General features: G+C 53.3%; 50 protein-coding genes, 2 tRNA genes and 1 pseudogene (2 of these 53 running past the window's edge). 29 read left to right on the forward strand and 24 right to left on the reverse strand.

The genetic code is table 11. From position 1 onward, the window contains the following. Positions 1-267, forward strand: the end of a protein-coding gene (locus tag JGF26_RS02645; RefSeq protein WP_134707407.1) for a metallophosphoesterase. 390 nt of this gene lie to the left of the window's left edge; 267 of the gene's 657 nt are visible here — the last part of the coding sequence; its start codon lies off the left edge, out of view; it ends in the stop codon at positions 265-267. Between the two features lie 87 nt (positions 268-354). After that, positions 355-1,206, forward strand: coding sequence for a DUF4942 domain-containing protein (locus JGF26_RS02650; protein ID WP_134707406.1), 852 nt, complete (start codon positions 355-357; stop codon positions 1,204-1,206). A 142-nt stretch (positions 1,207-1,348) separates the two neighbouring features. On the opposite strand, the gene JGF26_RS02655 is transcribed toward JGF26_RS02650, so the two are convergent. Beyond that, positions 1,349-1,436 (reverse strand) — tRNA-Ser (locus JGF26_RS02655). 279 nt (positions 1,437-1,715) lie between these two features. Here JGF26_RS02655 and JGF26_RS02660 point away from each other — a divergent pair. The 5 genes from JGF26_RS02660 to JGF26_RS02680 all read left to right on the forward strand — a co-directional run bounded on the left by JGF26_RS02660 (position 1,716) and on the right by JGF26_RS02680 (position 6,851). Further along, positions 1,716-2,852, forward strand: coding sequence for a D-alanyl-lipoteichoic acid biosynthesis protein DltD (locus JGF26_RS02660; protein WP_134707636.1), 1,137 nt, complete (start codon positions 1,716-1,718; stop codon positions 2,850-2,852). Positions 2,853-2,980: 128 nt separating this feature from the next. Further along, positions 2,981-4,099, forward strand: coding sequence for an MBOAT family O-acyltransferase (locus JGF26_RS02665; RefSeq protein WP_049008462.1), 1,119 nt, complete (start codon positions 2,981-2,983; stop codon positions 4,097-4,099). Next, a complete protein-coding gene (locus JGF26_RS02670) occupies positions 4,096-5,529 on the forward strand; it encodes an AMP-binding protein (protein ID WP_028019197.1) in 1,434 nt (477 codons plus the stop codon). The genes JGF26_RS02665 and JGF26_RS02670 overlap by 4 nt, the downstream gene beginning before the upstream one ends. Before the next feature lie 17 nt (positions 5,530-5,546). Beyond that, positions 5,547-5,765 carry an acyl carrier protein gene (locus JGF26_RS02675; RefSeq protein WP_008499867.1) on the forward strand — a complete coding sequence of 73 codons (219 nt, stop codon included), beginning with the start codon at positions 5,547-5,549 and terminating at the stop codon, positions 5,763-5,765. 249 nt (positions 5,766-6,014) lie between these two features. Then, complete coding sequence (locus JGF26_RS02680; RefSeq protein WP_028019198.1) at positions 6,015-6,851, forward strand: alpha/beta hydrolase; 837 nt, start codon at positions 6,015-6,017, stop codon at positions 6,849-6,851. Positions 6,852-6,895: 44 nt separating this feature from the next. Here the strand turns inward: JGF26_RS02680 and JGF26_RS02685 are convergent, their stop codons facing one another. From JGF26_RS02685 to JGF26_RS02695, 3 genes are all read right to left on the reverse strand, one after another. Continuing rightward, positions 6,896-7,153: a YjhX family toxin gene (locus JGF26_RS02685; protein WP_028019199.1), complete on the reverse strand. Its 258-nt coding sequence runs from the start codon at positions 7,151-7,153 to the stop codon at positions 6,896-6,898. 290 nt (positions 7,154-7,443) lie between these two features. Beyond that, a tRNA-Ser gene (locus tag JGF26_RS02690) sits at positions 7,444-7,531 on the reverse strand. 130 nt (positions 7,532-7,661) lie between these two features. Continuing rightward, positions 7,662-9,290, reverse strand: a complete 1,629-nt coding sequence (locus JGF26_RS02695) for an ABC transporter substrate-binding protein (protein WP_134707405.1) — start codon at positions 9,288-9,290, stop codon at positions 7,662-7,664. A 268-nt stretch (positions 9,291-9,558) separates the two neighbouring features. On the opposite strand from JGF26_RS02695, the gene yccA reads away from it, so the two are divergent. Next, on the forward strand, positions 9,559-10,218 hold the full coding sequence (gene yccA, locus JGF26_RS02700) for an FtsH protease modulator YccA (RefSeq protein ID WP_023335168.1): 660 nt from the start codon (positions 9,559-9,561) through the stop codon (positions 10,216-10,218). An 87-nt stretch (positions 10,219-10,305) separates the two neighbouring features. Then, positions 10,306-10,635 (forward strand): sulfurtransferase TusE, encoded by a 330-nt coding sequence (tusE, locus tag JGF26_RS02705; RefSeq protein ID WP_028019201.1) that lies wholly within the window; start codon positions 10,306-10,308, stop codon positions 10,633-10,635. Here the strand turns inward: tusE and yccX are convergent. Genes yccX through JGF26_RS02720 form a run of 3 tightly spaced genes read right to left on the reverse strand, consistent with a single transcriptional unit; the run spans position 10,632 to position 12,281 of the window. Continuing rightward, entirely contained in the window at positions 10,632-10,913 is a 282-nt protein-coding gene (gene yccX, locus JGF26_RS02710) for an acylphosphatase (RefSeq protein ID WP_049006717.1), read from the reverse strand. The two genes, tusE and yccX, sit on opposite strands and share 4 nt — an antisense overlap. An 11-nt stretch (positions 10,914-10,924) precedes the next feature. Beyond that, positions 10,925-11,713, reverse strand: a complete 789-nt coding sequence (locus JGF26_RS02715; RefSeq protein WP_049006715.1) for an AraC family transcriptional regulator — start codon at positions 11,711-11,713, stop codon at positions 10,925-10,927. Positions 11,714-11,723: 10 nt separating this feature from the next. Continuing rightward, positions 11,724-12,281 carry a kinase inhibitor gene (locus JGF26_RS02720; RefSeq protein ID WP_049006713.1) on the reverse strand — a complete coding sequence of 186 codons (558 nt, stop codon included), beginning with the start codon at positions 12,279-12,281 and terminating at the stop codon, positions 11,724-11,726. Between the two features lie 173 nt (positions 12,282-12,454). On the opposite strand from JGF26_RS02720, the gene rlmI reads away from it, so the two are divergent. Both rlmI and hspQ read left to right on the forward strand, forming a co-directional pair. Then, positions 12,455-13,645, forward strand: coding sequence for a 23S rRNA (cytosine(1962)-C(5))-methyltransferase RlmI (gene rlmI / locus JGF26_RS02725; protein ID WP_028019205.1), 1,191 nt, complete (start codon positions 12,455-12,457; stop codon positions 13,643-13,645). Between the two features lie 60 nt (positions 13,646-13,705). Next, positions 13,706-14,023 (forward strand): heat shock protein HspQ, encoded by a 318-nt coding sequence (gene hspQ, locus JGF26_RS02730; protein ID WP_008499919.1) that lies wholly within the window; start codon positions 13,706-13,708, stop codon positions 14,021-14,023. 36 nt (positions 14,024-14,059) lie between these two features. Here hspQ and JGF26_RS02735 read toward each other — a convergent pair whose 3' ends face one another. Next, complete coding sequence (locus JGF26_RS02735) at positions 14,060-14,473, reverse strand: CoA-binding protein (protein ID WP_032666992.1); 414 nt, start codon at positions 14,471-14,473, stop codon at positions 14,060-14,062. Between the two features lie 173 nt (positions 14,474-14,646). Between JGF26_RS02735 and JGF26_RS02740 the strand changes: the two genes are divergently transcribed. Further along, positions 14,647-15,309 (forward strand): DUF2057 family protein, encoded by a 663-nt coding sequence (locus tag JGF26_RS02740; protein WP_028019207.1) that lies wholly within the window; start codon positions 14,647-14,649, stop codon positions 15,307-15,309. A gap of 80 nt (positions 15,310-15,389) precedes the next feature. After that, positions 15,390-15,848, forward strand: a complete 459-nt coding sequence (gene mgsA / locus JGF26_RS02745) for a methylglyoxal synthase (protein WP_049006707.1) — start codon at positions 15,390-15,392, stop codon at positions 15,846-15,848. 58 nt (positions 15,849-15,906) lie between these two features. On the opposite strand, the gene helD is transcribed toward mgsA, so the two are convergent. After that, positions 15,907-17,961 carry a DNA helicase IV gene (gene helD / locus JGF26_RS02750; RefSeq protein WP_134707404.1) on the reverse strand — a complete coding sequence of 685 codons (2,055 nt, stop codon included), beginning with the start codon at positions 17,959-17,961 and terminating at the stop codon, positions 15,907-15,909. A gap of 123 nt (positions 17,962-18,084) precedes the next feature. On the opposite strand from helD, the gene JGF26_RS02755 reads away from it, so the two are divergent. Both JGF26_RS02755 and yccS read left to right on the forward strand, forming a co-directional pair. After that, positions 18,085-18,531: a YccF domain-containing protein gene (locus tag JGF26_RS02755; RefSeq protein WP_023335159.1), complete on the forward strand. Its 447-nt coding sequence runs from the start codon at positions 18,085-18,087 to the stop codon at positions 18,529-18,531. Positions 18,532-18,550: 19 nt separating this feature from the next. Beyond that, entirely contained in the window at positions 18,551-20,713 is a 2,163-nt protein-coding gene (gene yccS, locus JGF26_RS02760) for a YccS family putative transporter (RefSeq protein WP_028019210.1), read from the forward strand. Here yccS and JGF26_RS02765 read toward each other — a convergent pair. Next, positions 20,670-21,296 (reverse strand): TfoX/Sxy family DNA transformation protein, encoded by a 627-nt coding sequence (locus tag JGF26_RS02765; protein ID WP_134707403.1) that lies wholly within the window; start codon positions 21,294-21,296, stop codon positions 20,670-20,672. The two genes, yccS and JGF26_RS02765, sit on opposite strands and share 44 nt — an antisense overlap. Positions 21,297-21,512: 216 nt before the next feature. On the opposite strand from JGF26_RS02765, the gene sulA reads away from it, so the two are divergent. Then, positions 21,513-22,022 carry an SOS-induced cell division inhibitor SulA gene (gene sulA / locus JGF26_RS02770; RefSeq protein WP_128348152.1) on the forward strand — a complete coding sequence of 170 codons (510 nt, stop codon included), beginning with the start codon at positions 21,513-21,515 and terminating at the stop codon, positions 22,020-22,022. A 354-nt stretch (positions 22,023-22,376) separates the two neighbouring features. After that, positions 22,377-23,432: a porin OmpA gene (gene ompA / locus JGF26_RS02775; protein WP_108090330.1), complete on the forward strand. Its 1,056-nt coding sequence runs from the start codon at positions 22,377-22,379 to the stop codon at positions 23,430-23,432. Between the two features lie 63 nt (positions 23,433-23,495). On the opposite strand, the gene matP is transcribed toward ompA, so the two are convergent. Next, complete coding sequence (gene matP, locus JGF26_RS02780) at positions 23,496-23,948, reverse strand: macrodomain Ter protein MatP (protein ID WP_008499929.1); 453 nt, start codon at positions 23,946-23,948, stop codon at positions 23,496-23,498. A gap of 185 nt (positions 23,949-24,133) precedes the next feature. On the opposite strand from matP, the gene JGF26_RS02785 reads away from it, so the two are divergent. Together JGF26_RS02785 and fabA are read left to right on the forward strand one after the other, a co-directional pair. Beyond that, positions 24,134-25,894, forward strand: a complete 1,761-nt coding sequence (locus tag JGF26_RS02785; protein WP_134707402.1) for a Lon protease family protein — start codon at positions 24,134-24,136, stop codon at positions 25,892-25,894. A gap of 68 nt (positions 25,895-25,962) precedes the next feature. Continuing rightward, positions 25,963-26,481, forward strand: a complete 519-nt coding sequence (gene fabA / locus JGF26_RS02790; protein ID WP_008499931.1) for a 3-hydroxyacyl-[acyl-carrier-protein] dehydratase FabA — start codon at positions 25,963-25,965, stop codon at positions 26,479-26,481. A 71-nt stretch (positions 26,482-26,552) separates the two neighbouring features. Here the strand turns inward: fabA and rmf are convergent, their stop codons facing one another. From rmf to rlmKL, 6 genes are all read right to left on the reverse strand, one after another. Then, complete coding sequence (gene rmf, locus JGF26_RS02795; RefSeq protein ID WP_013097261.1) at positions 26,553-26,720, reverse strand: ribosome modulation factor; 168 nt, start codon at positions 26,718-26,720, stop codon at positions 26,553-26,555. 255 nt (positions 26,721-26,975) lie between these two features. Then, complete coding sequence (pqiC, locus tag JGF26_RS02800) at positions 26,976-27,542, reverse strand: membrane integrity-associated transporter subunit PqiC (RefSeq protein ID WP_028019216.1); 567 nt, start codon at positions 27,540-27,542, stop codon at positions 26,976-26,978. After that, positions 27,539-29,179, reverse strand: a complete 1,641-nt coding sequence (pqiB, locus tag JGF26_RS02805) for an intermembrane transport protein PqiB (RefSeq protein WP_028019217.1) — start codon at positions 29,177-29,179, stop codon at positions 27,539-27,541. Before pqiB ends, pqiC begins: the two co-directional genes overlap by 4 nt. 4 nt (positions 29,180-29,183) lie before the next feature. Next, positions 29,184-30,437, reverse strand: coding sequence for a membrane integrity-associated transporter subunit PqiA (pqiA, locus tag JGF26_RS02810; RefSeq protein WP_028019218.1), 1,254 nt, complete (start codon positions 30,435-30,437; stop codon positions 29,184-29,186). 13 nt (positions 30,438-30,450) lie between these two features. Further along, the gene (locus JGF26_RS02815; protein ID WP_028019219.1) at positions 30,451-32,358 is read right to left on the reverse strand and encodes an ABC transporter ATP-binding protein; all 1,908 of its coding nucleotides are present in this window, start codon (positions 32,356-32,358) and stop codon (positions 30,451-30,453) included. Between the two features lie 12 nt (positions 32,359-32,370). Further along, on the reverse strand, positions 32,371-34,479 hold the full coding sequence (rlmKL, locus tag JGF26_RS02820) for a bifunctional 23S rRNA (guanine(2069)-N(7))-methyltransferase RlmK/23S rRNA (guanine(2445)-N(2))-methyltransferase RlmL (protein WP_134707401.1): 2,109 nt from the start codon (positions 34,477-34,479) through the stop codon (positions 32,371-32,373). Between the two features lie 98 nt (positions 34,480-34,577). On the opposite strand from rlmKL, the gene JGF26_RS02825 reads away from it, so the two are divergent. Beyond that, a complete protein-coding gene (locus JGF26_RS02825; protein WP_134707400.1) occupies positions 34,578-35,687 on the forward strand; it encodes a YcbX family protein in 1,110 nt (369 codons plus the stop codon). Here the strand turns inward: JGF26_RS02825 and zapC are convergent. Next, positions 35,684-36,226, reverse strand: coding sequence for a cell division protein ZapC (zapC, locus tag JGF26_RS02830; protein WP_028019222.1), 543 nt, complete (start codon positions 36,224-36,226; stop codon positions 35,684-35,686). The genes JGF26_RS02825 and zapC overlap by 4 nt on opposite strands. Positions 36,227-36,391: 165 nt before the next feature. Beyond that, complete coding sequence (pyrD, locus tag JGF26_RS02835; RefSeq protein WP_028019223.1) at positions 36,392-37,402, reverse strand: quinone-dependent dihydroorotate dehydrogenase; 1,011 nt, start codon at positions 37,400-37,402, stop codon at positions 36,392-36,394. Positions 37,403-37,650: 248 nt separating this feature from the next. On the opposite strand from pyrD, the gene ssuE reads away from it, so the two are divergent. The 5 genes and pseudogenes from ssuE to ssuB all read left to right on the forward strand — a co-directional run bounded on the left by ssuE (position 37,651) and on the right by ssuB (position 41,891). Further along, positions 37,651-38,226: an NADPH-dependent FMN reductase gene (gene ssuE, locus JGF26_RS02840; protein ID WP_028019224.1), complete on the forward strand. Its 576-nt coding sequence runs from the start codon at positions 37,651-37,653 to the stop codon at positions 38,224-38,226. After that, positions 38,219-39,218: pseudogene (locus JGF26_RS02845) on the forward strand (sulfonate ABC transporter substrate-binding protein). Before ssuE ends, JGF26_RS02845 begins: the two are co-directional and overlap by 8 nt. Then, the gene (gene ssuD, locus JGF26_RS02850; RefSeq protein WP_134707399.1) at positions 39,178-40,323 is read left to right on the forward strand and encodes an FMNH2-dependent alkanesulfonate monooxygenase; all 1,146 of its coding nucleotides are present in this window, start codon (positions 39,178-39,180) and stop codon (positions 40,321-40,323) included. The pseudogene JGF26_RS02845 and the gene ssuD overlap by 41 nt, the downstream one beginning before the upstream one ends. 9 nt (positions 40,324-40,332) lie before the next feature. Then, positions 40,333-41,124 carry an aliphatic sulfonate ABC transporter permease SsuC gene (ssuC, locus tag JGF26_RS02855; protein ID WP_134707398.1) on the forward strand — a complete coding sequence of 264 codons (792 nt, stop codon included), beginning with the start codon at positions 40,333-40,335 and terminating at the stop codon, positions 41,122-41,124. Continuing rightward, on the forward strand, positions 41,121-41,891 hold the full coding sequence (ssuB, locus tag JGF26_RS02860; RefSeq protein WP_128348094.1) for an aliphatic sulfonates ABC transporter ATP-binding protein: 771 nt from the start codon (positions 41,121-41,123) through the stop codon (positions 41,889-41,891). The genes ssuC and ssuB overlap by 4 nt, the downstream gene beginning before the upstream one ends. A gap of 49 nt (positions 41,892-41,940) precedes the next feature. On the opposite strand, the gene pepN is transcribed toward ssuB, so the two are convergent. Continuing rightward, positions 41,941-44,553 (reverse strand): aminopeptidase N, encoded by a 2,613-nt coding sequence (gene pepN, locus JGF26_RS02865; RefSeq protein WP_128348093.1) that lies wholly within the window; start codon positions 44,551-44,553, stop codon positions 41,941-41,943. A 254-nt stretch (positions 44,554-44,807) separates the two neighbouring features. Between pepN and pncB the strand changes: the two genes are divergently transcribed. The 4 genes from pncB to aspC all read left to right on the forward strand — a co-directional run bounded on the left by pncB (position 44,808) and on the right by aspC (position 50,732). Beyond that, on the forward strand, positions 44,808-46,010 hold the full coding sequence (pncB, locus tag JGF26_RS02870; RefSeq protein ID WP_134707397.1) for a nicotinate phosphoribosyltransferase: 1,203 nt from the start codon (positions 44,808-44,810) through the stop codon (positions 46,008-46,010). A gap of 166 nt (positions 46,011-46,176) precedes the next feature. Beyond that, positions 46,177-47,577: an asparagine--tRNA ligase gene (gene asnS / locus JGF26_RS02875; RefSeq protein WP_028019231.1), complete on the forward strand. Its 1,401-nt coding sequence runs from the start codon at positions 46,177-46,179 to the stop codon at positions 47,575-47,577. A gap of 607 nt (positions 47,578-48,184) precedes the next feature. Then, entirely contained in the window at positions 48,185-49,357 is a 1,173-nt protein-coding gene (locus JGF26_RS02880; protein ID WP_128348091.1) for a porin, read from the forward strand. Between the two features lie 184 nt (positions 49,358-49,541). After that, positions 49,542-50,732: an aspartate transaminase gene (gene aspC / locus JGF26_RS02885; protein ID WP_008499949.1), complete on the forward strand. Its 1,191-nt coding sequence runs from the start codon at positions 49,542-49,544 to the stop codon at positions 50,730-50,732. A 48-nt stretch (positions 50,733-50,780) separates the two neighbouring features. Here the strand turns inward: aspC and JGF26_RS02890 are convergent, their stop codons facing one another. From JGF26_RS02890 to mukB, 4 genes are all read right to left on the reverse strand, one after another. Next, positions 50,781-51,428, reverse strand: a complete 648-nt coding sequence (locus tag JGF26_RS02890; RefSeq protein WP_128348090.1) for an MBL fold metallo-hydrolase — start codon at positions 51,426-51,428, stop codon at positions 50,781-50,783. 20 nt (positions 51,429-51,448) lie between these two features. Further along, on the reverse strand, positions 51,449-52,000 hold the full coding sequence (locus JGF26_RS02895; RefSeq protein ID WP_028019233.1) for a YcbK family protein: 552 nt from the start codon (positions 51,998-52,000) through the stop codon (positions 51,449-51,451). Between the two features lie 175 nt (positions 52,001-52,175). Then, positions 52,176-53,999, reverse strand: coding sequence for a L,D-transpeptidase (gene ldtD, locus JGF26_RS02900; protein WP_134707395.1), 1,824 nt, complete (start codon positions 53,997-53,999; stop codon positions 52,176-52,178). Between the two features lie 178 nt (positions 54,000-54,177). Next, positions 54,178-57,671, reverse strand: the 3' portion of a protein-coding gene (gene mukB / locus JGF26_RS02905) for a chromosome partition protein MukB (protein ID WP_134707394.1). The gene runs 958 nt beyond the window's last position; the window shows 3,494 of its 4,452 coding nt (coding positions 959-4,452); its start codon lies beyond the right edge, outside the window — the gene reads right to left on this strand; it ends in the stop codon at positions 54,178-54,180.

The following is a 57,671-nucleotide window of genomic DNA, read 5'->3' on the forward strand; positions in this document are numbered from 1 at the left end:
ACGGCTAATCAGACGATTGTTATCTGTCACGCCGATTATCCCGCCAGTCATTACGCCTTCGATCAGAGAGTGGAAGCGGACGGCGTGATCTGGAGCCGGGAACGTATTGAGATGGCGCAGAAAGGGTTCAGCCTGGAGATAGCCGGTGCTGACAGGTTTATCTTCGGCCATACGCCCATTCCGGCACCGCAGATATTCGCTAACCAGCACTACATTGATACCGGCGCCGTGGTCACCGGCAATCTGACGCTATTACAAATCCAGTAAACCCGCCCGACAAGTAACCACGCATATCTGAGCGCCAGCCCTTCACCAGGCTGGCTTTTTTATTTCTGTGTATAAAAGGAGGCCACCATGCCTGCACTCAGCACAAACGCTGAACCTGAAGTCCTCACCGGGCAACACGACGTGATTTGCTCCACCAGCATCGAACGGATCGTTACCGGCCGCAATGCTGCACTGAAACAAATCGAAGCGCTGATAAACACACTGGATAGTATCTCGCAGCTCACCAGTGAAATTGGTGGAGGCAGAGCCTGTGACTGGGCTATCCGACAGGGAAACCGTTATGACTGCTGGCTGGTTGAGCCTGTCGATAAAGCCCTGCCCATTATCATCAGTAATATCGATCGTAGCCTGTGGCGCGACCTGATGCTGAAATCCGGTATGTTGACGTTGATGGACGCGCAGGCTAAAGACCAGTGGGCTAAAGATTTAGAAAGCGGCGATCTACCCGAAATCAGCGAAGCCAATATTCTCTCTACCTTTAAGCAGTTGCACAACAGCAAAGGTGAAGTCTTCGAACGTGGCGTGATTAACGTCTTCAGACACCTGAGCTGGAATTATAAAAGCAATTCGCCTTGCTCGTTCGGGCGAAAGATCATTATCAACAATATGATGAAGTACGATAAATGGGGTTACGGACTGACGTGGGGATGGCGGCGGGATCAGTTAGTGGACCTGGAGCGTATGCTGCACCTGCTGGATGGCAAGCCAGTACCGGATAACCGTGCTGATATTGCCTGTCGGTTGTCCAGCCATATTCAGCAAAATCCGCACTGCCAGAACTTTGACGACGAATATGTCTCAATCCGCTACTTTCAGAAGGGCTCAGCACACGTAACTTTCAAGCGACCCGACCTGATGGAAAAGATGAACGACATCATCGCAAAATACTATCCGGAGATGCTGGCTGCACATTTGTGAGATTGAAGGTTTAATTCAATAACGTCTGATGGAAACCAGCTTCATAGAAGGAAAGCCAAACATAAATGGCATACTGGATGGCATACTGAAAACCAGCACAAAAGAAAAAACCCAAGTCGCATAACGACTTGGGTTTTGTATTTGGCGGAAGCGTAGAGATTCGAACTCTAGAACCCTTTCGGGTCGCCGGTTTTCAAGACCGGTGCCTTCAACCGCTCGGCCACGCTTCCAAAGTGAGGCGCACTATAAACATCTATTAGCGCCTTGTAAAGCAGGAATTTTTCTATTTTTCCCCACAGGCGTTTAACTGCGCAAAAAGTCACCCAGCTGCTTACCTCACATCAGTCTCTGCGCCCTTGTACATACCGTAACACAGCAACGCTCATCCGTTTAAATCGCTCTGGTATAGAATGACACATAAACAGACGGCCTTTTGTTGTGTAATTGTTATAAATCGAAATGACAACAGACTTCAAAAAATTACTGTCATGTAATCTTACTGGTTGATGATGAAAATCAAAAATACGCTTTGCTTACACATCCTGATGGCGACACTGGCCATTTTGTTCCTGTGTGTTCACTCGTTGGTGACAAGCTTCGATCCGCCCCTCGCCTTTCAGCCACTGATTAAATCAATGGCGGGCACACCTAAAGAACAAGCGGAAAAAATAGCCACCATTTCCCATGCCTTAGAAGGGAATGCTATTTTCTTCATCGGTGCATCAGAGGTCGCCACCTCTGAAGATGAACATTACGCTGTATATAATTACTTTAATAAGCAATTGCACAAGCCCGTCGTGGCGTATGGCGATGCATTTGTCGATGACGAAACGCAATTCTTACTGTTCTCACGTTTTAAAAATAGCCTTAACGCAAACAGTAAAGTTGTGTTGCTTCTGGCACCTGACAGTTTTTACTCAAAAGGTCTGCCTCCTGCTATCTATGCCGATAATTTCCCCGGTTCTATTTTTAATCCGCTGATGAAAGATCCGCAGGCGCGACCGCTGCTGGTTAATTATTTAAAGCATATTGATAGTAAAGACATAAGCCATTTAACCTTTGGCCAAATGCGTGTCTTTGGCTGGCACCCCGATCTGATGTGGGACGAGCTGAGCTTCCAGTTTGCGAACGTCTGCACCCTGATAAAAAACGACTGGCTGGCGCTGCTCAACATCACGCCCCAGACGGTACAGCCCTGGCCGCAGCAGCCAACCACCCACATCGCCCCAGACTGGGATAAAGAGCTGGCGAACGCGCGCGAGTTAAATAAAAAACGCCAGCAGAGCGCGGCCACGCTGTGGATGGACAAAACGATTTACGAAGAGGACGGTAAACCGCAACAGTGGGATGACACGCCGGTCGTGCCTGCGCAAATCGCCGCGTTCAGTAAAACCGTTCAGCTGCTGAAAGAACGTCACGTGCAGGTGATTGCTATCGTCGACCCGGTTAATCCCTGGGCACTTTACAATACCGATACCTTCCGCCCGGTTGATAAGCAAATTAAAACCATTCTGGAAAAGAACCAGATCCCTTATTTAGATATGTACGCCATGCCTTATCAGAATGGCTGGAACTGGGATCGTTTGCACCCTTCCGAACTGGCCTGGGTTCCTATGATTCGCTTTATTGCACAGAGTTTTAAATGATGAAAATCGCGATCCGTCTTTTTTTCCTTTATCTCCTGTTGGCAATCACCGTTGTCGCATGGACCTCTGTTGATGACAGCATGAGCATGCAGCTGCATTTTGAATATCAAAAGTTCTGAGGCCGAATGATGTATAGCTCAGGAATGTTTTTTGTCTATTTGTTTTCATCCGCCCTGGTGTTTGCGGCGGTTAACCGCGTATTACGCCATCGTCTGACCTGGTTATCAGCATTCTCCATACTGACAGCATTAGGTTGGGGCTATATTTTTCAGGGTGATTACCTTGTTCCCGTAGCCGTTTTTTTCAGTTTTTATGTTTTCGCCACGTTAAAAGCCAAAGGATGGTTAAAAACGTGGCAGGCGGTCGTTTTAACATTATTGCCGTTGTTCCTGGTGAAATTACACTTAAATAACCACTGGGGCATGATTGGCCTCTCTTTTATGACGTTCCGCGCAATTGATGTATTGCTCTATCGCAGTAAAAAAGAAGGGCAGAATTTCCTGCATTATTTCTGCTATCTCTTTATGCCTTTTATTATCCTGGCTGGCCCTATGTACCGCTGGCGGACATGGATGAATGATGTCAGCAAGCCCGTGTTTGCACTTAACCGTGAACAGTTTTTAGTCGCGTTAGAGCAAATCATTACCGGCATTATCCAGAAGTTCCTGTTTGCCATGCTGATCGATTCGCTTGTCGTGCAGCCCTGGAGCCATAAGCCGTTTACGCTGACCGTGGGCGTGGTGATGTCGATTGCCTATAGCGCCTACCTCTACTTTGATTTTGCAGGTTACAGCAATATGGCCATCGGCGCAGGCCGCCTGTTCGGGCTGAATATTCCGGCAAACTTCAATATGCCGCTTCTTGCGAAAAACCCGCAGGATTTCTGGCGTCGCTTCCACATCAGCCTGTCTGAATGGCTGCGTGATGTGGTCTTTATGCCCGTCTATATGAACCTGATGAAGGTCAATTTTTTCCGCCAGAACAAAACGCTGGCGCAAAATATCGGTATTTTTTGCACCCTGTTCTGTATGGGGGCATGGAATGGCCTGGAACGCCATTACGTCATTAGCGGCGCGCTGTTTGGCGCAATTTCTGTTGCTCATAACATGCTGCTGTGGTCAGCCAAACGCAGCCCGGCATTGAACCGCGGCTTGCAGTATCCGGCTGTTGCGTTTTTGGGGCGAATTCTGACGCTGGGAAGCGCCGCGGGCTCCCTTTACATCTTTAGTGGAATGTCACCTCTATGAAAAATCACTCTGATCTTCAGGAACTGCAGGATTTCTTACGTGCAGCATTGTTCGATCCTGCCTCTCCGCAGCAGCTGGCCATCACCGGCAGCGACGAAGCCTTAAGCTGGTTGCAACTTTCCTCCGCCGTGGCGGACTGGGCGCAGCGTTATCGACGCTGCCAGCCTGGCGACGGCACACCGGTGGTATTGTACGGTCATCAGCAGGCTGAGTTCGCGGTGGCTATTTATAGCTGCCTGCTGCACAACATTCCGTACATCCCGGTGGACTGTATTTATCCGCAGGAACGACTGCGTGAGATCTGCCATCTGGCCAGTGCCCCTTACTACTATGACGTGGCAACAAAGCAGTTCATTGCCACCGGCGAGGCGGGCAAGGTTCTGGAGGAGCAGGATCTGGCCTATATCATGTTTACCTCAGGCAGCACCGGCAAGCCTAAAGGGGTGCAGATTGGGCGTGAAAGCGTGTGGCACTTCATGAAGTGGGTCAGCCAGGACTTTTCACTGCCGGAAAAACCGGTCCTGATGAACCACGCGGTGTTCAGCTTTGATCTCTCCCTGATCCCTTTGCTGGCGAATCTGGCAATGGGCGGACATATCGTGCTGAACGCCAAAGACGATATTCAGAAAGAGAACTGGCTGGAGCGACTGAAAATCAACGCCGTTTCAGCCTGGGTTTCCACCCCCTCTTTTGCATACCAGCAGCTGCTTTCACCGCAGTTCAACAGTGAGTATTTGCCTGCACTGAACGTCTTTATCTTTATTGGTGAAGTGTTAAATAAAGCGCTGGTTAAACAGTTACGCCGCCGTTTCCCGCAGGCCAAAATCATTAACTCCTATGGCCCAACGGAAGCAACCATCGCGACAACCGTGGTCGAGATAACGGATGAGATCCTCAACAGCGACAGCGCCGTGCTGCCGGTTGGGGTCATGATGCCCGACAGCAGAATGGAAATTTCCGCCGAGGGCGAGCTGATTATCTGGGGTAAAAACGTCATGCGCGGCTACCTCGGTCTCCCTCAGGAGAACGCAGCAAAATTATTGCGTCGGGAGAGTGAAATGTTCCGCGGTTACCGGACAGGCGATCTGGGCTATGAAGATGGGCTCATCTATTGCCAGGGCCGCAACGATAGCCAGGTCAAGCTGAATGGCTACCGTATTGAAATCAACGAGATTGAAAACCGCCTGCTGGCTATGTCCGGCATCAACGAAGCCGTGGTGCTGCCGCTGATGAAATCCTGCGGCAGCGTGCTGCGCATTGCCGCATTCTGCGTGACGGATATGGCGCCGGAGGCGATCAAAACCTCGCTGTCGAAGGTAGTTCCACCCTATATGGTGCCTTCACAAATTATCGTAAAAGACGCTTTGCCGCTGAATCCTAACGGCAAAATTGACCGCAAGTTGCTGGACGCTTACGCCCGCACAAATTAATAACTCCAGGAAAAATTATGGAACAAGAAATTCTCGCCCTGTTCGAAAAAGTGTTATCCCGCAAGGTGGGCTTTCACGATGAACTGATTGAATCCGACATTCTCGACTCCATTCTGGCGGTCGACATGGTACTGGAAGTGCAGGACGTTTACGGCTGTATGATCCCTCCAACAGACGTCGCAACGGTGCTGAAAACCCCGGCGGATCTGGCCCGCTATATTGAAGAAAACCGCTAAACGCCCCTGACATTAGCGTTGTTCTGAAGGCTCTGGAGGGTTGCTCCAGGGCCATCATTCGCTCCCTCCTCTGGCCTCCAGGCAAAATGAATGCCTTTCACAGAAATGAAACCTACTGCTTTTATTTTCTCCTACACTTTAGGAGTACTGTCGGTACGGAAAACATAAAAAGCCAACTTAATTAAGACATTATGATTCGCTTTGCACTCGGCATGCGATCGTGTTGTCTATCACAGAGGAGTCTGCTGTATGGCATTCGTAACCACGAAAGACGGCGTCAACATTTACTACAAAGACTGGGGCCCAAAAGAGGCTCAACCCATTGTTTTCCACCACGGCTGGCCGTTGAGTGCCGATGACTGGGATAACCAGATGCTCTTCTTCCTTGCAGAAGGCTATCGCGTTATCGCTATCGATCGTCGTGGTCATGGGCGTTCGGACCAGGTGAGTGAAGGTCACGATATGGATCATTATGCGGCAGATGCGTCAGCCGTGGTTGAAAGCCTGGATCTGCACAATGCCGTGCACGTCGGTCACTCCACCGGCGGCGGCCAGGTCGCCCGCTATGTCGCCCGGTACGGTCAACCGCAGGGCCGCGTCGCCAAAGCGGTACTCGTCAGCGCCGTGCCACCTCTGATGGTAAAAACGGAGACGAACCCCGGCGGAACGCCCATCGAGGTTTTCGACGGCTTCCGCAAAGCGCTGGCGGCTAACCGCGCTCAGTTTTACCTCGACGTCGCCAGCGGTCCTTTCTACGGTTTTAATCGGGACGGGGCAGACGTTTCGCAGGGTACGATCCAGAACTGGTGGCGTCAGGGAATGATCGGAAGCGCCAGGGCCCACTATGAGGGAATTAAGGCGTTTTCTGAGACCGACCAGACGGAAGATTTAAAAACCATCACGGTCCCCGTTCTGGTGATGCAGGGCGACGACGATCAGGTCGTGCCCTATAAAAATGCAGCCCTTCTGCAGGACAAGCTGCTGGCGAACAGCGTGCTGAAAATTTATCCTGGCTTCCCGCACGGGATGCATACCACCCATGCGGACACCATCAACGCTGATATTCTGGCCTTTATTCGCTCTTAAACGTCACGTTCAACGCCCCCCAAAGGTGGCGTTGTTTATTTCGCTTAGCGATTATCCAACTCGGCCCGGACGTTGTTCAGCCCGGTGGTATTGATGCGGTAAGGCTGCCCGTTCACGGAACGGATCAGCTTTTTAGTGCGAAGTTTTTTAAAGACGTTAAGCGTGCAGTCGCTCAGCACCAGTCCTTCACGGGTATAGCACTCAACGGAAGTAACGCGGCCTGAACTGTCGCGGACGTGCACAATACGTCCACCTTTGGCGAGAACGTGTAAGGTACGTTGTTCCTGACGGGATAAATTCATACTGGAAAACCTGTGTAATCATCATGCGTAAAAACGAGCCCACACCCACAGGTGCGTGCGTAAGGTTTAAGCGCAGCGATAATCAGTCCGTCCTGAGAAGGGCGGGAAACTGATTATCTGATGAACACATTCTCCAGCATCAAAGCCTCGGTAAGAGATGAAAAAATATTTACGAGATGAATGATAACGTCTGGTTTTTACCGGGAAATAACGAGGTTTTAAAAGTGTGAGCAGGATCGTTCAATCAAAAAGAAAAACCCCAGGTCAATGAGTAACCTGGGGTTTATATCTGGCGGAAGCGCAGAGATTCGAACTCTGGAACCCTTTCGGGTCGCCGGTTTTCAAGACCGGTGCCTTCAACCGCTCGGCCACACTTCCTAAGTGAGGCGAACTATAAACACCTCACCGTGTGCTGTAAAGAGGACAGCCATTCGTTCGCTGTAAAAATAGTCAAAATGTGTTTAATCGGTTGAACTGACGACACATCGACGATTTTATCAACACTGGCTTAATGTTTTTTGATGTACATGTCTTTAGTGAAATAGTACCCCAGCTTATCCGGCGTAAATCCCCCTACCCAGGGTTTTACCAGATGCGTACGGACGTAGTGATAAACCGGAATAGCCGGCACATCGCGTCCCAGTAAATCTTCCGCCTGCTGGTAGAATTTGCCGCGCTCAGCCGTGGTTTTGGCTTTTGCAGCGTTAACCAGGGCCTGATCGTATTCCGGGTTGCTGTACTGACTGGTGTTTTCGCTGTCACCCGTGCGGAAGTTGTTCAGGAACGTCGCCGCATCGTCGTAATCGGCAATCCACGCGTAGCGCACCGCATCAAAGTTGTGGGTGTGCATGGTATCCAGCATGGTTTTCCACTCCTGATTTTGCAGCTTCGCGTCCACGCCGAGATTTTTCTTCCACATGGAGCTGGCCGCAATGGCGATGCGCTGGTGCGATTCAGAGGTGTTGTAGAGCAGGTTGAAGCTCAGCGGATGGCTGGCGTTATACCCGGCCTCGTTCAGCAGCTTTTTCGCCTCAGCGATGCGCTTGTCCAGCGGCCAACTGGCGTAATCCGGATTCTGTAGCTTAACACCGCCAATATCGGGCTGGCTGATGAGCCACGCCGGGCGCTGCCCCTGCCCTAATACTTTCCCGGCAATAATGTCTTTATCCAGCGCCATGTTCAGCGCCTTACGCACGCGTGCGTCGTTGAACGGCGGCCGGGTGGTATTGAATTCATAGTAATAGGTCGCCAACTGCGGAGAGACATCCAGTTGAGTGCCCAGGGTTTTCTTGAGCTGAGCGAACTGGTTGATCGGCACCGTATATACAATATCAATTTCGCCCGCTTTATAGCGGTTTACATCCGAGGCCTCAGACGTGATGGGCAGATAGGTTACTTTGTTGATGACAGTGTGTGCGTTATCCCAGTAGCGCGGGTTGCGCTCCGCCACGATGCGTTCATTGACCACCCACTGCGACAGCTTATACGCCCCGCTGCTGACGAAATGCTCCGGTTTGGTCCACTTGTCGCCGAACTGACCAATCAGCACTTTATCCACCGGCACCAGCGACGGGTGCGCCAGCATCGCGAGGAAAGCCGCGTTTGGCTGCGTGAGCGTCACCTCCAGCGTCGTGTCATCGATTGCTTTTACGCCCAGCGTATCCGGCGCTTTTTTTCCCTGGGCGATATCGGCCGCGTTAGCGATATGCATGTTCCCCGGGTAACTGGCATACGGTGAAGCGGTTTTCGGGTCGATCAGGCGCTGCCAGCTCCAGACCACATCTTCTGCGGTAATGGCCGTGCCGTCGCTCCAGGTGATGCCCGGGCGCAAATGGAACGTCCAGACGGTATTGTCCTTGTTCTCCCATTTTTCCGCCAGTCGGGGCTGGACTTCGCCTGTCGGGGAGACGCTTACCAGTCCTTCGAATAAATCACTGATAATATTGAATTCGACGTCGCTTTCGACTTTATGCGGGTCGAGCGAAGCCGGTTCACTGCCGTTGTTTCTGACCAGTTCCTGTTTCTCTGCCAGTTGGGTTCCTGCTGGCACGTTAGCCGCCCAGGATGCCGTGCTGGCGCACAGAATCCCGGCGGTTAGCAAAGAGAGCGTAAAGTGAGTGCGTGTTTGTGGTTTCATGTCCTTCGCCTTATTGTCTGTTTATGACGATCCGGAGATAACTCTTAGCGTTCTAATGGTAATAACGCAATATTTTTCAGTAACCTATAAGAGGTTGATCTGATAAATACTTGCAAACCGCTGTTCATACTGGTGAAACGGACTTCTGCAGATGAAATAACCACCTCAAGCGCTAACGTACTGAGTAAAGATGGGTAAAACCACTTTGAGACTGGCGCGCCGTTTCCTATTCTTTCCGTTAATTACATCTGTCATAAGAGAGTGACTCATGGATCGTATAATTACTTCCTCACGCGACCGCACATCGCTACTCAGTACCCACAAGGTGCTGCGCAATACCTATTTCATGCTTAGCCTGACGCTGGCGTTTTCAGCGATCACCGCAACCGCCAGCACCGTGCTGATGCTGCCGTCTCCGGGGCTGATCCTGACGCTGGTGGGCATGTATGGTCTGATGTTCCTGACCTACAAAACCGCTGACAAACCCGTCGGTATTCTGTCCGCGTTTGCCTTCACCGGCTTCCTGGGCTACATCCTGGGGCCGATGCTGAACGCGTATCTGTCTGCCGGAATGGGTGACCTTATCGGCATGGCGCTGGGCGGTACCGCGCTGGTGTTCTTCTGCTGCTCGGCCTACGTGCTGACCACCCGTAAGGACATGTCCTTCCTCGGCGGCATGCTGATGGCGGGTGTCGTGGTGGTGCTGGTGGGTATGGTGGCAAACATCTTCCTGCAGCTGCCGGCCCTGCATCTGGCGATTAGCGCCGTGTTTATTCTGATTTCTTCAGGCGCGATCCTGTTTGAAACCAGCAACATCATTCGCGGCGGTGAGACGAACTACATCCGCGCTACCGTGAGCCTGTATGTGTCGCTGTACAACATCTTCGTCAGCCTGCTGAGCATCCTGGGCTTCGCCAGCCGCGATTAAGCCACAGCGCTGTGAACCTGGCCCCGCTTATGCGGGGCTTTGTTTTTTGGTACACTGTTGCGGTTTTTGGCTGACGTGTGAATGATTATGCTGAGTTTTGAAGGCAAAGAGATTGAGACCGATAACGACGGTTATCTGAAAGAGAGCAGCCAGTGGAGCGAAGCGCTGGCGGAAGTGATTGCAGAGAAAGAAGCCATCACCCTCTCCCCCGAACACTGGGAAGTGGTGCGTTTTGTCCGCGAGTTCTATCTTGAATTCAACACCTCTCCGGCTATCCGCATGCTGGTCAAAGCCATGGCCAATAAGTTCGGCGAAGAGAAAGGCAACAGCCGCTATCTCTATCGTCTGTTCCCGAAAGGCCCGGCAAAACAGGCCACCAAAATTGCCGGCCTGCCAAAACCGGTGAAGTGTATTTAGTAGCGAATACCGAAGTTAACGTATTCCCGACCGGGTTGATGCGGTTCTGTTAACACCTTATCAACCCGCGCGCTGCGCGGACCGCCCGCTTTCAGCCACGCCACCAGCTTATCGACCTGCTCCGCTTCGCCGCAGGCCACCACCTCAACGCTGCCGTCATCCATGTTTCGCGCGTATCCCGTTAGCCCAAGCTCAATCGCTTCGCGCTGGGTGCTGTAGCGGAAGCCGACGCCCTGAACGACACCGTGAACCCAGGCGATGGTGCAGACTTTTGCCATTTTGCTTCTCCTTAACGTAGCGTTTTCGGTAAACAGCCATAGTGTTGCCGGAAACGGGCGGTGAAACGAGAACTGGAAAGATACCCACATTGTAATGCGATTTCGCCAATCGGTAATCGGGTTGACTGTAACTGTGACAGCGCAACGGCCATCCTCACCTCCTCCACAATCTGGCGAAAGCTCTGCGACTCTTCACGTAACCGTCTGCGAAGCGTCGGCACGCTCAAGGCCAGACGGCTGGCGATGTCCTGCGCGGTCCAGGCTCTGGCGGGCGACAGCATAATGAACTGCCGCACCTGTTCGGTCAGGTTAATATTTCGCTCAATAAGCAGCGGACCTGCCACGCCATCATGCAGCAAGGCAAGTAAAAGACCAAAGGCCTGATGCTTTTGTAGCGCCTCTGGTAAATCCTGACGCACGGCATGCAGCAGGTTATCCCACATAAACGCCAGCCCCTCGCTCAGTGGGGCACAGAGCGAATGTAGCGTCGTGCGCGGCCAGGATTTCAGATAATGCGCTTTAAACTCGGCAACGATCTCCGGAGACAACATCAGCAAGTCCGATCGAAACATGCCGTTCGCGGGCTGATTGATAATCTCCATCACCGTATTAGCAGGGATAATGATGAGCTCGTCCCGTGTCGCCACCAGCCGGTTGTCATCCTGAACAATTACCTTACTGCCGTGCGTGATATGACAAATAGCCGGAAAAAAGAGTTTGACCTGATGCAGGCGATGCATTTTGCTGGCACTCACTTCACCCGCCGTGAGATGTTTATGTCGAAAATGGAACTCCTGCACTCCGCCATCCTTATCTACTGTAGGTCGCTGTTAACTCAGCCTTTGCCAGCACGTGACTATTGATCATAAAGCCGACCAGCGCGCCGCTGGCATTTTTGTCGACGGGCAGTTTATCCACGTCCAGGGCCCAGACGGTAATCTGATAGCGATGAGGCTTATCCCCTGCGGGTGGACATGCACCGCCGAAACCAGAATAGCCGAAATCATTACGTCCCTGCACAACGCCGGCAGGTAATTTCTCGCCGTTCGGGTTACCGGCATCAGCGGGCAGCGTCATTGTCTTCGCCGGGATATTGGCTACGGTCCAGTGCCACCAGCCGCTACCGGTGGGCGCATCCGGATCATATACCGTGACGGCAAAGCTTTTCGTCGCGGCGGGCGGATTTTTCCATGCCAGCTGTGGAGAGCTATTTCCACCGTGGCAGCCAAATCCCTCAAACACCTGCTGTTGCGCCAACCGGCGTTCGCCAGAGATATCCTGGCTGGTAATACGGAAAGGCGTTGCTGCTAAAACCTGAAAACTCATTGCCGCCAGAGCGGTTATTGCGATTGCACTGCGCTTTTTCATGGGGGTTTCCTTTGCTGAACCGGAAGCCCTAAGGTAAAGCATGCGACAATGCCGTAATGTGCTTAAGCGATTTGATTTTGTGCCGAAACGCTCAACGGTATCCGCAGATGATTGCGACTTGCTGAATGTGCTACTCTACACGCCATTTCCTGAAATCGACAGAACAGCAAATTATGAGTGTACGTTTAGTGTTAGCCAAAGGGCGCGAGAAGTCATTACTGCGCCGTCATCCCTGGGTCTTTTCCGGCGCGGTTGCCCGTATGGAAGGTAAAGCCAGCCTCGGTGAAACCATTGATATCGTTGACCATCAGGGGAAATGGTTAGCGCGAGGTGCTTACTCGCCTGCGTCCCAGATCCGTGCCCGCGTCTGGACCTTCGATAAAGATGAAACCATCGACATCGACTTCTTCGTTCGCCGTCTGCAGCAGGCGCAGCAGTGGCGCGACTGGCTGGCAAAACGCGACGGACTGGACAGCTACCGCCTGATTGCCGGTGAGTCCGACGGCCTGCCGGGCGTCACCATTGACCGCTTTGGTCACTTCCTGGTGCTACAACTTCTGAGTGCTGGTGCTGAATATCAACGTGCGGCGTTGATTAGCGCGCTGCAAACGCTGTTCCCGGAATGCGCCATTTACGACCGCAGCGATGTGGCGGTGCGCAAAAAAGAGGGCATGGAGCTGACCCAGGGTCCAGTGACAGGCGAGCTGCCGCCTGCCCTGCTGCCGATTGAAGAGCACGGCATGAAGCTGCTGGTGGATATTCAGGGCGGCCACAAAACGGGTTACTACCTCGACCAGCGCGACAGCCGTCTGGCGACGCGTCAGTACGTTGCCAATAAACGCGTGCTGAACTGCTTCTCCTATACCGGTGGTTTTGCCGTTTCAGCGTTAATGGGCGGCTGTGCTCAGGTGGTGAGCGTGGACACTTCGCAGGAAGCGCTGGACGTGGCAAAGCAGAACGTTGAGCTGAACAAGCTGGATGTGAGCAAAGCTGAATTTATTCGCGATGATGTCTTCAAACTGCTGCGTAAGTATCGCGATCAGGGCGAGAAATTCGACGTTATCGTCATGGACCCCCCTAAGTTTGTGGAAAACAAAAGCCAGCTGATGGGCGCATGCCGCGGGTATAAAGATATCAACATGCTGGCCATTCAGCTGCTGAACCCGGGCGGCGTGCTGCTTACGTTCTCCTGCTCTGGCTTGATGACCACAGATTTATTTCAGAAAATCATCGCCGATGCCGCAATAGATGCTGGCCGTGATGTACAATTTATAGAGCAGTTCCGTCAGGCAGCCGATCACCCGGTGATTGCTACCTACCCGGAAGGGCTCTATCTGAAAGGGTTTGCCTGTCGCGTCATGTAACTTGAAAAGAGAAATATTGCCCGCACATAACGTGTAAGTCGTATTTCCCGGGAGGTGACTATGATTGCCAGCAAATTCGGTATCGGCCAGCAGGTCCGCCACACTTTGCTAGGGTATTTGGGTGTGGTCGTGGATATCGACCCGGAGTATTCTCTTGATGAACCGTCTGCAGACGAGCTGGCGGTAAACGCCGAGCTTCGCGCTGCGCCCTGGTATCATGTGGTGATGGAAGGTGACGATGGACAACCCGTTCACACCTATCTTGCTGAAGCGCAGCTGAGTAGCGAACTACAGGAAGAACATCCGGAGCAACCCACGATGGATGAACTTGCTCAGACTATCCGCAAACAGTTACAGGCTCCACGCCTGCGGAACTAAGCGTGTAAGAAAGCCCGATTATCGGGCTTTTTTTTATTACTTCGCCAGCCCCAGACGGGGGATTTCAATCGCCGGGCAGCGGTCCATCACCACGTTCAAACCAGCCTCGCGAGCCAGCACAGCAGCTTGCTCGTTAATAACCCCTAACTGCATCCACAGCGTTTTCGCGCCGATAGCGATGGCCTCTTGCGCCACTTCCCACGCCGCCTCAGAATTGCGGAAAACATCAACCATATCCACTTTCTCAGGTACGTCGTTTAGGGTGGCGTATCCTTGCTGGCCCAGTAAGCTTTTACCGGCCACCTTCGGTGACACCGGGATAACGTGATAACCCTGATCGAGAAGGTATTTCATGACCCGATAGCTTGGACGATCCGGTTTATCGCTCGCGCCCACCAGCGCAATGGTGCGCGTGGAGGTCAAAATCTCGGCAATATCGTTCTCTCTCATGGTTTGTCTCCTGGTTTTTTTCAAAGTGTACGCCAAAGCGCACATCTCAACCATCCATCCCATACAGATGTATGAGGGCAAAACCGTGAAATATGTCTATATGTTAGTAAAGATGATTTTCGAAAGATTTAGATACATTAATGCAACATCAGTATTTCTGACAGGAGCCTTCTATGAAAACCGGAATTGCCACTGCTGTGATTGCATTAGTGATGCCGGTTTGCGTCTTTGCGACCACGCTCCGGCTCTCTACCGACATTGATCTGCTGGTTCTGGACGGAAAAAAAGTCTCCAGCTCATTATTACGCGGCGCAGACAGCATCGAGCTAGATAACGGGCCTCATCAGCTGGTCTTCCGGGTAGAAAAGTCGATCGGCCTTGCTAATCATGAACAACGGATGTACATCTCCCCGCCGCTGATCGTCAGTTTTAATACCCGTCAAATCAGTCAGGTGAACATCACCCTGCCCCGCCTTGAAACGGAGAAAGAGTCTGCGGCCTTTGACACCTCGCCACGCGTTGAGCTGCTGGATGGCGATGCGATGCCCATTCCGGTGAAGCTTGATATTCTGGCGTTGACCACATCCCCTAAAGGGCCGGATTATGAGGCCGCAACCCAGACCTATAACAAAGCAGGTAAACGCGCATCGCTTCCCCAGTTTGCCACTATGATGGCAGACGACAGTACGCTGTTATCCGGTGTATCTGAACTGGATGTCATTCCTCCTCAGTCCCAAACCCTGACGGAACAACGCCTTAAATTCTGGTTCCAGCAGGCCGATCCGGATACGCGAGCCCGCTTTTTACAATGGGCGAAGCAACAACCTTCATCATAAGCCACATTTTTTTCGCCTTTCTCTTGCAGCGTCAGACAGTTCCCGTCATCGTGTAGCCAGTTAACCTGATGGATACGATTATGGAACTGACAACACGCACGCTACCTGAACGCAAACACATTGCGCTGGTTGCGCACGACCACTGTAAACAAATGCTGCTTAACTGGGTTCGCCGCCATCAGTCTTTGCTGGAAAAGCACACCCTCTCGGCGACCGGTACAACCGGTAACCTGATCCAGCGCGAAACGGGTCTTGAGGTCAATGCCATGCTGAGCGGCCCGATGGGTGGCGATCAGCAGGTAGGTGCGCAGATTTCTGAGGGGAAAATTGATGTGCTGATTTTCTTCTGGGATCCGCTGAATGCGGTTCCGCATGACCCGGACGTGAAGGCACTGCTGCGTCTTGCCACCGTCTGGAATATTCCAGTGGCGACTAACCTTTCAACGGCGGATTTTATCATCGAATCGCCGCAGTTTAACTCGCCGGTTGATATCCTTATTCCGGACTATCAGCGTTATCTGTCTGAAAGATTAAAGTAAATTTTAAGCCGGGTGGCGGCTCCGCCTTACCCGGCTCACAAAAACAAGCCTGACGTCGTTATGGCTTGCGCGCTACCGGCACATCAATATTCTTCAGAATATCAACAAACACCGACGGCTCTTCTTTATTGAACAGCAGCCACACGCGGTGACGCGCGCGGGTGATGGCCACATACAGCAAACGCCGCTCTTCGGCATCCGGAAAATCTTCCGGCATCGGCAGTAAAGCCTGCTCCATGACTGACTCACGAGCCGGAGCCGGAAAACCGTCGCTACCGTCTTTCAGCCCTATCACAATCACATAGTCGGCCTGCTGGCCTTTACTGGCGTGGATCGTCATAAATTCAAGCTGCAGTTTCGGCCAGCGCGTGGCCGCTTTCTCCAGCGCTGCGGGTTTCAGATGATGGTAGCGGGCCAGCACCAGAATACGTTCATCGGGCTTCGCATAGCCGCTGAGCTTGTCCAGCAGCGGTTCAAGTTGGTCATCCGCCAGCAGAGTGACCGCTTTTTTATCTCCTGGCCGCAGGCTATTAAGCGGCTTGGCCAGCTGATGCGGGTTCTGCTGGATAAAGCGATTGGCGATTTCACCAATACGGGAATTGAAGCGGTAGGTGGTATCCAGATCGCTACGATCGCCTTCGCCAAAATAGTGATGAAACGCGGTGGTTAGCGAAAGCTGCGCGCCGCTAAAGCGGTAGATGGCCTGCCAGTCATCCCCTACGGCAAACAGAGAGGTATGTTTATTTTGCGCCCGTAACGCCGAAAGCAATGCTGCGCGTTGCGGTGAGATATCCTGGAATTCATCCACCAGAATATGTTTCCACGGGCTGACAAAGCGCCCCTTCTCAAGAATGATAATGGCCTGATGGATAAGGCCAGAGAAATCGACAGCATTTTCCGCCTTCAGAGCAGTTTTCCAGGCTTTTAGCATCGGAGCCATCAGTTTAACCCGCTTTGAAAACAGATCGCGGATCTCCTCCGGCGCACTTTCAATCATTTCAGCCTGCGATCCGCCGTGCATTCGCATCAGGCTTACCCAGCGGTCAAGTCTCGAGCCCAGTCGACGCGCCAGTTTTTCATCCTGCCAGAAACTGCCCTCAGGCACCTCCCAGTTGAGTTCTTCCTCCAGCCACTGACGCCATCCTTTCGCCTGCGCCTTTTTCTCACTGCACTGCTGGCGCCATGTTTTGATAAACAAAGCCTGACGCGCCTGCGTGTCGTTTTCGAGTTTACTCACTGCAGGCACTTTTTTGCTGCCCTGCTGAATGATGTACAACGCCAGAGCATGGAAGGTTCTGGCCGTAATATCCCGGGTGTGCAAGCGTTCCTGGATACGCTCGTCCATCTCCTCGGCAGCTTTGCGGCCAAAAGCCAGAAGCAGAATTTGTTCAGCGACGGCTTCCCCGGTTGTCAGCAGCCAGCCCGCGCGCGCCACCAGCACCGATGTTTTACCGCTCCCGGCCCCTGCGAGCACCAGCAAGGACTGCTCACCGTTAACCACCGCACGTGCCTGGGCGGGATTGAGTGGTGAAGATTCAACCGTACTGAAAAAATCGGCGTATCGGGTGAGCATTGTGTCAGTCCAGGCCTGGTTATGGGCGAACCGGCTCTTATCCATATCGCTTAGCCAGGCCTGACACTGACGCCAGGCATCGCGGCAATTGTCGAACTCATCGAGACGCGTCACGGATACCGGCAGCGCGGAGAGCGCCTGCCTGATTTTTTGCTGTAACCCGGCGGTCTGCTGGCGGGTAAGCCATGTTTGCTGCGCGTTGCTTTGCGCAATATCATCCAGCACCTGCTGCAGTACCTGGGCGGCAATCACGCTCATGTCCTGGCTCCACTGCTGCCAGAGCGCATTCAGATGATGATGGAAACGCTGGGTCTCCACCCACTCGGTGCCGTGAAGACGCACGACTTTATCATCAGGCAGAACGAACTCCAGTTCCCCCCACACCAGCCCACGTTTGCAGTGGATAGCCAGAAGTTGATTAAACGGAATAAGGTATTCATGGCGTTCTCCGGAGACTTTCACCCCGGCATTGAGGAGAACAACCCTGTCATAGGGGTGTTGCGCCAGGCGTTTGCCTAATGAAGTTGCTTTAAGTTCCATGTCCCGCCAAATCCACGAAGAGATAATTTACCTGACAGTTTAACTGCCAGTTTTAAGGTGCTCCAGCCTAAAAAAACGTTACAATCATCAGGCGTTAATTTTATCGAAAGGAAGTGAGGATTTATGCGTACCGTTCTGAATGTGTTGAATTTTGTACTGGGGGGTTTTGCCACCACCCTTTCCTGGCTTTTTGCCACGCTGGTGAGCATCGTCCTGATTTTCACACTCCCTCTGACCCGCTCATGCTGGGAAATCACCAAACTCTCCTTCATCCCGTATGGAAATGAAGCCATCCACGTTGACGAGCTGAATCCCGAGAGCAAAAACGCGTTGATGAACACGGGCGGCACCCTGCTCAACATTCTGTGGCTGATATTCTTCGGCTGGTGGCTGTGCATCATGCATATTTTTGCGGGTATTGCCCAGTGCATCACGATTATTGGTATTCCGGTCGGGATCGCGAACTTTAAAATCGCCGCGATCGCCCTTTGGCCCGTCGGGCGCAGGGTTGTTCCGGTTGAAGTGGCTCAGGCAGCACGTGAAGCAAATGCTCGTCGTCGTTTTCAGTAAATAAGGACTGGCCGCGCTTATGCTAAGCCCACTGCTTCGCCGTTATACCTGGAACAGCACCTGGCTTTATAACGTCAGGATTTTTATCGCGCTTTGCGGCACGGTAGCTCTGCCGTGGTGGTTGAATGATGTCAAGCTCACCATTCCGCTCACGCTGGGGGTGGTTGCGGGGGCGCTGGCGGATCTGGACGATCGTCTGGCCGGACGTTTGCGTAACCTGGTGATTACGCTGGTCTGTTTTTTTATTGCGTCCGCTTCCGTTGAGTTGCTCTTTCCGTGGCCCTGGCTGTTTGCCCTGGGTCTTACGCTCTCAACCAGTGGCTTTATTTTGCTGGGCGGCCTTGGGCAGCGCTATGCCACCATCGCGTTTGGTGCATTGCTGATCGCCATTTACACCATGCTGGGCGTTTCCCTGTACGACCAGTGGTACCAGCAGCCGGTTCTGCTGTTGCTGGGCGCCATCTGGTATAACCTGCTGACGCTAACCGGTCATCTGATCTTCCCGGTACGCCCTCTGCAGGATAACCTTGCCCGCAGCTATGAACAGTTAGCTCACTATCTGGAGCTAAAATCCCGGCTTTTCGACCCGGATATCGAGGAAGAAAGCCAGGCCCCGCTCTACGATCTGGCTCTGGCAAACGGCCAACTGGTTGCCACCCTTAACCAGACCAAAGCGTCACTGCTTACCCGTCTGCGCGGCGATCGCGGCCAGCGTGGGACGCGAAGAACCTTACACTACTACTTTGCCGCCCAGGATATACATGAGCGTGCCAGCTCCTCGCATGTTCAGTATGCCGCCCTGCGAGAAAAGTTTCGCTACAGCGACGTGATGTTCCGCTTCCAGCGTCTGCTGTCCATGCAGTCCCAGGCATGCCAGCAGCTCGCGCGCTCTATTCTGCTGCGCACGCCTTATCAACATGACCCCCGTTTTGAACGTGTGTTTAGCCATCTTGATGCAGCCATTGACCGCGTTCAGGCCAGCGGAACATCACCGGAACATATTAAAGCTCTGGGATATCTGCTGAATAACCTGCGGGCGATAGATGCTCAGCTGGCGACCATTGAGTCAGAACAGGCGATGGCGCTACCCGGTAGTGATGCGGAAAATCAGCTTGCGGATGACAGCGTCCACAGTTTTAGCGATATGTGGCTGCGGCTGAGCCGCAACTTTACGCCGGAGTCGGCTCTCTTTCGCCACGCGGTGAGAATGTCGCTGGTATTGTGCGTCGGTTATGCCTTTATCCAGATAACCGGGTTGCAACATGGCTACTGGATCCTGTTGACCAGCCTGTTCGTTTGCCAGCCGAACTACAATGCCACCCGACACCGCCTTGCGCTGCGTATTCTCGGCACGCTGGTCGGTGTCGCCATTGGACTGCCGGTCCTCTATTTCGTGCCGTCCGTTGAAGGCCAACTGATCCTGATCGTGATCACCGGTGTGTTGTTCTTCGCCTTTCGCAATGTGCAGTACGCCCATGCCACCATGTTCATCACGCTGCTGGTTCTGCTCTGCTTTAACCTGCTGGGTGAAGGGTTTGAAGTCGCCCTGCCCCGCGTGATTGACACCCTGATTGGCTGTGCGATCGCCTGGGCGGCTGTCAGCTTTATCTGGCCAGACTGGCGTTTCCGTAATTTGCCGCGCGTGTTAGACCGGGCTATGAATGCCAACTGCCGGTATCTTGATGCCATCCTTGAACAGTACCATCAGGGCCGCGATAACCGTCTGGCTTACCGGATCGCACGCCGGGATGCGCACAACAGCGATGCAGAACTGGCCTCGGTTGTCTCTAACATGTCAACGGAGCCTCGTGCCACCGCAGAAATTCGTGAGACGGCATTCCGCCTGCTCTGTCTGAATCATACCTTTACCAGCTATATTTCTACGCTGGGTGCCCACCGTGAGAAACTCACCAACCCGGGTATCCTCGCCTTGCTGGATGACGCAGTCTGTTATGTCGATGACGCACTTCATCACCGGCCAGCCGATGAACCGCGTGTTCAACAGGCTCTGGATGAACTGGCTCAACGCATTGCCCATCTTGATCCAGGAAACGACAGCAAAGCGCCACTGGTTCTTCAGCAAATTGGTCTGCTTATCGCTCTGCTGCCAGAAATTTGCCGACTGCAACAGCAAATCGCTACCTGGAGGAGTGATTCTCCTGTGGCTCAGGCAGCGCATTAAACCACTCCGTCAGCTCCCGGCGTATTCCCGCCGGGAGTGCCGCTTCATGAAGTCCCTCAATGGCACCTTCCAGCGCGAAAAGCACTTTAATACTGAGTGCTTTATTTCTTGCCCGCATCTTCAGCCAGCTCGCTTTCGCACCAAGCGTCCGAAGCGTTTCTTCATCGGCAATACCCGCTTCAAAAAGCAAGACTTCAAGCTGAAACGTCAGGTTCGGGAGATCCTTAAGCCGGTTTCGTTGATGACGCTGAGAGCGTTCTTTTCTCGCCGCTCTCAGTGCGAACGAGGAGAGCTGAAGCAGCCGCTCTCTGTCCTGCCACAATCCGTCATCCACGCGATAATAGTTCAGAAGCACTGGACGCCCCCGTTTCATGAGTGTCAAAAACGAGGCGGCATTCTTTACACAGTATTTCGCACTTTCCTCACAGGCGCGGAGGTAGAGTTCTCCCTCTGACACCATGGCAAAGACTGCATCATCCACTGCCAGGGTATAGCCTCCGAACAGTGCCCGATGTTGAATGTCCCCCAGCGGAGACAGATATTCCTGGGATTTATAGATCCGTTCATAAGATATCTTTTTCATGATATTTCCTTATAAATCAAAAATTAACAACGATGTTTCTTACTAGCGGATCCGTTAGCAGGAAAATAGGCAACTTATCGCTGTTGGGCAAGATGATTTTTCAAGGGGCATCAATATTGAATGAATTTTGCGAGTCGCTTTCCGAAAATGAGGTTGATCTTTATGCATACAGGGGTTACTGTATATTCATACAGTAACTACAGGGCTGGAATGAATATGCACACTTCAGGCTATGCAAATCGCTCAACCTTTATCACTTCTACCGCTGGCAACGTAGCGCAGAACACCGTCGGCAGTGTTTCGACAGGGCTTATCAGCGAAGTGGTTTATCGTGAGGATCAGCCTCTGTTAACTCAACTACTGCTGCTGCCGTTATTACAGCAGCTTGGCCAGCAGTCTCGCTGGCAGCTTTGGCTGACGCCGCAGCAAAAACTGAGCCGGGAATGGGTTCAGTCCGCTGGCCTTCCGCTGGCAAAGGTCATGCAAATTAATCAACTTTCTCCTTGCGATACTGTTGAGTCGATGATCCGGGCTTTACGCACCGGAAATTACAGTGTAGTGATTGGATGGTTACCAGAGGAATTGACGGAAGAGGAACACTTTCGTCTGACTGAAGCGGCTGAAGAAGGGAATGCGATCGGGTTTATAATGCGCCCGGTTCGTCCAGATTCTTACCGCAGAGGACAACTTTCTGGGCTAAAAATTCACTCAAATTTGTATCATTGAGTGAAATTAGGATTTTTCCTGGAATTTTTTTCGACCACAAGATGTGCTTTTAGTTCCCGACCACAAAATTGCGGCAAGGCTTGTCTGGTGCGGTTCTCCTTAATTTTATTGCACAAAATTCGCGCGAAAAATGTTAAATAATAGGTATACGGAACTTTTTTTTTCATATGCCTGACGGACTTCACACTTGTAAGTTTTCAGCTACGTTGTAGACTTTACATCGCCAGGGGTGCTCGGCCTAAGCCGAAGATATCGGTAGATTTATATTTGACCACGCCCCCCGGTGAAGGATTTAACCGTGATTCTCTTTTGAGACTATCATGGCGAATTTTGGATGATAACGAGGCGCAAAAAATGAAAAAGACAGCTATCGCGATTGCAGTGGCACTGGCTGGCTTCGCTACCGTAGCGCAGGCCGCTCCGAAAGATAATACCTGGTATGCAGGTGGTAAACTGGGTTGGTCTCAGTTCCACGACACCGGCTGGTACAACAGCAAACTGAACAACGATGGCCCGACTCACGAGAGCCAGCTTGGTGCAGGTGCGTTCGGTGGCTATCAGGTTAACCCGTATGTTGGTTTTGAAATGGGTTACGACTGGTTAGGTCGTATGCCATACAAAGGCGACACCGTAAACGGCGCTTTCAAAGCACAGGGCGTTCAGCTGACCGCTAAACTGGGTTACCCAGTAACTGACGATCTGGACGTGTACACCCGTCTGGGCGGCATGGTATGGCGCGCTGACTCCAGCAACAACCAGACTGGCAGCGACCATGACACCGGTGTTTCCCCAGTATTCGCTGGTGGCGTTGAGTGGGCTATGACCCGTGATATCGCTACCCGTCTGGAATACCAGTGGGTTAACAACATCGGCGACGCTGGCACCGTTGGTGTTCGTCCTGACAACGGCATGCTGAGCGTAGGTGTTTCCTACCGTTTCGGCCAGCAGGAAGAAGCAGCACCAGTTGTTGCTCCAGCGCCGGCTCCAGCTCCAGAAGTACAGACCAAGCACTTCACTCTGAAGTCTGACGTTCTGTTCAACTTCAACAAGGCAACTCTGAAACCAGAAGGCCAGCAGGCACTGGATCAGCTGTACTCTCAGCTGAGCAACCTGGATCCTAAAGACGGTTCTGTAGTGGTTCTGGGCTTCACCGACCGTATCGGTTCTGACGCTTACAACCAGAAACTGTCTGAGAAACGTGCTCAGTCTGTTGTTGATTACCTGATCTCTAAAGGTATCCCAGCTAACAAGATCTCCCCACGTGGTATGGGTGAATCTAACCCAGTTACTGGCAACACCTGTGACAACGTGAAAGCTCGCGCTGCACTGATCGACTGCCTGGCTCCAGATCGTCGCGTTGAGATCGAAGTTAAAGGCATCAAAGACGTTGTAACTCAGCCAGCGGCATAAGTTATCGTCTTATAAAAAAACCCCGCAATGCGGGGTTTTTTATTATCTGAAGAAAACAAAAGTCTATTTTTTGCCCAACAATGCCTGAAGGTCATTCTTCAGCGTCGACATCTGGTTAGCGTACTTCTCTTTATGCTCCGCATCCTCAATCAACTGCACAATCGTTTCCGACAGCGTTTTACCACGCCGTTGTGCCAGCCCCGCCAGGCGCTGCCAGACCACGAACTCAAGGTCGATTGATTTTTTGCGAGTATGCTGATGCTCCGCATTAAAATGTCGTTTGCGTCGCGCGCGGATAGTTTGCTTCATTCGGTTCAACAACGCAGGATTGATGTGCTTCTCAATCCAGCCGTTAACCTGTACCGGTTCATTTTCGAGTGTCAGCAAAATATCCACGGCTTCTTGCGCAGCGCTGGCTTCGATGTAGCAGGTGATCAACTCCCCTTCACGGTGCTTTTTGACCAGGTACTTCCATTTCCAGCCGCTTTCGAGATTTTCCAGTTGTTGATATTTCATTGCGATCTCAGTGTTACCACGTAACTCTGTTCAGAATATCAGTTTTTTAGCAATCTGCTGAAAAGAAATCATATATGTGAGTGAATGCAGGCAATCCCCCTGTCGAAATCCCCAATCCTGCTTGGGTAGTCCCCCTCGCTTACGGTATACTCCACGCTTTTACATCTGACTAAAAAACATCAACTTTGACCATTACGAAACTTGCATGGCGTGACCTTGTTCCGGATACCGAGAGCTATCAGGAACTGTTTGCACAGCCAGATCTCGCAAAAGAACACGAATTCATCCTTAGCGATACGCAACCACGTTTGCATTATGCGCTGGAGCAGGTGTTAAGCCCATGGGCAACGGCGCCTTTCATGTTGCTTAAAGCCCCGGAAGAAGCGGAGTACCTGACGCTTGTCGGGGACGCCATGCGCCAGTTGCAGCCGGAAACGAATGCCCTCTTTGGCGGCGAATATCGTATCGCGGGACATGATGTCACTTTCGAACCGGCAGTTCAGACGGATGGCCGTTTTGCCGCTAAAGGCGAAGTGATTACCGCTAACTGGGTCGAGGCGGAACAACTCTTTGGTTGTCTGCGCCAGTTTAATGGTGAACTTTCGCTGCAACCGGGGTTGGTGCATCGCGCCAATGGCGGTGTACTTATCATCTCACTGCGTACCCTACTCTCGCAGCCGCTGTTGTGGATGCGTCTGAAAACGATTGTGAACCAGCAACGTTTTGACTGGGTCGGCTACGATGAGTCCCGTCCTCTGCCTGTCTCTGTTCCCTCTATGCCTCTGTCGTTGACCGTCGTGCTGACGGGTGACCGCGAATCTCTGGCAGACTTCCAGGAGATGGAACCGGAACTGGCTGAGCAGGCGGTCTACAGCGAGTACGAAGACAACATCCAGATTGCCGATGCCGACGATATGGCGCAGTGGTGCCAGTGGGTAATGGCTGTAGCTGAACGCTTTTCGCTGCCAACACCTGCGGCTGACGCGTGGCCAGGCTTGATTCGCGAAGCGGTGCGCTATACCGGTGACCAGGAAACGCTGCCCCTCTGTCCGCTCTGGATCGGCAAACAGCTGCGTGAAGTGGGGGTGATCAGCGGTAACGGTGCGTTCACCGGAGAACAGCTCACACAGATGCTGGCTCAGCGTGAGTGGCGAGAAGGCTATCTTGCTGACCGTATGCAGGATGAAATTCTGCTGGAACAAATTCTGGTCGAGACAGAAGGCGAACGCGTCGGACAGATTAACGCCCTGTCGGTGATTGAATTTCCGGGCCATCCTCGCGCAATCGGCGAACCGTCCCGTATCAGCTGCGTTGTCCATATTGGCGATGGTGAGTTCACCGATATCGAACGGAAAGCCGAGCTGGGCGGAAACATTCACGCGAAAGGCATGATGATCATGCAGGCGTTTTTGATGTCAGAGCTGCAGCTCGAGCAACAGATCCCCTTCTCCGCCTCGCTGACGTTTGAGCAGTCCTACAGCGAAGTCGATGGTGATAGCGCCTCTATGGCAGAACTGTGCGCCCTAATCAGCGCCCTGGCCGAAGTGCCCATCAATCAGAACATCGCGATCACCGGCTCGGTGGACCAATTCGGTCGTGCCCAGCCAGTGGGAGGCCTCAATGAAAAAATTGAAGGCTTCTTCTCTATCTGTCAGCAGCGCGGTTTAAATGGCAAACAGGGTGTGATTATTCCTGCTCCCAATGCACGCCATTTGAGCCTCAGTCAGGATATTCTGGATGCGGTGGAGCAAGAGCAATTCGCCATCTGGGCCATCGAAGGGATTGAGGATGCACTACCCTTACTGACAAACCTGATATGGGATGGCGAAGGGCAAACCACCCTGATGCAGACTATTCAGGAGCGTATTGCTCAGGCGACACAGCAGGATGCTCGTCATCGTTATCCATGGCCGTTACGCTGGTTAGGCTGGTTTGGTTCGAACTGATCGGACTTGTTCAGCGTACACGTGTTAGCTATCCTGCGTCCTTCACTAAAATAAGGCTTACTGAGAACATGGTAGATAAACGCGAATCCTATACAAAAGAAGATCTTCTTGCCTCTGGTCGCGGTGAACTGTTTGGTGCGAAAGGCCCACAGTTACCGGCCCCGAACATGCTGATGATGGACCGTGTCGTGAAAATGACCGAAACCGGCGGCAACTTCGATAAGGGTTACGTAGAAGCAGAACTCGATATCAACCCGGATCTGTGGTTCTTCGGTTGCCACTTTATTGGCGATCCGGTAATGCCTGGCTGTCTGGGCCTGGATGCAATGTGGCAGCTGGTTGGCTTCTATCTGGGCTGGCTGGGTGGCGAAGGTAAAGGCCGTGCACTGGGTGTTGGCGAAGTGAAATTCACCGGTCAGGTTCTGCCTACTGCGAAGAAAGTGACCTATCGTATTCACTTCAAACGCATTGTTAACCGTCGCCTGATTATGGGCCTGGCGGATGGCGAAGTGCTGGTCGATGGTCGCCTGATCTATAGCGCGAGCGACCTGAAGGTGGGTCTGTTCCAGGACACTTCCGCGTTCTGATATTGCATTTCGCAATCTCAAAAAGGCGAAACCTCCGCATTGCGGAGGTTTCTTTTTTTAAAGAGACGTTATCAGGCTATGAGTGCCCTGTCGCCGATGGCTTCTCGCCAGCCTCCAAGCCATTGTGACCTTTGGTTTATCGTCTGATAAGGACACATTTCTTTAGAACGTCCAGCGATGCCGGCCTGATAACCACGTTGATGAGCCCGTTCCAGGCGATCTCGTTTCTGTCTCTTCATGCCTCGTTTCCCTCATTCTTTTGTCTGGTGGAAAGAAAACAGTGTCTGCACAAATGCACAGGCACAGATAACGAATACCCCGAATTAGTCGCAGCGTCAATGTTCAAAATTCATACGGGTGTCATATTTGTGAGCTAGCTGGAAGATCATTTGTACAAAAATTGTGACCCGGCACAAGTAACAACCTGAAGTGAAAACGAAAAAAAAACCGCAATCAGTGGCAGACCGATTGCGGTTTTTGACGATGAATTTTACTTATGGCAGCCGGGAAATTTCCCTGGCGATACTGGCCGACTCCTGTGCCCAACCCTGAGCCAGGACTTTCACCATTTCGTCATAGCCATCTTTCTGCTGCTTCAGCTCCAGATGGAAAGGACGCTTAATCAGCTGCCCCTGATGATTCAGCAGCCACTCACCGCTGATCACCACCGCACCGTCATAACGGCCGTGGAAGCCTGTTACGGTGACGTTCAGCGTATCTTGATCGTTACCCAGCGGCTGCGAAGCGACAACCCAGCCCGGAAGCTGGCTGCCCAGATTGGCCACCAGCGTGTTGCGCAGTTGCTGATCCAGCGGGCTGGCCCACAGGTTGTTTGTCGCAATCACGTATTTCACATCGCTGGTCTGATAGACCACACCGTTACCTGCCAGATAATCTGGCACGGCAACCTGCTCAACCCAGAGCTGACGATTTCCCTGGCTGGCCGTACTTTGCCCGCTATTCTGCGTACTAACAGGCAACTGGTAGTAGCTTTTATTCTCTACACCTGAACTGCACGCCGTTAATAGCAGAGCGCCAACCATCAATAGCCACTTATTCATTCTTTTGCCCTCTTAGGCTCAGGATCCTTTTTATCTTTCGCTTCGAACACCAGCGCGTTGCTCTTCTCGTTGAGCGTCTTCAGAACAGGCTGCAGTTCACGTAAGACCTGATCAAGGCGCTGCATATCTGCCACCATCTTGTTATAGGCCGCTGAACCCGGCTGGAAGCCCTGCATACTGCGGTTCAGCTCACGCAACGTTTTCTGCATATCCTGCGGCAGTTGCTGCATGCTCTGGCTCGCTGTGATCTTGTTGATGTTATCCAGCGTGGTTTGCAGACGGCGCATCGTTGCCTGGCTCTCGCTCAGAGAGTTTGTCGCGGCTTCAATCATCGGATTCAGTGGCAGATTGTTAATCTTATCCAGCGTTTCCATCAGGCGCTGCTGGATCTGCGCCAGGCCGCTGCTCACCGTTGGGATAATCTTGTAGCCACCGAATTCACGGATACCGGTAATCGGCGGAGCTTTCGGGTAGAAGTCCATATCCACATACAGAGCACCTGTCACCAGGTTACCGGTTTTCAGCGACCCGCGCAGACCGCGTTCCATCAGTTGAGAGATATGCGTGCCAATATCCTGATTTTCGCCAATCTGATTGACCAGACGCTCTGGCTCAATGCGGATCAGCACCGGGATGCGGTAATCATCATCCAGCACCTGCTGAAGTCCCGGAACGAAGAACGGAACCTGCCCAACCGTACCAAGACGGATGCCGCGAAACTCAACCGGTGCCCCCGGCTGCAGGCCACGAACGGAGTCTTTAAAGAACATCAGGAAGTCAACATGATCGGTATAGAGCGCATCCTGAATGCTTTTTTGATCGTCAAAGAGACGGAAAGCGGTGTTCTCTGCAACTGGCTGCCCCAAATCCAGGCCTTCCGGCACGTCAAAACTCACGCCGCCACCAAACAGGGTGGTCAGCGAGCCCATTTCAACGCGCATGCCTGCCGATGTCAGATCCACCGCGATCCCACTGTCTTTCCAGAAACGGACGTTGCTGGTGACCAGTCGATCGTTTGGTGCATTGATGAAGAGTTGATAGCTGATCGCGCGTTTCTGCGGATCAAACGTGCTTTTCTCAACCGAGCCGACGCGGTAGCCACGGAACAGGACCGGATCACCCGCCGTGAGCTGACCTGCTTTTTTGCTGTCGAGGATCACGCGGATACCCTTGGCATCAGGCGGTGCAAGCGGCGGTGAATCCAGAAGCTGGTATTTGGCTGGCGGGTTACCCTTAGCGCCAGGTTGCAGCTCAATGTAGGCGCCCGAAAGCAGCGTCCCTAAGCCACTGATCCCCTCACGTCCCACCTGAGGCTTAACCACCCAGAACACGGAATCGCCATGCAGCAGTTTTTCCATGCCAGCATTGAGGCGCGCCTTGATTTCTACATGCGTTAAATCATCGGTCAGGGTTGCGCTTTCAACCACACCCACATCCACGCTGCGGCTCTTGATGGTCGTTTTACCGCCCTCAATCCCCTCGGCATTGGTGGTAATCAGCGTCACTTCCGGCCCCTGATGGCTGTAGTGATAAAACAGGATCCATGCCCCGATCAGCGCCGTCACGATGGGGAAAATCCACACCGGTGACCAGTTCTTGACCTTCTGCACTTTCGCCTCTCCACTCTTATTTTCCATGCTCTTACTCTTCCTCATGGCTTGATTCAGGCTCACGATCCCACGATAAACGAGGGTCGAAGGTCATGGCCGCAAACATAGTCATAATCACGACCAGTGCAAACATTAATGCCCCCATCGCGGGATAAATACTCATCAATCCGCCCATCCGCACCAGTGCAGAGAGAACGGCAATAACAAACACGTCAATCATTGACCAGCGTCCGACAAACTCGACCACTTCATAAATCAGGTGCATGCGTTCGCTGTCGCGTTTACCGTGACCTTTCGCATCCCAACAGAGCCAGGCGATCGCGATCATTTTCAGGGTTGGCACCATAATACTGGCGATAAAGATCACACCGGCAACCGGATACGAACCTTCACCCCACAGCAATATCACCCCGGCCAGGATCGTCGAGGGCATTTTGTCGCCCAGCAGATCGGTGATCATAATCGGCAAGATATTGGCTGGCAGATACAGCATGACAGAGGTCACCAGTAGTGCCATCGTCCACTGCAGGCTGTTTTTACGCCGTACGTGCCCTTTGGTTTCGCAGCGCGGACAAACGTCGAGATCGGCGGGCAGCACGGCGGTACAGCACGGACACGAGCGTAGCCCCTGACGAATACCGGGCACCCCGACCTTCACCGTCTGCGCAAGCGTCGGCGCTGGCGCGATATCGTCCCACGCCCAGCGCCTGTCCACACACTGGAAGGCGCGCAGCTGCAGGACGCAGTACAGACACCAGGGGATAAAGCTGCTGCCAATCCCCACGTCGCCATACGCCATCAGCTTCACGAAACTGACCAGAATCCCCGCCAGAAAGATCTCGGCCATTCCCCAGCTTTTAAGCTGAAAAAGGATACGCGCGAGTTTGATTTTCAGTGACGACGGCATCCTGACACGGTTCACCAGCAGCAGGATAACGACCAGGCAAAAAGCCGGGACTATCTGGACGAAGAGCAGAAAAAAGGTGCCGAGGCTGGCGTAATCTTCTGAGAACATCACGCCCGGGATTTCGAGCAAATCGACCTGGCTGGTAATTCCGCCCACCTTCATATAGATGAACGGGAAGAGATTGGAGAGCAGCAGCATGAATAATGCTGCCAGAGCGTAAGCAGTGGGACGCTGCCGCGGTGCGTCCCACTCGGTTGTCAACGTTGCGCCGCAACGTGGACACAGCGCTTTATGTCCGTGACCAAGCTCTGGCAACGCCACGAGCATGTCGCATTGCGAGCATAATATATGCCTGTCGGCATGGTGCTGGTCACACATATGTTATCCCTGTTTATGCGCCGTTTTTCAGAGACTCAAGGTACTCCCAGCGCTCAAATGCTTCTTCCAGGGCCTTTTCAGCCGCGGACAGTTCAGCCAGTATTTTCTGAGTATAGTCGTGCGATTGGGTAAAGAATGTCGCATCAGCAACCTGAGCTTGTAGATCTTCAAGCGTGGCCTCCAGCTCTTCCAGACGCTGAGGTAGCCCCTCCAGTTCGCGCTGCAGGTTATAGCTTAGTTTAGCCGAGCTTTTCTTGACAGTTTCTGCTTTTGTTACAGCAGGTTCAGAACTTATTTTGGACTTTGACTGTTTCTGCGCCAGAGACTGCGACTGCTGCCCTTTTGCATCGTGATAACCGCCGACATACTGACCAATTCGCCCTTCACCTTCGAAGATCCAGCACTCGGTCACGGTGTTATCCACGAATTGACGATCGTGGCTAACCAGCATCACCGTCCCCTGATAACCGTCGATCAGTTCCTCCAGCAATTCCAGGGTTTCGACATCCAGGTCGTTCGTAGGTTCATCGAGAATCAACAGGTTACTTGGCTTCAGGAACAGACGTGCCAGCAGAAGACGATTGCGCTCACCGCCTGACAGCGCGCGTACCGGCGTCATCGCACGTTTCGGATGGAACAGGAAGTCCTGCAGGTAGCCCAGCACATGGCGCGGCTTGCCGTTTACCATCACCTCTTGCTTACCTTCAGCGAGGTTATCCATCACCGTTCTGTCCGGATCCAGCTCTGCGCGGTGCTGATCGAAGTAGGCCACTTCAAGCTTGGTGCCGCAGTGGATACGACCGCTGTCAGCCTGCAATTGACCCAGCATCAGTTTCAACAGCGTGGTTTTGCCGCAACCGTTCGGACCAATCAGTGCAATTTTGTCCCCACGCTGAACCTGTGCCGAGAAGTCTTTCACCAGCACTTTACCGTCGACCTGATAGTTAACGTTTTCCATTTCGAAGACAATCTTGCCGGAACGGGACGCCTCTTCCACCTGCATTTTGGCGCTGCCCATCACTTCTCGGCGCTCGCTACGCTCACGGCGCATCGCCTTCAGCGCACGAACGCGACCTTCGTTACGTGTACGACGGGCTTTGATGCCCTGACGGATCCAGACTTCTTCCTGTGCCAGCTTGCGGTCGAACTCCGCATTCTGCAGCTCTTCCACGCGCAGGTTTTCTTCTTTTTCCAGCAGATAGGTATCGTAATCGCCAGGATAGGTCACCAGCTTACCGCGATCGAGATCGACAATGCGCGTCGCCATATTGCGAATAAACGAACGGTCGTGAGAGATAAAGATGATGGTGCCGCTGAAGGTTTTCAGGAACCCTTCCAGCCAGTCAATCGCTTCGATATCCAGGTGGTTCGTCGGTTCGTCCAGCAGCAGCACCTTCGGTCCGCTGACCAGCGCACGACCCAGTGCCGCTTTACGCAGCCAGCCGCCGGAGAGCGCTGACAGCTCCATATCGGCTTCCAGACCGAGCTGTGCCAGCACTTCATTAATACGGTTTTCCAGCTGCCACAGACCGTGGTGATCGAGCATCTCCTGCACTTTCGCCAGTTCGTTGAGATTCTTATCGCTCGGGTCAGTCATCACCAGATGTGAAATCTCGTGATAACGCTTCAGGTATTCAGCCTGCTCAGAAATACCTTCAGCCACGAAATCGTAAACGCTGCCGGTCACATGACGCGGCGGGTCCTGCTGCAGGCGAGAAACGATAAGATCCTGCTCGTAAACAATACGCCCGTCATCCAGACCCTGTTCACGGTTGAGGATTTTCATCAACGTGGATTTGCCCGCGCCATTACGGCCCACCAGACAGACACGCTCGTTATCTTCGATGTGCAGTTCTGCATTATCGAGAAGCGGTGAGTCGCTGAAAGAGAGCCACGCGCCGTGCATACTAATTAAAGACATTTATTTTTCCTTTCAGGCCGCGGTAATCAACCAGCAGTTATGGATTTGACGGTTACGGGCGAAATCCTGAGACAGCGTTTTTTGGCTGATTTCTTGTGCTTTTAGCCCCAGGGCTGCTAAGCCGTCATGATCCATACGGAAGCCGCGTTTGTTGTTCGAGAACATAATCGTGCCGCCTTTACGCAGGAGGCGCTTCAGGTCGGTCATCAGGCGCAGGTGATCGCGCTGCACATCAAAGCTATCTTCCATACGCTTGGAGTTGGAGAAAGTCGGCGGATCGATAAAGATCAGATCGAACTGCTCGTCGGTATCACGCAGCCAACCCAGCACGTCGGCCTGCATCAGGCGATGCTGACGCCCAGTTAAACCGTTAAGGCGCAGGTTGCGCTCCGCCCACTCCAGATAGGTGCGGGACATATCCACCGTGGTCGTGCTCCGCGCGCCGCCCAGACCCGCATGCACGCTGGCGCTGCCGGTATAGGAGAACAGGTTGAGGAAATCTTTGCCCTTGCTCATCTGTCCGAGCATGCGGCGGGCGATACGGTGGTCAAGGAACAGACCGGTATCAAGGTAGTCAGTCAGGTTAACCCACAGACGAGCGTTGTACTCGCCCACTTCAATGAAGTCGCCCTTTTCACCCATTTTCTGATACTGGTTTTTGCCTTTCTGACGTTCGCGGGTTTTCAGCACCAGCTTGTTTGGCGCAATACCCAGCACGGCGATGGTTGCCGCAATGACGTCCAGCATACGCTGACGCGCTTTTTGCGCATCAATGGTTTTCGGTGGCGCGTATTCCTGAATCACCACCCAGTCCGCATAGCGGTCTACCGCCACGTTGTATTCCGGCAGATCGGCATCGTACAGGCGGTAGCATTCAATACCTTCCTGCTTCGCCCATTTCTCGAATTTCTTCAGATTCTTGCGCAGACGGTTGGCGTAATCTTCCGCCACGCCCGACGGTTTGCTGTCCGCCGCTTTCTCAGCCAGATGGTAGTTCTTCTGCACGCAGTCCAGCGGGCCGTTTTTCGCCTTAAACTGGCGATCGGCACGCAGCTGCAGGCAACTCAGCAATTCAGGTGAAGCACTGAACAGGGAGAGATTCCAGCCGCCAAAGTAATCTTTCATATTGCGGCCCAACAGGCTGTGCAGGGCAATCAGCGCCGGTTCGCTGTCCAGACGCTCACCGTATGGCGGGTTACTGATAACGGTACCGTACGGACCTTTTGGCAACGGGTTGGTCAGGTTCGCCACGTCTTTCACCTCGAAGGTGACCAGCTCGCCGATACCGGCGCGACGGGCGTTGCTGCGGGCACGTTCAATGACGCGCGGGTCGCTGTCCGAACCATAGAAATGGGAGGTATATTCCGCCAGGCCCTTACGCGCACGGGTCTGCGCATCATCTTTGACCTCTTTCCACAGTGCTTCATCGTGCTGTGCCCAGCCCTTGAAGCCCCAGTGACCACGGTGCAGGCCCGGGGCACGGTCGGTGGCCAGCATGGCAGCTTCAATCAGCAATGTACCAGAACCACACATCGGGTCCAGCAGCGGGGTACCCGGCAGCCAGCCAGAGCGCATCACAATGGCTGCGGCAAGGGTTTCTTTGATTGGTGCCATACCGGTACGATCGCGGTAGCCGCGCAGGTGGAGGCCTGCGCCGCTCAGATCCAGAGAGATGCTAGCGGTGTCGCCGTTCAGCCAGACGTTAATACGCAGATCCGGATTTTCGCGATCGACGTTTGGACGTTCCTTATTTTTACGGGTGAAGCAGTCAACAATGGCGTCTTTAACGCGCAGGGCACCGTACTGGCTGTTGCGGATCTCATCATTCACGCCGTTGAAATGCACCGCAAAGGTGGCATTCGGAGTGAAGATCTCTGTCCAGTCGATCATCTGTACGCCGGTATAGAGGTCAAGGTCGCTATAGACCTTGCACTCTTTCATCGGCAGCATGATGCGCGACGCCAGACGGCTCCACATCAGGCTCTGGTAAATAAGCCGCGTGTCGCCCTCAAAATGGACACCACCCTGAACTACCTGGCACTCTTGCGCACCCAGGGCTTCCAGTTCAGTTTTTAACAGCTCTTCCAGCCCACGGGCCGTACTGGCAAACAGAGAATTCATATCGTCACTTTTACTCTTAGAAAATTGTCGCGCATTATAGCTAATATGGCGTGTATGTCATAAAGTTGAAGGCTTATTTTCATTCGAGGGAGTGTGCAGTGGCGACGTTATCCAGGCTTTTTATTCATCCGGTGAAATCCATGCGCGGCATCGGCATTTCTCACGCACTTGCCGACATGAGCGGATTTGCCTTCGATCGTATCTTTATGATCACCGAGCCTGACGGTACGTTCATTACTGCACGCCAGTTCCCGCAGATGGTTCGCTTTATCCCTTCCCCCCTTCATGACGGTTTGCATCTTACCGCGCCGGATGGTTCCAGCGTGGTGATCCGCTTTGCTGATTTTGCGCCTGTGGATGCGCCAACAGAAGTGTGGGGCAATCATTTTACCGCGCGTATTGCCACTGACGAGATTAACCGCTGGCTTAGCGGCTTCTTCTCGCGCGATGTGCAGTTACGTTGGGTAGGCCCGTCGCTGACGCGCCGCGTGAAGCGTCATGACGCAGTTCCGCTCTCATTTGCGGATGGGTTTCCTTTCCTGCTGACCAGTGAAGCCTCCCTGCGCGACCTGCAGCACCGTTGTAAAGCCAGCGTTCAGATGGAGCAGTTTCGCCCCAATCTGGTGGTAACCGGTACAAAAGCCTGGGAAGAAGACACCTGGAAAGTGATTCGCATCGGCAGTGTGATTTTCGATGTCGCGAAGCCATGCAGTCGCTGTATCTTCACCACCGTAAGCCCTGAGAAAGGCCAGAAGCACCCTTCCGGTGAGCCGCTGAAAACCCTGCAATCCTTCCGCACTGCACAGGACAATGGCGACGTGGATTTTGGCCTGAACCTGATCCCACGTTCCAGCGGCGTGATCCGTGTCGGTGACGAGGTAGAAATTCTTGCCCGTGGACCCGCAAGAGTTTATGGCTCCGGTCAGGAAGACGAGTTTGTCGAGGTCGAGACGCAGGTCAGTTCATCAGTGGATATTCACTGGCAGGGCAACATCATCCGGGGAAATAATCAGCAGGTTTTACTTGAACAGCTGGAGCAAGCAGGGATCCGCATACCGTATTCCTGCCGCGCGGGGATCTGTGGCTGCTGTCGAATCAAGCTGGTTGAGGGTGAAGTCAGTGCGCTGAAAAAATCCGCAATAGCCGACGACGGGACAATTCTGTGCTGTAGCTGCATCCCGACAACTTCAGTACAACTGGAAGCTTAAACAGCTTGTTCCAGGCTGAAAGAATCCACCCGAAGTTGGGGTTTCAGCCTGTCGTTCATGACCTTGATGGCATCCCCAAGTTGCATCGTCCGCCCGGCAATTGTCACGCCGGGCTGAGCCAGCAAACAGAGCGCGGCATTTTCGCCCGGCTCAACCACCAGCAGACTCACCTCTTCGGCGCTATCACTCAGGTTGACGCTGGCCGCGTCGCCCGTCGCCGGTGTCCAGCTCATGCCATGCGGCAGGAAATGCCAGCTTTTTGGCATTTGTGGTTTCAGGAAACGGATAGCCACCAGCGCATTTAATACCAGTTCGGCACGCTGCTCTTTAGAGAGCACCAGATCGCGACATTTTTCTTCAAAGGAGAAATAAAGCGCAGCATCGTCAACACAGAATCCTGACGGAGAAAAAGCGTCCGGGGTTAACATTCGGCGGGCAAAACGAGAACGAAACAACATACCATTGGCTAAATCGAGCATCATACGGTCATGCTCGTCGCAAAAATACCAGCGCCAGTTATCGTCAGGTTTAATTCGCATGTTTCTCTCCCGTCCCAAACGTCCTGTACTAAAAATGTCCTGCTCGTCGCTTCGTTTTTAACACCATTTAATAAAAGACTATAATGTCTAAATAAGCAACAATGACGGAATATAAAACAACCAGGGCCGGAAATAAAGCCCTGGTTGTCTGATTAAGAGAAAAGATTAGATATGAGTAACGATTTCTTTAATCAGCGGCGGTCCTTTAAAAATAAAGCCGGAATAGATTTGCACCAGTGACGCACCTGCCGCCATCTTCTCGCGTGCAGCAATCACAGAGTCGATACCACCGACGCCGATAATCGGTAAACGACCTTTTAATTCCGCTGACAATGCACGAATAATTTCGGTGCTTTTTAATTGTACCGGACGTCCACTTAACCCACCCGCTTCGTCACAGTTTTTCATTCCCTGAACCAGGGAGCGATCGAGTGTGGTATTGGTCGCAATCACACCATCAATATTATGGCGAACTAAACTGTCGGCAACCTGGATCAATTCTTCGACAGAAAGATCCGGAGCGATCTTAACCGCGACGGGAACATATTTATGGTGGATCGACTGCAGCTCATTTTGTTTATTTTTAATGGCACTCAGAAGATCGTCCAGCGCTTCACCATATTGCAAAGAACGCAGTCCCGGGGTATTGGGTGAGGAAATATTCACCGCAATATAACCAGCATAGGCGTAGACTTTTTCCATACAAATCAGATAGTCATCTTTACCTTGCTCTACCGGCGTGTCTTTATTTTTGCCAATATTGATACCTAATACGCCATCAAAATGGGCTTTTTTTACATTCTCAACGAGGTGATCGACACCGAGGTTATTAAAGCCCATGCGGTTGATCAAGCCTTCAGCTTCGACCAGACGGAACAGACGCGGCTTGTCATTTCCCGGTTGTGGGCGCGGCGTGACGGTACCGATTTCGATAGAGCCAAAGCCCATCGCGCCCAGGGCATCAATGCACTCGCCATTTTTGTCCAGACCTGCCGCAAGACCCAGCGGGTTTTTAAAGGTCAATCCCATGCATTGCACAGGTTTTTCCGGCACATTTTGACGCACCAGAGCGACCAGCGGCGTTCCTGTAATACGACGTAATTGCTGGAATGTAAATTCATGAGCGCGCTCAGGGTCGAGCTGGAAAAGGGCTTTACGAACGAAGGGGTAGTACATGAACTCTCCTGGATTCCCGGTGTGCAAACCGGGAGGGGATTATGGGCGATCCGACGCCGAAAGGGAATTGACCTGCGGCAAAAAATCAGCGTAAAACGCAATCGTTTACCTCCCGGCTCATTTCTTATTCACTTTTTCGCATTTAAATTGCAGATAAATCATTTAGTGGAATAACCGCTCAGTGTCACACTCCTGAAAATTGTTATGAATGTTAGATAAAAGCAAACAATTGGTTATAAGGAGAACGTATGCGCGTCATTACTCTGGCCGGAAGTCCACGATTCCCTTCACGCTCCAGCGCCCTGCTGGAATATGCCCGTGAAAAACTTAATGCCCTGGATGTGGAAGTGTGCCACTGGAACCTGCATAACTTCGAACCTGAAGATTTGCTCTATGCCCGTTTTGACAGCCCGGCGCTTCACACCCTGACGGAGCAGCTTAAAGGCGCTGATGGGTTAATCGTGGCGACCCCCATTTATAAAGCCTCTTTTTCCGGGGCACTGAAAACCCTGCTTGACCTGCTCCCTGAACGTGCGCTGGATGGCAAAGTGGTGCTGCCTCTGGCAACGGGCGGTACGGTGGCGCATTTACTGGCGGTGGATTATGCCCTGAAGCCGGTGCTGAACGCCCTGAAAGCACAGGAGATCCTCCACGGTGTGTTCGCGGACGACTCCCAGGTCATCGACTATCAACATAAACCGCACTTTACACCGAATCTGCAAACCCGCCTCGATAACGCCCTGGAAACCTTCTGGCATGCCCTGCATCGCAGGGATATCCAGGCACCTGCTTTTGGTCATCCGCAAGGAGTTGCACATGTTTAAAACCTTAACCCATATTGGACTAGCCGGACTGATGGCGCTGACGTCGCTGGCCCATGCCGGACAAACGGCACCTGAAAGCTTACGCATTGGCTACCAGAAAGGCAGCGTCAGCATGGTGCTGGCAAAAAGCCACCAGCTTCTGGAAAAACGCTTCCCGGACACAAAATTCTCCTGGGTTGAGTTCCCGGCTGGTCCTCAGATGCTGGAAGCGCTGAACGTGGGCAGTATTGATCTGGGCAGTACAGGCGATATCCCGCCGATATTCGCCCAGGCCGCGGGAGCAGACCTGCTCTATGTAGGTGTTGAACCGCCCAAACCGAAGGCCGAAGTGATTCTGGTACCTGAAAATAGCGACATTAAAAACGTCGCCGACCTTAAAGGGCATAAAGTTGCTTTCCAGAAAGGCTCCAGCTCACACAACCTGCTGCTGCGTGCTCTGCAAGAGGCCGGACTCAAGTTTACCGACATTCAGCCCGTTTACCTGACGCCTGCCGACGCGCGCGCCGCGTTCCAGCAGAAGAACGTTGATGCCTGGGCCATCTGGGATCCGTACTATTCCGCCGCATTACTGCAGGGCGGTGTACGGGTGCTAAAAGATGGCACCACGCTTAAACAGACCGGCTCGTTCTATCTGGCTGCTCGCCCTTATGCGGAAAAGAACGGCGCCTTTGTGCAAGAGGTTCTTGATACCTTTACTCAGGCGGATGCACTGACTCAAAGCCAGCGTCAGGAGAGCATTACCCTGCTGGCGAAAACCATGGGCTTACCTGAGCCGGTGATCGCGAGCTATCTCAACCACCGTCCACCGACCACCATCACGCCCGTAGACGCGCACGTCGCCGCACTTCAGCAACAAACGGCTGACCTCTTCTATCAAAACCACCTGGTGCCAAAACAGGTCACTATTCGCGAACGTATCTGGCAGCCCGCCGGTAAAGAAGGAACAAAATCATGAGTCTGAATCTTTTCTGGTTTTTACCCACCCATGGTGATGGCCACTATCTTGGTACGGAAGAGGGTTCACGCCCGGTTGACCATGGCTACCTGCAGCAGATTGCACAGGCAGCGGACAGAATTGGTTTCACTGGCGTACTGATCCCGACCGGACGCTCGTGTGAAGATGCCTGGCTGGTCGCCGCGTCGATGATCCCGGTCACCCAGCGTCTGAAGTTTCTGGTGGCCTTGCGTCCGAGCGTTGTCTCCCCCACCGTGGCGGCGCGTCAGGCGGCAACCCTGGACAGACTGTCTAACGGACGCGCCCTGTTTAACCTGGTGACGGGCAGCGATCCGCAGGAGCTGGCGGGCGACGGCGTGTTCCTCGATCACACTGAGCGCTATGAAGCCTCCGCCGAATTCACCCGCGTCTGGCGACGTCTGCTGGAAGGTGAAACCGTGACGTTCGAAGGTAAACATATTCACGTTCGCGACGCGAAACTCTACTTCCCTCCGGTCCAACAGCCACGCCCTCCTCTCTATTTTGGCGGGTCATCGGACGTGGCGCAGGACCTGGCGGCAGAGCAGGTTGATCTCTATCTGACCTGGGGCGAGCCGCCAGAGTTGGTGAAAGAAAAAATAGCCCAGGTACGCGCTAAAGCGGCCGCCCATGGCCGTAAGGTACGCTTCGGTATCCGCCTGCATGTGATTGTGCGTGAGACCAACGAAGAAGCCTGGCAGGCGGCCGATCGTCTCATCTCCCATCTTGATGATGCCACCATCGCGAAAGCACAGGCTGCGTTTGCCAAAACCGATTCCGTCGGGCAGCACCGGATGGCATCCCTGCACAACGGCAAGCGCGAGAACCTGGAGATCAGCCCAAACCTGTGGGCGGGTGTCGGTCTGGTTCGCGGCGGCGCGGGCACGGCGCTGGTTGGCGACGGTGCGACCGTGGCAGCCCGTATTAATGAATACGCTGACCTGGGCATCGACAGCTTTATTCTCTCCGGTTATCCGCATCTCGAAGAGGCATACAAAGTGGGTGAGCTGTTATTCCCGCATCTGGATGTCGCCATCCCGGAAATTCCTCAGCCGCAACCGCCCCAGCTTCAGGGCGAAGCCGTGGCGAACGAATTTATTCCACGAAAAGCCGCACAAAGCTAAGGAGTGACCATGACTGCCATCTCACAAAAATGGCTTCTGCGCGCCGCCCCGTGGTTTTTGCCCGTCGGTATCGTGGCCGTCTGGCAGCTCGCGTCGTCCACCGGCTGGCTGTCGAGCCGCATTCTGCCCGCACCTATGGGCGTTATCGAAGCGTTCTGGTCGCTGAGCGTCAGCGGAGAGCTGTGGCAACATCTGGCGATCAGTTCCTGGCGCGCCGTGATTGGGTTTTCCATCGGCGGCAGCATCGGCCTGATTCTGGGTTTGATCAGCGGTCTTTCACGCTGGGGCGAGCGGCTGCTGGATACGTCCATTCAGATGCTGCGCAACGTTCCGCATCTGGCGCTGATCCCGCTGGTGATTTTGTGGTTTGGTATTGATGAGAGCGCCAAAATATTCCTCGTGGCGCTGGGTACGCTGTTCCCGATTTACATCAATACCTGGCATGGGATCCGTAACATCGATCGTGGTCTGGTCGAGATGGCGCGCAGCTATGGTTTATCAGGCTTCGCGCTTTTTACCCACGTCATTCTCCCTGGCGCCCTGCCCTCCATTATGGTCGGGGTGCGTTTTGCGCTCGGCCTGATGTGGCTAACGTTGATAGTGGCTGAGACCATCTCGGCCAACTCTGGCATCGGTTATCTGGCGATGAACGCTCGCGAATTTCTGCAAACGGACGTGGTGGTGGTTGCCATCATCCTGTATGCCCTGCTCGGCAAACTCGCCGATGTCAGCGCCCAGTGGCTGGAACGCAGCTGGCTGCGCTGGAACCCGGCCTATTCCCTTCAGGAGGCGAAAGCATGAATACAGCACGACTGAACCAGGGGACGCCGTTACTGCTGAACGGCGTGACCAAACGCTACGGCGAAAACACCATTCTGAATGCGCTGGATCTGCACATTCCTGCCGGACAATTCGTAGCCGTTGTCGGGCGCAGCGGCGGCGGTAAGAGCACGCTGTTGCGCCTGTTAGCCGGACTGGAGGCCCCAAACGGCGGTGAAATTCTTGCCGGTACAACGCCGCTGGCAAAGATTCAGAACGACACCCGCATGATGTTTCAGGATGCGCGCCTGCTGCCATGGAAAACAGTCATTGATAACGTCGGGCTGGGGCTTAAAGGCAACTGGCGAGAGGAGGCCCGCCAGGCGCTTGCCGCCGTAGGGCTGGAAAATCGCGCGGATGAATGGCCTGCGGCGCTGTCAGGTGGGCAGAAGCAGCGCGTAGCACTGGCGCGGGCGTTAATCCATCGTCCGGGCCTGTTGTTGCTTGATGAGCCGCTCGGCGCACTCGACGCCCTGACACGAATCGAAATGCAGGATTTGATTGGATCCCTGTGGCAGAAGCACGGCTTTACGGTGCTACTGGTGACGCATGACGTGTCTGAAGCGGTAGCGATGGCCGATCGTGTGCTGTTAATAGAAGAAGGGAAAATGGGTCTGGATCTGACGGTGGATATTTCGCGCCCTCGCCGCGTAGGTTCGGCAAGACTGGCGGAGCTGGAGGCAGAAGTGCTGGATCGTGTGATGAAGCGCGGGGGCACGGAGTTACAGCGAGCTAAGGCTAATGCCTGATGCCCTCACCCTGACCCTCTCCCTGTGGGAGAGGGAGGGTTAACTTTTATTACGCTAACGCTTTAGCAATCTTCTCGTACAGATCGCCAGACAGGTTTTCCAGCCCTTTCAGCTGCTCGAGCGCGGCACGCATTTTCGCCTGGCGCTTAGCATCGTAGCGCTTCAGACGGATAAGCGGCTCGATCAGACGTGATGCCACCTGCGGGTTACGGCTGTTCAGCTCGGTCAGCATTTCAACCATGAACTCATAACCGCTGCCGTCTTCGGCGTGGAATGCGGCCGGGTTGCTGCTGGCAAACGCGCCAATCAGGGAACGTACGCGGTTCGGGTTGCTCATGGTAAACGAACGGTGCTTCAGCAGGCTGCGTACTTTGCTGAGCGCGTCTTGCGCCGGGCTGGTCGCCTGCAGGATGAACCATTTGTCCATCACCAGGCCATCCTGATGCCACTTGTCGTCATACTCCTGCATCAGCGCATCACGGCACGGCAGTTCGGCGGCGACGCTTGCAGCCAGGGCAGCCAGCGCGTCAGTCATGTTATCCGCTTCATGGTACTGCTTGCTTACCAGCGTGTTCGCCAACTCAGCCTCACCAAACGCCAGATAGCGCAGGCAGGTATTACGCAGAGAACGTTTACCGATGTCCGCGTGCTCTACGCGATAAGTATCAAGCTTATTGGCGTTATAAATCGCCAGGAACTCATCGGCCAGTTCTGCAGCCAGCGTACGGGTCAACGCTTCACGCACCGCGACGATGGCAATTGGGTCGATGATGTCAAACAACTCGGCGATTTCAGTCGCTGACGGCAGGGTCAGAATTTCAGCGGCCAGCGCCGGGTCAATCTTCTCATCCAGCAGGACCGCGCGGAACGCGTCAGCCACATGGGCAGGCAGCGACAGCGGCTGGCCCTGCTGATGACGGTTTACGTTGAGCTTAATGTAGGTCGCCAGCAGACTTTGCGCGGCATCCCAACGGGAGAAGTCGTTGCGCGCGTGACGCATCAGGAACGTCAACTGCTGATCGCTCCATTTATACTCCAGTTTCACTGGTGCAGAGAACTCACACAGCAGCGCAGGGACCGGCTGGAAGTAAACGTTGTCGAAGATGAAGGTCTGCTCTGCCTGGGTCACATTCAGCACGTGGTGTACCGGGTGGCCGCCCTTCTGGAGAGGAATGACTTTGCCTTCGTTATCATACAGTTCAATGCTGAACGGAATGTGAAGCGGATGTTTCTCTTCCTGCTCCGCTGTCGGCGGCGTGCGCTGGCTGATGGTCAGGGTGTACTGCTCGGTTTCCGGGTTGTAATCGTCTTTGACGGTGACAATCGGCGTACCGGCCTGGCTGTACCAGAGGCGGAAGTGAGAGAGATCCACATTGGAAGCATCTTCCATCGCCTGCACAAAATCGTCGCAAGTGGCCGCGCTGCCGTCATGACGCTCGAAGTAGAGCTGCATGCCTTTCTGGAAGTTCTCTTCACCCAGCAGAGTGTGGATCATGCGGATAATTTCAGAACCTTTTTCATACACCGTCAGGGTGTAGAAGTTGTTCATCTCAATGACTTTATCCGGGCGGATCGGGTGCGCCATTGGGCTGGCATCTTCCGCAAACTGCAGGCCGCGCATAGTACGCACGTTGTTGATGCGGTTAACCGCACGAGAACCCAGATCGGAGCTGAACTCCTGGTCACGGAAGACGGTCAGTCCCTCTTTCAGACTCAACTGGAACCAGTCGCGGCAGGTGACGCGGTTACCCGTCCAGTTGTGGAAATATTCATGACCGATAACGCGTTCAATATCGAGATAATCTTTATCGGTAGCGGTATCGGTGCGCGCCAGCACGTATTTGGAGTTAAAGATGTTAAGACCCTTATTCTCCATCGCGCCCATGTTGAAGAAATCGACAGCCACGATCATATAGATGTCGAGATCATATTCGAGACCAAAGCGCTCTTCGTCCCACTTCATGGAGTTGATAAGCGACGTCATCGCCCACGGTGCACGGTCCAGGTTGCCACGGTCAACAAACAGCTCTAGTGCCACTTCGCGGCCGGAGCGTGTTTTAAAGGTATCGCGCAACACGTCGAAATCACCCGCCACCAGCGCAAACAGATAGCATGGTTTCGGGAACGGATCCTGCCATTGCACCCAGTGACGGCCGTTCTCCAGTTCGCCTTCGCCCACACGGTTACCGTTGGAGAGCAGGAATGGGTAGAGCGTTTTATCGGCGATAATTTTCGTTGTGAAGCGTGCCAGCACATCCGGGCGATCGAGATACCAGGTGATGTGACGGAAACCTTCCGCTTCACACTGAGTGCACAGCGCCACACCAGACTGGTAAAGTCCTTCCAGCGCCGTGTTAGCGGCCGGGCTGATTTCATTCACGATGCGCAGCGTAAAGTGTTCCGGCAGGTTGTCGATCACCAGCTGGTTGTTTTCTTCTTTATAGTCAGACCAGGCTTCATCATTAATATGCAGGGAGACCAGCGTCAGGTCTTCACCATCAAGACGCAGTGGCACGGCAGTCGCACTGTGGCGCGTCACCTGGCTTACCGCCGTCACAACGGTTTTAGTGGCATCCAGGTCAAAAGTCAGATCGATATCGCTAATCAGGTATTCCGGCGCACGGTAGTCGTGGCGGTATTTGGCTTGTGGCTGTTGTGTCATAGAAAACCTTATGCATCGTTTGTCGAGTAACGTTTCAATATATTCCTGTTGTGTAAAACGCGCTACGCAGAATGTTCATCTTTTCAGGTACAAAACCCTTTTTTGCTACATTTATATAACACGGGGCACAAAATGCCCTCGACCATAAAACGCGCTTATGTTGTGATCGGGGTTCAATAAATCACTAAACAAGGTATACTCCGGAGTTGTTTATTGTACTAAACGCTCCTGTGAGAGGATGCTACTGCGCACCTATGACTCAATTCGTTTCTCCTGTTCTGCATACGTTGCTGGATACTGACGCGTATAAACTGCATATGCAGCAAGCCGTTTTCCACCATTACTATGACGTTCATGTCGCGGCCGAATTCCGCTGCCGTGGCGACGACTTGCTCGGTATCTACGCAGACGCTATTCGTGAACAGGTCGATGCTATGCAGCATCTGACGTTGCAGGACGATGAATATCAGTGGCTTTCAGGCCTACCTTTCTTCAAAGCTGACTACCTGAACTGGCTGCGCGACTTCCGCTATAAGCCAGAGCAGGTCACTGTACTTAACGATAATGGTAAGCTGGATATTCGTCTCGAAGGTCCGTGGCGTGAAGTGATCCTGTGGGAAGTGCCGCTTCTGGCGGTGATCAGTGAACTGGCCCACCGCTACCGTTCGCCGGAAACCGGTGTTGAACAGGCGGTCGCAGCGCTGGAAACCAAGCTCGCGGGCTTCACCACGCTGACCGAAGGGCTGGATATGTCCCGCTTCCGCCTGATGGACTTTGGCACCCGTCGCCGTTTCTCTCGCGACGTTCAGGAGGCCATCGTTAAGCGTCTGCAGCAGGAACCGTGGTTTGTGGGCACCAGCAACTACGATCTGGCCCGTCGCCTTAATCTCACGCCTATGGGCACCCAGGCGCATGAATGGTTCCAGGCGCATCAGCAGATAAGCCCAGACCTGGCGAACAGCCAGCGTGCAGCACTGGCCGCATGGCTAGAGGAGTACCCAAATCAACTGGGGATCGCCCTCACCGACTGTATTACGATGGATGCCTTCCTGCGCGATTTTGGTCCCGAGTTCGCTGAGCGTTACCAGGGGTTACGCCATGATTCCGGTGATCCGGTTGAATGGGGTGAGAAAGCCATTGCCCACTATGAAAAGCTGGGTATTGATCCAATGAGCAAGGTTCTGGTCTTCTCTGATAATCTTGACCTGCCGAAAGCGGTTGAGCTCTATCGCCAGTTCAACACCCGGGTTAACCTGAGCTTCGGGATTGGTACCCGTTTGACCTGTGACATCCCTCAGGTGAAACCACTGAACATCGTCATAAAACTGGTGGAATGTAACGGCAAGCCGGTGGCTAAGCTCTCCGATAGCCCGGGTAAAACCATCTGCCATGACAAAGCGTTTGTCCGCGCATTGCGCAAAGCGTTCGATCTCCCGCAGATTAAAAAAGCCAGCTAAACGCTTACGGGAGCCTTCATGGCTCCCGACTTCTTATTTATTTCTCAATTCTTCCCTTTTGACTGCGAAATTTACTTGTCTGATGGCAGATGGCAGGTAACATAGATATCCCCCCATAAGGGTGGACAAGTGTCTATTTTTTCCGACTATTAACAGAGAGAATATTATGAGCGTTGTGCCTGTAGCCGACGTACTCCAGGGCCGTGTCGCCGTTGACCAGGAAGTCACCGTGCGCGGATGGGTGCGTACCCGCCGAGATTCTAAAGCTGGCATCTCCTTCCTTGCCGTCTATGACGGTTCCTGCTTTGATCCTGTACAGGCCGTCATTAATAATTCTCTGCCCAATTACAATGATGACGTTCTGCACCTGACGACGGGCTGTTCCGTTATTGTCACCGGTGTGGTCGTGGCATCACCGGGCCAGGGCCAGAGTTTCGAAATTCAGGCTTCTGCCATTGAAGTCACCGGCTGGGTTGAAGATCCGGACACCTATCCGATGGCGGCTAAACGTCACAGCATCGAATATCTGCGTGAAGTCGCCCACCTGCGTCCGCGTACCAACCTGATTGGTGCAGTGGCGCGTGTGCGTCATACGCTGGCCCAGGCGCTGCATCGCTTCTTCGACGAACAAGGTTATTTCTGGGTGTCTACCCCGCTGATTACTGCTTCTGATACAGAAGGTGCAGGTGAAATGTTCCGTGTCTCGACGCTGGACATGGAAAACCTGCCGCGTACGCCAGAAGGTAAAGTGGACTATGACAAAGACTTCTTCGGCAAAGAGGCTTTCCTGACCGTATCCGGTCAGCTCAACGGCGAAACGTACGCCTGCGCGCTGTCTAAAATCTACACCTTTGGCCCTACCTTCCGTGCCGAAAACTCCAACACCAGCCGTCACCTGGCAGAATTCTGGATGCTGGAGCCTGAAGTGGCGTTCGCCAACCTGGACGATGTTGCCGGCCTGGCGGAAGCGATGCTGAAGTATGTCTTCAAAGCGGTGCTGGAAGAGCGTCCTGACGACATGAAATTCTTCGCCGAGCGCGTAGACAGCGATGCTGTAGCACGTCTGGAGCGTTTCGTTTCCGCTGACTTTGCACAGGTGGATTACACCGACGCGGTAGCGATCCTTGAGAAATGCGGTGAGACGTTCGAGAACCCGGTTTACTGGGGCGTTGACCTGGCGTCTGAGCATGAACGCTATCTGGCCGAGAAACATTTCAAAGCACCGGTTGTCGTGAAAAACTACCCGAAAGACATTAAGGCCTTCTATATGCGCCTTAACGAAGACGGTAAAACCGTTGCAGCGATGGACGTACTGGCGCCGGGCATTGGTGAAATCATCGGCGGTTCTCAGCGTGAAGAGCGTCTCGACGTACTTGACGCGCGCATGGAAGAGATGGGTCTCAACCCGGCTGACTACAGCTGGTACCGCGATCTGCGTCGTTACGGTACCGTACCGCACGCTGGTTTTGGTCTGGGCTTCGAGCGTCTGATTGCCTACGTTACCGGTGTTCAGAACGTACGTGACGTGATTCCTTTCCCACGTACTCCACGTAACGCCAGCTTCTAATCGATAAAAGACTAAAATGGCCAGCGAATGCTGGCCATTATTTTATTCTGCAATGTCAGTTTACGTCAGCGTAAAGTCAGCATTTTTAAACCATCACCCCGTCACAACCGCTACCTGTTACGTATTGTTTCCGTGAAATATCCAGCCACAAAAAAACAAACTCCATTCTTATTGCGATTATTACATCCTCAAGCAATAGCACAAATTTCAACCATTTTTTTAGCCATCCAGATGTCTTTTTTGCATCATAAGAAAAAACAAGTCGTTTAGCCTCTGTTTATATGAATTGCCTTTATCCAAATTAATCATAAGGAATTCATATATATAGGATAAACACTGCCGCTTAATTCGCCAGGGAGTTCTGAAGTTTGAGGTGGTTCACAAAGTTCCGAAAAATACACATTTAGTTACACATATTTTCTTTCTGTTACTTAATCTTGAGAATTGTAGCACTTTCAGGCTAGCGAAACGCTTCGGTGAATGGAAAGATGCCTGTCAGATACATAAAGACACCAAACTCTCATCAATAGTTCCGGAAATATTTATTGACAGAATTTATTGACGGCAGTGGCGAGTGTCATAAAAAAACCAATGAGGGTAATAAATAATGATGAAGCGCAATATTCTGGCAGTGGTTATCCCTGCTCTGCTGGTAGCTGGTGCAGCTAACGCTGCAGAAATCTACAACAAAAACGCTAACAAGCTGGACTTCTACGGTAAAGCTGTAGGTGAACACATCTGGACCACCAACGGTGACACCAGCAACGAAGATACCACCTACGCCCGTATCGGCTTCAAAGGTGAAACCCAGATCAACGACCAGATCACTGGTTACGGTCAGTGGGAATACAACATGGACGCGTCCAACGCAGAAGGTTCTCAGGGTACTAAAACCCGTCTGGCATTTGCTGGTCTGAACTTCGGTGACGCGGGCTCTCTGGACTACGGCCGTAACTATGGCGCTATCTATGACGCGGCAGCATATACCGATATGCTGGTTGAGTGGGGCGGCGACTCTTGGGTTGCGACTGATAACTTCATGAACGGTCGTGCTTCTGGCCTGCTGACCTACCGTAACAAGAACTTCTTCGGTCTGGTTGATGGTCTGAGCTTCGCCCTTCAGTATCAGGGTAAAAACGAGCGCAGCAATGCTGTCGCTGCAACTTACACCGCCGATGGTCAGTTGATCAACGTGGGTCGTGGTGGTAACGGCGCTAAAGGTAACGGTGATGGCTTCAGCTCCTCTGTTCAGTACGAACTGGGCGAAGGCTTCGCACTGGCAGCCGGTTATGAAACTGCTGACCGCACCAACGAGCAGGTTGCTGCTGGCAACTCCGCTGACTGGGCAAGCGCCGGCGGCGATCGTGCTGAAGCATGGTCTACTGCAGCGAAATACGATGCGAACAACATCTACGCAGCAGTTCAGTATGCTGAAACCACTAACATGACGCGTGAAGCTGATAACAACTTCGCGAACAAAACCCAGAACATCGAAGCCGTTGTTCAGTACCAGTTCGACTTCGGTCTGCGTCCATCCCTGGGCTACGTCCAGTCTAAAGGTAAGGACCTGAAAGGTCGTACAGCTAACGGTTCAACCTTCGCTGGCGGCGATGCTGACCTGGTGAAATACATCGAACTCGGTACCTGGTACTACTTCAACAAGAACATGAACGTATACGCTGCGTACAAATTTAACCTGCTGGACGACAACGCGTACTCTAAATCCACTAAGCTGGCAACTGACGACCAGGCTGCGGTTGGTATCGTTTACCAGTTCTAATCAGTACACCACTTTGTTATATGCTTAATGAACAGGGCTTCGGCCCTGTTTTTTTATGCGTGACAGAAAATAATGGCGACTTTTGAAAAGCCGCACGCTTTTCGTCGCAAACGGTTGGCATTTTGTAAATCTACCGTTAACCTGATAGCGGATTTCACTTCTGTAATCACAATGGAACTTCGTCATGTTTGAGAACATTACCGCCGCACCTGCCGACCCTATTCTGGGCCTGGCCGATCTGTTTCGTGCCGACGACCGCCCTGGCAAAATCAACCTGGGTATTGGTGTATATAAAGATGAAACCGGCAAAACTCCGGTACTGACCAGCGTTAAGAAAGCTGAGCAGTATCTGCTGGAAAACGAAACCACCAAAAACTACCTCGGTATTGATGGTATCCCTGAATTTGGTCGCTGCACCCAGGAGCTGCTGTTCGGTAAAGGTAGCGCAATTGTGAGTGACAAACGTGCCCGTACAGCACAGACCCCTGGCGGTACCGGTGCGCTGCGCGTGGCGGCGGATTTCCTTGCGAAAAACACCTCTGTTAAGCGTGTCTGGGTAAGCAACCCAAGCTGGCCGAACCACAAGAGCGTCTTTAACTCTGCGGGTCTGGAAGTGCGTGAATACGCTTACTACGACGCAGCAAACCACTCTCTCGACTTTGACGGTCTGCTGGCGAGCCTGAGCGAAGCACAGGCAGGTGACGTGGTGCTGTTCCACGGTTGCTGCCATAACCCAACCGGTATCGATCCGACGCTTGAGCAGTGGGAACACCTGGCGAAGCTGTCCGTTGAAAAAGGCTGGCTACCGCTGTTTGACTTTGCCTACCAGGGCTTCGCCCGTGGTCTGGAAGAAGATGCAGAAGGCCTGCGCGCGTTCGCAGCCGTGCATCAGGAGCTGATTGTCGCAAGCTCTTATTCCAAGAACTTCGGTCTGTACAATGAGCGTGTAGGTGCTTGTACGCTGGTCGCGGCAAACGACGAGACCGTCGATCGTGCGTTCAGCCAGATGAAATCGGTTATCCGTGCTAACTACTCTAACCCACCAGCACACGGTGCGTCTGTTGTTGCCACTATCCTGAGCAACGATGCGCTGCGCGCCATCTGGGAACAAGAGCTGAACGATATGCGCCAGCGTATTCAGCGCATGCGCCTGCTGTTTGTGAACACCCTGGCTGAGAAAGGCGCGGACCGCGACTTCAGCTTTATCATCAAACAGAACGGCATGTTCTCTTTCAGCGGACTGACCAAAGAGCAGGTTCTGCGTCTGCGTGAAGAGTTCGGCGTGTACGCCGTGGCGTCTGGCCGCGTGAACGTAGCAGGCATGACGCCTGACAACATGGCGCCACTGTGCGAAGCGATTGTCGCTGTACTGTAAATTGCACCCATAAAAAAGCCTGCGTTATGCAGGCTTTTTTTATTCTGGTTACCAGACAGGCATTTCATCCTGAAGGAACGGGTTATGGAGTCGTTCATAGCCCAGCGTTGACATCGGACCGTGTCCAGGGATAAACGTAACGTCATCACCCAGCGGCAATAACTTTTGTTTAATCGACTGAATCAGTTGCCCGTGGTCACCACGCGGAAAATCGCTGCGTCCTACGCCACCTTTGAAAATCACATCGCCGGAAATCAGCAGACGAGACTGGTCATCAAAGAAGACGATATGGCCTGGCGTATGCCCAGGACAATGCAACACCTGTAAAGTCACATTCCCTACGTTAACGCGCTCTCCCTCGTTCAGCCAGCGATCGGGCGTCAGAGGTTGACACTCATCAAGGCCAAACATGCGGCTTTGGGCTGGCAAACCCTGCAGCCAGAACTCATCTTCTTTTTCCGGACCGATCACCGGCACACCATAGTGCTGTGCCAGTTCCGCCGCTGCGCCGACATGGTCAAGGTGACCATGCGTCAGTAATATCTGCATCAGCGTCACACCGCTATCTGCAATTTCCTGTTTGATCTTCTCAGCGTCGCCGCCGGGATCGACAAGCGCGGCCAGTTTGGTTTGTTCACACCAGATTAATGAACAATTCTGGGAGAACGCCGTAACCGGAATAATACGATAGTTCATACTGCTCCTGTGTTTCGTTATTACCAGTGCCGAACTGGACCGGTATCAATATGCACAAAGTTGCTGCTGGGGTAATATCCTACACCACCTGCACGCATAGATAACGCAGCTTTGCGAATATTGGCTAACGAAACGCCTTCAATGTGGAAATCCATTGCCTGTCCCCTGGTGTGGTAGCTTTTTTTGGCTACCCCACGGCTATGGGCGCGCAGTTCATTATTAGTATCAATTGAGCGATAACCAGAAATAAGCTGCACCGGCTTGCTGGTACCCAGCAGGCCCTGAAGGCGGAAAAGCTGATCAAACAGTCCTGGATCGATGGCTTTTATTTTATTCGCGCGGTAATCACGGAAAAAGTGGTTAAGTCTTGCTAATTCATCCTGAATATAGCCTCTGCCATCGAAGAATTCCGCTTTTAGCGACTCACCGGTATGGAGATTGTTGAGCGTTAAAACTCGCGGACGAGGTGTCGAGAGGGTGGCAAATGCTGGCGTCGGCAAGATGGCCGCTGCGCCGAGCGCAACACCACCTAACGCCAGCAGTTTGCGGCGATTAGCGTCAAATTTGTCCATGATAATCAGGTCTACAGGTCAATGTTTATCGTAATATGCTTAGCGCACGAAGGGCACCTTAACTGGCAAAACCGGGTACGTCAAGGCGCCCAACCCCAGTGAATACGCGGCTTACAGCGATATTGCCCCTTATTCACCATAACTTACGACAATCATTTCTCCCGAACTGCTTCATTTACCTGATTAATTGTTCAGCTTTTGGCAAAATTTGTGCGCCGGATCGCGCGGTGAGATCATAATTGTAAATATCTGTACGATACTGAGTACGCCCGTCTTCGCCAACAAACGCGGTCAGATAGTAAAGATTGACCGGAATATTGTGTCGAATATTAACGTACCGCGTATCCCCCTGTTTCAGGGCGTCAGAAATACGCGTATCGTTCCAGCCCGCATCCTGCAACAGCATATTGGCAAGCTCTGAGGCTTTGTTCACGCGCACACAGCCAGAACTCAGGGCGCGAGTATCTTTCTGGAACAGGTTGTGGTTCGGCGTATCGTGCAGATAGATAGCTTCTGAACTCGGCATATTGAATTTGTAGCGTCCCAACGAGTTATGCGCCCCTGGAGCTTGCTGGAAGCGGAACGGTAAATTAGACGCCGTAATCGTCGACCAGTCGACCATGTACGGATCGATGGCCTCTTTGCTGTTCCATCCCCGCATAACCGTGTAGCCATGACGTTCCAGATAACCCGGATCGTTCCAGACTTTAGGCAGAATATCTTTGCGCGCCAGGGTCGGCGGTACGTTCCACGGCGGGTTAACCACCACGTTATTCAACGCACTACTCATCATCGGTGTTTTACGATCGGGACGTCCGACAATCACGCGCGACGCCAGTACTTCACTACCGTTCTGATAATAGACCAGCGAATACGCAGGAATGTTAACCATGATCCCGGTAGAGAGCGTTCCCGGCAGTAAGCGCAAACGCTGGATATTCAGCGCCAGCACCCCTGCCCGCTGCGCAGGTGATACGTTCAGCCAGTCACGCGTCGTCTGGCCGATGACGCCATCGGCCCCCAGCCCCTGAGCGGCCTGGAATTGTTTAACTGCCGCAACCAGTTCGCGATCGTAAGCCGCCGGTTTGTCGCTCACGACCACCGCTTTCTTCTCTTTCACAGAGGCTGATGGACTGACCACGACGTTTTGCGGATCATCGCCGGGCAGTGCAATCTTTGGCCCACCGTCCAGAATACCGGAACGCTTTAGGATCTCACGCAGGGCAGGAACATCGCTGCTCCACTGCCCCGGACGCAGTGTCGCACTGCCACGCATTTGCGGCCACGGACGCGAATCGCCCACCAGTTCAAGAAGCGACTGGTGCAGGGTGGCATATTGCGGATGCGCTGGCGCAAGACTGGCTATAAAGCGGAGTAGATCGCCATTATCGAGGGCCAACTGCCACTGATTAATCACCGACAGCGCCGGCGTTGCCAGCTTATACGGCTTGTCGCTGTACAACCAGCGGTTGCCATTGACCGGAATACCTGCCACAAACTGCAGGTAGCCCATCATCGCATCAGAAAGGACCACGTCCCGCGCTTGCCCGGTGACGGCAGGATCGGTTAACAGCTCAACCCACGCTGTAAACTGAGGCTGGAACCCGGCAATCGCCACTTCCGCAAGCTGTTGCTGAAAGGCGCGTACTGCGTCACGGTTGTCCCACATCGGTTTCATATCGCGGGCAGCATAGAGCAGAGTGAGCTGATTGATATAGACAGGTGTGTACCCTGAAGGCAGCCCAGCGTGTAGCTGCTGACGGAGAGAGTCGACGTCAATGCCTTCGGGCAACGGCTTAATACCGGCCATAATAGCCGTTGCAGGTGACTGTTCCAGCGGTTGAGACAACGACGTTGGCTGTGCGCCTGTCGTTGCGGAGCTGTCAGTCGGCACAATTTCAGGCTCATCGGCCTGAGCGGTTAACAGCGGAGCAAACATCACTGCCAGGCATAAGCTGAGCGCAGACAGCTGACGACCACATTTTTTCTTTAGCAACATCCCTTGCCCCCTGTTTTCACGACATGCCCATCACGGTGGGGCTTTCTTCTATTATAGGTAGACGGCAAATCAGTTGCCTTACCTTATGTAAAGAAGTTTAAAGATAACGCAGCCCTAAGCACAAGTTAAGTTTAAAAAAAAAGCGGCGCCAATGCGCCGCTCCTGATCAGGAAACGCTTCAGGAAGCGTCCGCCGTGGTTTCCGGTAATGACTCTGGCGGCTGAGGGGCAAAACCACGCAGCCCAACAACGTGAACGTGTTCGCTGTTCTGGAACACCTTACGCACCAGCTTATAGGTGGTCCCTTTTTCAGGACTGATGTTTTCCGGTGCCGCAATGATGAGCTGCATATCAAGACGCTCGCAAAGCTCAAACAGCGTAGCAATAGAGCGGGCATCAAGACGCGCCGCTTCATCCAGGAACAGCAGTCGACATGGGGAGATGTCTTTGCCGCGCAGGCGGCGTGCTTCATCTTCCCAGCTCTGTACCACCATCACCAGAATGGACATCCCGGTACCAATTGCTTCCCCCGTAGAGAGCGCCCCCGATTCCGCACGCAGCCAGCCGTCGGAACCACGGTTAACCTCAACTTCCATTTCCAGATAGTTACGGTAATCCAGCAGCTCTTCACCGATGGTTTGCGGCGTGCGTTGCCCCATATCAATCTGCGGGTTCAGACGCTGATACAGCTTCGCCAGGGCTTCAGAGAAGGTCAGACGGTTGCTATTGAACAGATCCTGATGCTGTTCGTGCTGCTCTGAGAGCACTTCCAGCAGCGTCGAGTGGGCTTCACGCACATTGACGTTAAGACGCACGCTGTTTACCTGGCCAAACGATACGCTCTGCAGACCCTGGTTCAACTGACGAATACGGTTCTGCTCGCGCTGAATGGTTTTGCGGATGATATTCGCCACGCTGCGAGAGCTGATCGCCAGCTTCTGCTCACGTGAGGTCAGTTCTTCCGTCAGACGACCCAGCTCAATTTCCATCTGTTCGATGGCTTCGACCGGATCGTCGGTACGAATGATATCCTGACGAATACGTTCACGCAGGTGCTGATAAACGGCCACAAAGAACTGAATTTTACGCTCAGGACGTTTCGGATCCTCTGACATGCGCAGTACATCGCGCAGGTGCTCGTTGTCCGCGACCGCCAGACGCAGCGCACCCAACGCCTTATCCGACATAGAGCGCAGTTCATCGGCAGAGAGATACGCCAGCTCGCGACGGTGCAGACGGCGCTCAACGTTGTTGTCTTTCACCATCCGCATTACTGCGCACCAGCCCGCCTTCGCGGTCACGACCTGCTCGCGCATTTCATGGTAGTCACGTTCCAGTTTACGCAGGCGACGCGTCAGGTTATCCATTTCTGCTTCGCAGAAGGTCAGCGCTTTTTCCAGCTGATTGCGGCGTGCGCGGTTATTACTGAGCTGTGAATGCAGTTCGTCACGGCGTATACGCGCCCGCTCTTCTGCCCCGCTGTCGGCACGAACGCCAATGTCCTGAAGCTCTTTCTGCAGGTCGTTTAACAGCTCTTTCTTGGTGTCGAAGGAGCTTTTCAGCGAGGCCAGCACCTGGTTGTACTGGTTCAGCTGTGCCGAGTGGCTACGCATCGCTTCGCGAGCACGCGTACGTTCCGCTTCAGCCTGCTCAAGACGCTGACGCAGCTTTTCATTCAGGTCGCTGTTGCCGCTCAGCATTTCAGCCGAATCGGAGTAGCCGAAATGTGCACGACGCTGCACGACTTCCGTCAGGGCAAATGCCTGCTGACGCGCTTCGCGCTGCACCTGTTGCGACCAGGCATAGTCTTCTTTTAACTGCTCAAACTGTTCCGGGTCACTCTGCAGAACAGAGACAACCGACTCCAGCTTCGCCAGTTGATTACCATGCTGCTGAATGAAACGCGCAGCTTCCTGGGCTTCATCCAGACGTTCCTGGATCTCATCCACACGGTCGGCCAGGGTTTCATCCGCCAGCAGATTCAGGCGTGGCAAAATGCGGTTAAGAGCAGCAACGCCCTCTTTCGCTTGTTCGAACTGAACACGGCTCTGCTGGTTGTCATTTTCATGACTGGCAATGGCTCGTTCCAGTTCACCACGACGGGTATTGAGCTTACGGATTTCCGCTTCCGGGTCAGCATCAAACGCCACGCCCAGGTGGCTGCCGATAAAGCGGCTAAATGCCTGATGCAGACGCTGGGTTTTCTGCACGTCAAACGACAACGTCGCAAAACGTTCAGACAACGTTTCTCGCTCGGCGTGCAAACTTTCAATGCGGTTTTCACGTGCAGCGCGGCCAAACAGAGGCAGCTCAGGGAAGCGGGAATAACGCCACTGACGGTCAGCGATTTTCACCACCACCGCTTTTTCCAATTCGTCGACACTGAAGACGCTGTCATCGAACGACTGCGGATCCCCTTCGATCAGGTAGAGATCTTCCGGGCAATCTTCCAGACCAGCAAGCTGCTCGGAAACCAGCGACAAATCCGGCACCACAATCGCGTTACGCGATGGGCCATAAAGTGCTGAGAAGTACGGGGCATCGTCCAGTCCGACATCGTCGTAAATCTCGGACAACAGCACACCGCCGAAACGTTCAGCCAGGGTATTCAGACGCGGATCTTCCGCACCACCCGGCTGGCTTAAGCGCTCAATCTCTTCATCAACGTCACGCTTACGCGCGCCCACTTCATCACGCTCAACAATCGCCTCGCGCTCGCGCTCCAGCAGTTGCTGCAGGTATTCGGTCACTTCCTGACTGGATGTAAACTCTTCGCCGCACTGCTCGCTGAGCTGGTTCAGGCTGCTTTGCGCCGCCAGCCAGACAGGCGCACGCTGCAACAGAGTTTGAGAACGAGACTGAAGCTGCTCCATCTCCTGACGCAGGGTCATACGCTGTTCGCTGGCGCTGGAGACGGTGTCGGAGAGTGCGGCGATACGCGCTTCCAGCTCCTGATGCAGAGCCTCGAGATCGTCGATATCGTAATTTTTACCCTGACGCTTGCAGAACTCTGCCAGCAGACGCTCCGCTTCCTGTTGCTCGCGCAAGCGCTGTTCCAGCTCGTTCAGACGCATACGCAGTGGCTGCATCTGCTCGGCCAGATGTCGCTGGTTCACGCCGTCGCGCAGCAATTCGCGGGCGATGTCCCATGCTTCATTGCGCGCAAGCGGACCGTTAATCGCCACCACCAACTGATAAGCTTGTTCAAACTGGCTGTGTGCCGTTTGCGCGACGCTCATTTTCTGTTCGAGAGAGAGCAGCTTCTCGGTTGCTTCCTGCTCTTTAGCCTGGAAGGTATCCAGCCACTCATCAGCGCTTTCTGGTGTCAGATCAGGCAGGTGGCACAGCTCTTTTGCACGCTGTAACGCCTGCAATGCCTGGGTGTATTGAATTGCACGCGTCTGCTGCACATCCAGCGCCTGCTGATAATCAGCAAGCTGGCTTTTCAGCTCATCGACTTCCAGTTCGGCGGCTTCAGCGCGGGCTTCGTTCTCTTCCTGCATGTCGGCAGCTTCAGCCACCACTTCATTCTGTTCTTCGAGACGAATTTGCAGCTCATCGAGGTCCGCTTCGTAGCGTTCGATTTTCTCCTGCTGGCGCAGTGCGGTCTGCACCAGATTCAGGTGATCGCTGGCGGCCTGGTAATCCGCTTCCAGATCGCCCTCAGCACCGG

It is taken from the genome of Enterobacter sp. E1 (assembly GCF_016809815.1).
GTDB classification, from domain to species: domain Bacteria; phylum Pseudomonadota; class Gammaproteobacteria; order Enterobacterales; family Enterobacteriaceae; genus Enterobacter; species Enterobacter adelaidei.

Coding starts and splice junctions, on each gene's coding strand:
- rmf (WP_013097261.1), bottom strand. CDS start 26,720: ATGAAGAGACAGAAACGAGATCGCCTGGAACGGGCTCATCAACGTGGT.
- pncB (WP_134707397.1), top strand. CDS start 44,808: ATGACTCAATTCGTTTCTCCTGTTCTGCATACGTTGCTGGATACTGAC.
- JGF26_RS02815 (WP_028019219.1), bottom strand. CDS start 32,358: ATGTCTTTAATTAGTATGCACGGCGCGTGGCTCTCTTTCAGCGACTCA.
- pqiA (WP_028019218.1), bottom strand. CDS start 30,437: ATGTGTGACCAGCACCATGCCGACAGGCATATATTATGCTCGCAATGC.
- JGF26_RS02765 (WP_134707403.1), bottom strand. CDS start 21,296: ATGAAAAAGATATCTTATGAACGGATCTATAAATCCCAGGAATATCTG.
- pyrD (WP_028019223.1), bottom strand. CDS start 37,402: ATGTACTACCCCTTCGTTCGTAAAGCCCTTTTCCAGCTCGACCCTGAG.
- JGF26_RS02755 (WP_023335159.1), top strand. CDS start 18,085: ATGCGTACCGTTCTGAATGTGTTGAATTTTGTACTGGGGGGTTTTGCC.
- pepN (WP_128348093.1), bottom strand. CDS start 44,553: ATGACACAACAGCCACAAGCCAAATACCGCCACGACTACCGTGCGCCG.
- yccA (WP_023335168.1), top strand. CDS start 9,559: ATGGATCGTATAATTACTTCCTCACGCGACCGCACATCGCTACTCAGT.
- ompA (WP_108090330.1), top strand. CDS start 22,377: ATGAAAAAGACAGCTATCGCGATTGCAGTGGCACTGGCTGGCTTCGCT.
- matP (WP_008499929.1), bottom strand. CDS start 23,948: ATGAAATATCAACAACTGGAAAATCTCGAAAGCGGCTGGAAATGGAAG.
- JGF26_RS02670 (WP_028019197.1), top strand. CDS start 4,096: ATGAAAAATCACTCTGATCTTCAGGAACTGCAGGATTTCTTACGTGCA.
- JGF26_RS02880 (WP_128348091.1), top strand. CDS start 48,185: ATGATGAAGCGCAATATTCTGGCAGTGGTTATCCCTGCTCTGCTGGTA.
- JGF26_RS02695 (WP_134707405.1), bottom strand. CDS start 9,290: ATGAAACCACAAACACGCACTCACTTTACGCTCTCTTTGCTAACCGCC.
- JGF26_RS02890 (WP_128348090.1), bottom strand. CDS start 51,428: ATGAACTATCGTATTATTCCGGTTACGGCGTTCTCCCAGAATTGTTCA.
- fabA (WP_008499931.1), top strand. CDS start 25,963: ATGGTAGATAAACGCGAATCCTATACAAAAGAAGATCTTCTTGCCTCT.
- ldtD (WP_134707395.1), bottom strand. CDS start 53,999: ATGTTGCTAAAGAAAAAATGTGGTCGTCAGCTGTCTGCGCTCAGCTTA.
- tusE (WP_028019201.1), top strand. CDS start 10,306: ATGCTGAGTTTTGAAGGCAAAGAGATTGAGACCGATAACGACGGTTAT.
- aspC (WP_008499949.1), top strand. CDS start 49,542: ATGTTTGAGAACATTACCGCCGCACCTGCCGACCCTATTCTGGGCCTG.
- JGF26_RS02720 (WP_049006713.1), bottom strand. CDS start 12,281: ATGAAAAAGCGCAGTGCAATCGCAATAACCGCTCTGGCGGCAATGAGT.
- helD (WP_134707404.1), bottom strand. CDS start 17,961: ATGGAACTTAAAGCAACTTCATTAGGCAAACGCCTGGCGCAACACCCC.
- JGF26_RS02665 (WP_049008462.1), top strand. CDS start 2,981: ATGTATAGCTCAGGAATGTTTTTTGTCTATTTGTTTTCATCCGCCCTG.
- rlmI (WP_028019205.1), top strand. CDS start 12,455: ATGAGTGTACGTTTAGTGTTAGCCAAAGGGCGCGAGAAGTCATTACTG.
- JGF26_RS02675 (WP_008499867.1), top strand. CDS start 5,547: ATGGAACAAGAAATTCTCGCCCTGTTCGAAAAAGTGTTATCCCGCAAG.
- JGF26_RS02685 (WP_028019199.1), bottom strand. CDS start 7,153: ATGAATTTATCCCGTCAGGAACAACGTACCTTACACGTTCTCGCCAAA.
- yccX (WP_049006717.1), bottom strand. CDS start 10,913: ATGGCAAAAGTCTGCACCATCGCCTGGGTTCACGGTGTCGTTCAGGGC.
- JGF26_RS02660 (WP_134707636.1), top strand. CDS start 1,716: ATGAAAATCAAAAATACGCTTTGCTTACACATCCTGATGGCGACACTG.
- rlmKL (WP_134707401.1), bottom strand. CDS start 34,479: ATGAATTCTCTGTTTGCCAGTACGGCCCGTGGGCTGGAAGAGCTGTTA.
- pqiB (WP_028019217.1), bottom strand. CDS start 29,179: ATGGAAAATAAGAGTGGAGAGGCGAAAGTGCAGAAGGTCAAGAACTGG.
- ssuC (WP_134707398.1), top strand. CDS start 40,333: ATGACTGCCATCTCACAAAAATGGCTTCTGCGCGCCGCCCCGTGGTTT.
- JGF26_RS02650 (WP_134707406.1), top strand. CDS start 355: ATGCCTGCACTCAGCACAAACGCTGAACCTGAAGTCCTCACCGGGCAA.
- yccS (WP_028019210.1), top strand. CDS start 18,551: ATGCTAAGCCCACTGCTTCGCCGTTATACCTGGAACAGCACCTGGCTT.
- mgsA (WP_049006707.1), top strand. CDS start 15,390: ATGGAACTGACAACACGCACGCTACCTGAACGCAAACACATTGCGCTG.
- ssuE (WP_028019224.1), top strand. CDS start 37,651: ATGCGCGTCATTACTCTGGCCGGAAGTCCACGATTCCCTTCACGCTCC.
- ssuD (WP_134707399.1), top strand. CDS start 39,178: ATGAGTCTGAATCTTTTCTGGTTTTTACCCACCCATGGTGATGGCCAC.
- asnS (WP_028019231.1), top strand. CDS start 46,177: ATGAGCGTTGTGCCTGTAGCCGACGTACTCCAGGGCCGTGTCGCCGTT.
- hspQ (WP_008499919.1), top strand. CDS start 13,706: ATGATTGCCAGCAAATTCGGTATCGGCCAGCAGGTCCGCCACACTTTG.
- JGF26_RS02735 (WP_032666992.1), bottom strand. CDS start 14,473: ATGAGAGAGAACGATATTGCCGAGATTTTGACCTCCACGCGCACCATT.
- JGF26_RS02680 (WP_028019198.1), top strand. CDS start 6,015: ATGGCATTCGTAACCACGAAAGACGGCGTCAACATTTACTACAAAGAC.
- zapC (WP_028019222.1), bottom strand. CDS start 36,226: ATGCGAATTAAACCTGACGATAACTGGCGCTGGTATTTTTGCGACGAG.
- ssuB (WP_128348094.1), top strand. CDS start 41,121: ATGAATACAGCACGACTGAACCAGGGGACGCCGTTACTGCTGAACGGC.
- JGF26_RS02895 (WP_028019233.1), bottom strand. CDS start 52,000: ATGGACAAATTTGACGCTAATCGCCGCAAACTGCTGGCGTTAGGTGGT.
- JGF26_RS02740 (WP_028019207.1), top strand. CDS start 14,647: ATGAAAACCGGAATTGCCACTGCTGTGATTGCATTAGTGATGCCGGTT.
- sulA (WP_128348152.1), top strand. CDS start 21,513: ATGCACACTTCAGGCTATGCAAATCGCTCAACCTTTATCACTTCTACC.
- pqiC (WP_028019216.1), bottom strand. CDS start 27,542: ATGAATAAGTGGCTATTGATGGTTGGCGCTCTGCTATTAACGGCGTGC.